Genomic DNA, 57671 nt, shown 5'->3' with positions numbered 1-57671 from the left:
GTCAGCAGCTTGGGACTGACGTCGCAGCAAAGCTTAATCTGCGGATCATCCAGGACAGAAAGATTTTTGACAGCGATCATATTGAAGCCATGCGGAGGGCCTTCAAGATAGACCCTGTCCGGAGGAATAATTTCCACCGGCTTGCCGGCCATATCTATATTGGTGTTGTAATCGCGCAAGGCATAGATATGGTAGCCGAAGGATTGCAGGTATTGGACGATGTCACTCTTATCCAGCCCATTGCTCCAGTCAACGTAATTGCGGTGAACCTCGAAGATAATATTGGGGGCATGGTTCGGAGGCAAATTCAATTGACTCTCAGCGCCCTGAAGGACGGTATGCTCCAGCCCTTCGATATCTAGAAGAATTAGATCCAGGCTCACAATGTCCTGCTCCTTCACGTACGTATCAATGGAAATGGTATGGAAAGCATCGGCATTCCCGCTGGCGTCCTGCCCCGTCACCAGCTCCGCATGGGCGAAGGAATCATCCCCGACCAGCTTCATTCTGGCCTGTTCGTCTTTCCATAAGCCAAGCTGCCACGCGCGTACATTATCCAGACCGTTCAGCTCCGCATTATGCTGCAGCATGTAGAACTGGTCCTTGTTGGGCTCAAAGCAATGCACGGTCCCGCCTTGCGGCAGCAGCTCCTTCGCGACAATCAGCGCCTGATCGCCAAAATAAGCTCCGCCAATCAGCACTTCCTTAGCCTGCCTGGAGAAAATCTTCAGCAGCTTGGTCGTCTGCGGCTCCCATACATGGTCGGGACAATCCGGTTCGGCCAGCAGAAAGTCGCGCGCGATTTTGGTCCGGTAGTAGAAATCGAAGGTTAACCCGCATGCGATTTTTTTCCTCAGAATGGTGTTTTCGTCAAAGACGGCATCCAATATGGGGGCCGTTATCTCTTCCCTTATATGGATACCTTCCCGGTGAAGGCTATTCTCCATCTGCTTGATTGCGGCTATTAGTTTCTGCTGGTCCATCCCTCTACACATCCTTCTCCACTTGTCTTGTTCATGGAAAAGAATATGTGGCTTCGGCCTCCTTTCATGCCGGAAATAAAAAAAGCATCCAAGCCCCGTAAACCGGGCCCGGATGCTTATACTTCTATTAGTTCTGCATGACAAAGTCTTTCGAAGCGTGCTCGTTGTCATCGTACATCTTAAGCGTGTTGTATTTCGTATCGCGTTGTGCCGGGATTTTGCCGGACTCGCGGATAAGCTGAAGAATAAGTTCAATGTTAACTTTATGCGTAGTGCCCGCAGCGGATACGACGTTTTCCTCGATCATCGTGCTGCCGAAGTCGTTACAGCCGTACGAGAGCGACTGCTTGCCGATTTCCGGCCCCATCGTCACCCAGGAAGACTGGAAGTTATCGATATTGTCGAGCATGATGCGGCTAACCGCAACCATCTTCAGATATTCCTCCGGCTTCGATTTCTCCACCTTCCTCATGTTGGTATTATCCGGCTGGAACGGCCAGCAGATAAACGCGAGGAAGCCTTTCGAATCGTAACCGTTAGCGATGCATTCATCCTGCGCGTCGCGAATGCGGAGCAGGTGGAGCGCACGCTCTTCCGCCGTCTCGCCAAAGCCGTATACCATCGTTGCCGTGGTGTTCATGCCATGACGGTGAGCGGATTTCATGACGTCCATCCAATCGGTCCAGGAGCCCTTCAAACGGCTGATTTTGCGGCGGGTGCGGTCATCGAGAATCTCGGCGCCGCCGCCAGGCAGCGAATCAAGCCCGGCTTCGTGAAGCTGGCGGATCACCTCGTCAAGCGACAGTCCTTCCGATACTTCCTTCATCTTCTGAATCTCGGCTGGCGAGAAGGAGTGCATCGTAATATCCGGAAAATGCCGCTTGATCTCGCGGAGCAGATCCGTGTAGTAGGAGAACGGCAGATTCGGGTTTGTACCGCCCTGCATCAGAATCTCCGTGCCGCCCACATCAATGGTTTCCTGAATTTTATTAAGTATCGTTTCGTTCGAGAGGACATAACCCTCGTTCGAACCCGGGGCGCGGTAGAATGCGCAGAACCGGCAATACACATCGCAAATATTTGTATAGTTGACGTTCCGGCCTACGACAAATGTCGTAATCGGTTCAGGATGGCGTCTCAGCATCAGCTGATTCGCAACCTCGCCCATTTTTTCGATTTCATCGGATTCAAGCAGCGTTACGCATTCGTCAAACGTAATCCGTTCGCCCTGCAGCGCTTTATCCAAAATCTGGTCCAACGTAGACATCGCAAGACCTCCTTATCTTTCCGTTCTTAATAGCTATCAACTAATCCTATCATATCTCGTTCTTGTCCGTCATCTTTCGTATGTTACGGAAAAACGAAAAAATACGGTCTGTCGCAAGCGACAGCCGCATTTTTCGCTTATTTTGAACAAAATTACCCGCGCAGGGCAGCGTCCAAATCCGCAATCAGATCCTCGATATCTTCGAGTCCTACCGAGTAACGAACGAGACCATCCGTAATTCCCCGCTCATAGCGGACTTCCCTAGGCATTGCCGCATGCGACATTTTGGCCGGGTAAGATAAAATACTTTCCACCGCGCCGAGGCTGACCGCAACCAGCGGCAGCTGAACGCGGCTCAGAAGCGAGGCAGCGCGTTCGCCGCTTCCTACATCGAAGGACACGACAGCTCCGTAGCCCTTAGACTGCTTCTCGTGAATCTCGCGGCCCGGATGATCCTCAAGGCCAGGATAGTACACTCTCGTAACTTCCGGATGCTCATTCAACCATTCGGCGAGTCTGCGGGCGCTGCGCTCGCTATGCTCCATGCGGGCCTGCAGCGTCTTCATGCCCCGCATCAGAAGCCAGCTCTCGTGAGCGCTCAGAACCGCGCCGAGACCGTTCTGAAGCTGATACAGCCGGCGTCCGAGCGCTTCGTCGTTCGTTACGGCCAGTCCAGCCAGCACGTCGCTGTGGCCGCTCAGGAACTTCGTAGCGCTATGAAGCACGATGTCTACGCCAAGCTCGAACGGACGCTGGTGGTAAGGAGTCATAAACGTATTGTCGAGCATCGTTAGAAGGCCGTTTTCTTTTGCCCAGCCCGTTACCCGCGCGATATCCGTAATCTTGAGCGTCGGGTTGGACGGCGTCTCCATAAACACGGCTTTCGTGTTTGGTTTAATCGCGTCTTTTACTTGCTCGAAATCCGTCATGTCCACAAACGAGGTCTCAATATTGAAACGGGTCAGCACAGCCGTAAGCAAACGGTATGTACCGCCGTACACGTCCTCCGTTACGATCACATGATCGCCTGCGGACAGCAGCATAAACGCCGTCGAGATCGCAGCCATGCCGGAAGCGAAAGCGAAACCGCGGGTGCCGCCTTCCAGCAAGGCGATATAGTTTTCGAGCGCCTCGCGCGTCGGGTTGCCCGAACGGCTGTAATCATGATGCGGCGGATTTTGAATATCCGCCTGATGGAAGGTTGACGCCTGGAAAATCGGTGCACTGGATGCGCCGGTTTGTTCATCGATTTCAGCGCCGAAATGAAGCAGCTTTGTCGCAAAGTGGCGTCCGGCGATTTTTTCGGGATTATGTCTGTCGCTCATGGCGCTTTAAGCCCCCTCAATTTCGCGTTTTGCCTCAGCCAGAGCCTGCTCCAGATCGGCAATCAAATCATCGGCATGCTCGATTCCTACCGAGAAGCGGAGGAGACGGTCGTCGACGCCGATCTTCTGGCGGATTTCAAGCGGAATATCCGCGTGAGTCTGAACGGCCGGGTAAGTCATAAGCGATTCCACGCCGCCAAGGCTTTCCGCAAAAGCGATCAGCTTGATATGACGAAGAATTGGCTCGACGTAACGGGCATCCTTCAGACGGAAGGAGAAAATGCCGGTGTTGCCCGAGGATTGCTTGCTCTGCACATCATGACCGGGATGATGAGGCAGCGCAGGATAATAGACATCTTCGATCGCCTCGTGCTCCAGCAAATAATTCGCAATAGCCGTTGCGTTAAGCTGATGGCGTTCCATGCGAAGCGCCAGCGTCTTCATGCCGCGCATCAGAAGCCAGGAGTCCTGCGGTCCGAGAACGGCGCCAAGCGAGTTATGCAGGAAAGCCATTTGCTCGGAGAGCTCCTTGCCTTTCGTTACGATCAGACCGGCAAGAACGTCATTGTGACCGCCCAAGTATTTGGTTGCGCTGTGGACAACGATGTCAGCGCCAAGCTCTATAGGACGCTGGAAGAACGGAGTAAGCAGCGTATTATCTACAATAGTAAGGAGACCTTTGGACTTCGCCCAAGCGGATACCCGCTCCAGATCCGTAATCATCATCAGCGGATTCGTTGGCGTCTCGATCAGAACCGCCTTCGTATTCGGCTGAAGCAGCTCGGACACGCCGTCAAGATCATTGGTATCTACGTACGAAGCCGTAACGCCGTACCTGGACATGATTTTCTCGAGCAAACGGTATGTGCCGCCGTACAAGTCAAGCGATACGATCAAATGGTCGCCTTGGCTGAATAAAGAGAAGATCGTTGTCAGAGCGGCCATACCGGAGCTACAGGCAAACCCTGCGTCGCCGGATTCGAGCTGAGCCGCCGCTTCTTCCAGAACGGTACGCGTCGGGCTTTTGGTGCGGGCGTAATCAAACCCCGTGCTTTGGCCAAGCTTAGGATGGCGGAACGCCGTTGCTTGATAAATCGGGAAGCTTACCGCACCCGTTACAGGCTCCTTCTCGGAACCGATATGCGCAAGATGACTTTCAATTTTCATAAAGTTCGTCCGTCTCCTTCGTCTTCGTCATGTCTAATTTATTATTTAGATACCCGCGCCCAAATCATAAGGCGTTTGTTGGTATACATAATAGTTCAACCAGTTCGAGAACAGCAAGTTCGCATGGGAGCGCCATGTCGAATAAGGAAGCTTTTCCGGATTATCTCCCGGGAAATAGTTCTTCGGAAGATCAATCTCCAGCCCTTTTGCTTTATCGCGGTCATATTCGTATTTCAGCGAAAGCGGATCGTATTCCGAGTGCCCGCTGACGAAAATTTGCCTGCCGTCCTTGGAAGCTACAATATATACGCCGGATTCTTCGGACTCGGACAAAATTTCCAGATCCCCGATATTCTCGATATCCTCGCGGCGAACTTCGGTATGCCGGGACTGCGGTACAAAGAACATTTCGTCAAAGCCGCGGAGCAGATTGACGTTCTGCTTCTCGGTTGTATGCGGGAACACGCCGAAAATCTTTTTGTCCAGCTCGTATTTCGGTACGCCGTAATGATGGTACAAGCCGGCCTGCGAGGCCCAACAGATATGGAAGGTCGAGGTCACCTGGCGTCTGCTCCAATCCATAATGTCCTTCAGCTCTTCCCAGTAATTCACGTCTTCGAAGTTCAAATGCTCGACCGGAGCGCCAGTGATAACAAGACCGTCATAATACTGGTCCTTAATGTCATCGAAGGTTTTGTAGAACGATTCCAGATGCTCGTGCGACGTGTTCTTGGACGTATGGGTCTTCGGATGCAGCAATACAATCTCCACCTGCAGCGGCGTATTGCCAATCAGGCGAAGAAGCTGCGTTTCCGTCGTTTCCTTGGTCGGCATCAAGTTTAATATGGCAATCCGTAACGGACGGATGTCTTGATGGAAAGCGGTGCTTTCATCCATAACGAAAATGTTCTCATTGTTCAAAATCTCTTTGGCTGGTAAAGAATCAGGTACTTTAATCGGCATTGCGATTCACTCCTTTGCTTCGATATCGGCCTTCTCAACGCAAAAAGACCCTTTCTGCCGTGAGAAAAGGTCGTGCGCTCATCAAAAAAAAGAGCTCTCGCCTCCCTCATCTCTCAGAAACTAATGTTTCCGCAAGAATTAGCACCGTGCTTACGCCGGTTGCCGGGCTTCATCGGGCTAGTCCCTCCGCCTGCTCTTGATAAGAAAGTGGTTCTATTCGTTTGTCGAAATCCAATTCTATTCTTAACTTTAATGGATTCTGCCATTCGCGTCAAGGACGTTATTGACATATGCTGTAGAAGGCTTTTTTTGAAGGCGGTCGGCCTATTTTTCCGCTTGAATGTAAAGTGTATGGGGGAGTATACTAGACAAGGATTAAAAGCCGATTTTTCATGAAGAATAAAGGGTAAAGGAGTGCAAACAGACATGGAAGGCGATCGACCTAAGCCTGACAACAACCGAATACGGCAGCTGCCGGATCTATCGTTGCTCAAGCGGGCGTTTGCGTTTTAAGTCCGTTCTTTTGCTCGTTCATCCGGCAGCTCGTCACAAGAGAGGAGAAGCTCGGATGAAAATTCGTCATGTAAACAACGGGTTATTTACCCTGATCGAAGACATTAATGAAACGCTGGTTCCGGCAGCGGAAGGCTTCTATTGGATTGACGCCGACGTGGAAGACCTCGCGATCCTGCAGCCGCTGTTCGGCATGCATGATCTGGCCGTCGAAGACTGCCTGAGCGAAGAAGAGCAGCGTCCGAAAATCGAAATTTATGAAAACCAATATTTTATCGTTATTAACAGTATCCGGTTCGATGACGAGGAAATTTTCCTCCGTGCGCTGAATATTTTTCTGGGCCGTCATTATATTATTACGATTACGAAGCAAAAGCTGAACGAGCTGCGCACGCTGAAACCCGTTCTGTGGGAGCAGGAAGTTAACCGGCCGGACTATTTCTTATACCATCTCGTCGACATCGTGGTCGACAATTACTTCCTCGTAGGCGACCGGATCGACAACCGGATCGAGATGCTGGAAGAAGATATATTAATGAATACGAAAAAAACGCATCTGAACGAAATCATCGGTCTTCGCGGCGAGATTTTGTGGCTGAAGAAAGTGCTTGGCCCGCAAAAGGATCTTATCGCCACGCTGAACAAGCGGGATTTGAAGCTGATCGACGACCAACTGCAAAAGTACTTCAGCGACATTTACGAGAATGCCGTAAAAATCGCCGAGTCCTTCGATACGTACCGAGAGCTCATGGGAAACTTACGAGAAGCTTATCAGTCGACCATCTCCGCCCGGGCGAACGAAATCATGCGCGTGTTTACCGCGATGACCACGATCTTCATGCCGCTGACCTTTATTACCGGGATTTACGGGATGAACTTCGATTTTATTCCGGGAATGCACGTGCGGGGCGGATCGATCATTCTGCTTGGCATCATGCTCGCGCTGGGTGTAGGAATGCTGGTTGTGTTTAGGAAGAAAAAATGGTTATGAGTGTGTGGCGCCGCCCTGGTGTTGGGGCGGCTTTTTGCTGCTGTCCGCTTTGCTGCGGGGGCGGTCGGGTCGGTCGGGTCGGTGTGCTCCGGGGACGGGGGAGATCTCCTTTCAGCCGCTGTTGTCTACCTTTGCCTGAATTAGTATTCCAAGGTTGCAAAGTGTAGACAAGGCGGACGCTACAAGCTTTCTGCAAGAAAGCTACTTCGGAAGCATAAGCTAGTGCTCTTCAATGGAGATCTCCCCCTTACCCCTGCGCCCCTCCCCGACCGCCCGCGCTCCCAGCACCGCCGCCCGCAATCCCCGGCGGCTTTTGGGGAGAGGGCCGAAAGGGGCTCAGGTGCTGCGCACGAGCCCGATTTCACAATACAATAAGCACGATAAGACCCTTGCAGGGTCTTATCACGACTACTTCAACCCCCTTACAACGCAATAAGACCCTCGTGGGGTCTTATCTCATCGCCAACTGACCGTTTCCGACAGTTTCACGCCGCTCGCGTAGACGATAAGACCCTGACAGGGTCTTATCACGGCCACTTAAACCCCCTTATAGCGCAATAAGACCCTCACAGGGTCTTATTTCATCGCCAACTGACCGTTTCCGACAGTTTCACCTTGCTCGCGTAGACGATAAGACCCTGACAGGGTCTTACCACGGCGACTTCAGCCCCCTTATAACACAATAAGACCCTCGCGGGGTCTTATTGTGCTATGCGAAGAGCTCGCGCTCCTCGCCCTATTAAGCTTCGTCGTACAAATTCGCTGACAGGTAACGTTCGCCCGTGTCGGGGAGCAAAACAACGATCGTTTTGCCCTTGTTCTCGGGGCGCTTCGCCAATTGCGAAGCCGCGAATGCCGCCGCGCCGGAAGAGATACCGACCAGCAAGCCTTCGCTGCGAGCCAGCATGCGGGAAGTGCGGTACGCGTCTTCGTTTTTGACCGTAATAATCTCGTCCACGACGGATGCGTTATAGTTGTCCGGCACAAAGCCGGCGCCAATTCCTTGGATCAAGTGAGGGCCTCTTTCGCCGCCCGATATCACCGCGGAGCTAAACGGCTCAACGGCAATAATCTTTACGCTTGGATTAAGCTCCTTCAAGCGTTCGCCTACGCCGGAGATTGTGCCGCCCGTACCTACGCCGGCCACAAAGATATCCACCTGGCCATCGGTATCGCGCCAGATTTCCTCGGCGGTTGTTGTCTTATGAATCTCGGGGTTCGCGGGATTGCTGAATTGCATCGGTATGTAGGAACCCGGGATTTGAGCGGCGAGCTCATCGGCTTTGCGAATTGCGCCCGACATGCCCTCGGATGCCGGCGTAAGCACAAGCTCCGCTCCAAGCGCTTCCAGCAGCTTGCGGCGTTCGATACTGAACGACTCCGGCAAAATAATGATTATCCGGTAGCCTAAAGCCGCCGCCGCAAAAGCAAGCGCAATTCCGGTATTGCCGCTTGTTGGTTCAATAATAACGGAGCCTGGCACAAGCTTGCCTTGTTGCTCCGCATCCTTAATCATCGCAAAGCCAATCCGGTCCTTCACGCTGCCGGCCGGATTGAAATACTCCAGCTTGGCGATAACTTTCGCAAGCGAATCCTGACTCTTATTGTAATGAGTAAGCTCGAGCAATGGTGTGTTGCCGATCAGCTCCGTCAAATTACTGTAAATGCGTGGCATTCATCATCGCACCTTTCTATATTGGATCACTATCCCATTATAGCATTAGCTGCGGAAGCCTGCTTATGCCATCTCTTCCTCTGCCGCTTCGCTTGCGCCTTTTTCCAAATTCACCTTCCACAATAAAACGATTCCGATGATGAAAAAAGCAATCAGAGACAAAATCGCGACCCGGCTCGAACCGGTAATGGTCCCTACCACGGAGAATACAAACGGACCCGCAAAGGAGGAAAACTTGCTCGACAGCGCCAAAAAACCAAAAAACTCGCCGGTCCGCGAAGGCGGCACCAGATTGGCATAGATGGAACGGGCCACCGCCTGGCTTCCGCCCTGAACAAGGCCAACCATGATGGCAAGCGCATAGAAATGGATGGCGCTGGTCATAAAGAACCCAAGGCAAACGATAAGGACATAGATCATCAAGGAATAATACAGCATGCGCTTCGAACCGAAACGTCCGGCCAGCCTGCCGAACAGGATCGTGCAAGGCCATCCGACAAACTGCGTAATCAGCAGCGCAATAATCAGATCGCTTGTCTCAATGCCGATACCCGCTCCGTAAATCGTTGCCATGACGATAACCGTATTGATGCCATCGTTGAAAAACCAGAAGGAAGCCATATATTTCAGCAGCTCGGGATATCGCTTAATAACCGAGAAGGTCTTTCCAATCCGGACAAAGCCCGCCCGAATGATATCACCTTTGCCAAGATGGTCAGTTGGCCTCCTGGTTTCCTTCACCCAACGAAGAATCGGAACGGAGAACAGCAGCCACCAAATCCCTACCGTAATAAAGACCATTTGGGTAGCAAACGTTTTGCTTGGGAAACCCAGCTTCTCCCAGCCTTCAATCATGATAACGTTAATAAGCAGCAGCAGGCCGCCTCCGGCATAACCGTAAGCATAGCCCTGCGAGCTGACGCGGTCCCTCGACTCCTGCGGCACTCCATCCGCCAGCATCGCGTCATAGAAAGTATTTCCTCCGGAGAAGCCTATGGAGCCCAGCACCATCAAGCTTGAGGCCAGCAGCCAGTCTCCCTCACCGGCAAACGCCATAAATACGCAGGACAAGACGCCAAGCAGCATAAATACGGACAGAAATCTCAGCTTGGAGCCCGTATAATCGGCAATGGCCCCAAGAATCGGCGACAACACGGCAACCAGCAGCATCGCAATGCTTTGGGTATAGCCCCAATAGGTCTCAGCCCGGTTGCCCGCCAGATGAACGCCTGCGACATCGGAATAATAAACCGGCAGCACCGCTGCCATCATCGTAGTGGCAAAGGCGGAGTTTGCCCAGTCGTACATTTTCCAGCCACGCAATGCTCTATGATCCAGAACAAACGCCCCCCGTTTTAGGTATTGGCCATACTTCAGCAATAGTTCGACGGTCCCCCATTTATTCCTTTTAAAAATGAATAGCCCTACAAAAAATTAACATTAACCGTTGGCGGCCATGATGCTTCGAAAACATCTTCTTAAGAATTTTTGAAGCTTGCTCGCTTTTTTGCTGTAATCATCCATTTGCTTTATAATATATAGTGATCATGTTCGAGGGGGAATTGAATTGAATATTAGCCAGCTTGAAACGCTCCTCACCATATCCAAGACGATGAGCTTCCGCAAAGCCGGCGAGCTGCTGAATTTGACACAGCCGGCCGTCTCTGCTCAAATCAAGACGCTGGAGGACGAGTTCAAGACAGTTCTCATCGATCGCAATCAGCCCGTTACCCTGACCGACCACGGAAAAGTTTTTCTGGAGCACGCGGAGAGAATACTTGCGGTTGTTGAAGAATTAAAGCAGAAGCTGTCCGATCTGAATGCGATACCTCAAGGCCATATTGTTCTTGGAACAACCTCATCCATGGCCATTCAAATATTGCCCCGGGTGTTATCTTACTTTCAGGACCAGTATCCGCTGATCAAAACGACGATTCACACGATGCCTTCCTCTCAAGTTCTAGCCAGCGTAGAGAACGGTTCCGTCGATATGGGCATTACTTACATCTCGGAAAAAAATCCGAACATGGACACATCCATTCTTTATTACGATTCCTTTGTCCTCGTTGCTTCTCCAGCTCATCCATTAAGCCAAGTAGTACATACTACGATAGATATGATCAAGGACTTCCCCTTTATCATGCTTGCGCCTGACACACTGGGCCGCCGCTTCCTGGATCAAATCTTCAAGAAGAACAATATCCAGCCGAATATTATTATGGAGCTGTCGAGCAGCGAAGAAGTAAAACGAATGGTTGAAATAAATCTTGGCATTGCCGTCGTTTCCAAACTGTCCATTGCCAATGAGTTGAAGCTTGGCTCACTGAAGATCATCAAAGTGGCAGAGCTTGAGCCGGAGCACCCGGTAGCTGTCGTCTATAAATCCGGCAGATATTTAAATACAGCCATGCAGCAGTTTTTAAGCGACTTAAAAGGCATGCCTGAGCAATCGTTTCTTGGCAGCGAGTAAACCAAACTTACGAATCAATTTCGTTTTCAGGAGGAACTCATCATGAAATTCGATTTGCACACTCATCACGAACGTTGCGGCCACGCCGACGGCATGATCGAAGATTACATCATTGCCGCGCTTGACGCTGGCCTTGAGGTCATTGGCATTTCCGACCATTCGCCGTATTTCGGAAGCGAGCAGGACCAGCCTTTTCCCGGCATCGCAATGGCCCGAAGCGATTTTCAGAGCTATGTAGACGAGGTGCTGCGCCTCAAGGAGAAATATAAAGACCGCATTGAAGTACTCCTTGGCATGGAGTCGGATTTCTTCCCGCAGCATGCCGATACTTACCGGGATGCCTACCGCAATATCCCGTTTGACTACCTGATTGGTTCGGTCCATCAGGTAAGCGGAGTGAGCATCTTTAACCGCAACCGTTGGAAAGGCTTGTCCGACGAGAAGAAGATTTCGGAAAAAACGGCGTACTACCAGCTGATCCAGCAATCCGCCCGCAGCGGCATGTTTGACATATTGGGTCATATCGATGCGATGAAGGGCTATTACCCTGCCTTCTCCGATATTCCGGCGAATGACGTTATCGATGATACGCTCCGTGTTATCGCCAATTGCGACGTTGCCATCGAAATCAACACGTCGGGCGGCACGAAGGATGTTGGCGGCTGGTACCCTTCCGATGCGATTCTCGAGAGAGCGCTTCATTTTGGCGTCAATGTTACGTTTGGCTCCGACGCTCACAAACCAAGCCGCATAGGCGAGGATTTCGAGCTGGTGCGCAAACGCCTGAAGGAAATCGGCTTCTCGCAGTGGGTCTTCTACCGCAAGCGCCAGCAAATCATCGTTCCTTTGTAAGAAATGAAAATTCCGGCTTTGCCTACCTGGCAGAGCCTTTTTTGTTTCGTGATTTTCCGTTTCCGGACAAAAAAAGTGGACCTGTGCGCTCACAGGTCCAAAATCGATATATTAAAAGGGGGTCTTGTTTATTATAATAGCCTAATAATATGTTTGTACCGTAACAGAACTATTTCAATTGTGTAACAAATTCAGGTAGGAGATGACAAACGGATGTGGCTGGCAATCGCAGTCGGCAGCGCCTTGCTGTTTGGACTGGCAGGCTGGTGGATGAAGGTAAGCCAAATGCGCCGGGGGAATGTCTCGGTCATGCTGTTTGGGCTGTACGCCTCGGGAACGTCGGGCTTTGGCATGCATGCAGCCGTAGAAGGAACGATCCATCAATTAAGCGATTACCGGATATGGCTGGCCGGAATCATTATCGGAGCAGGCTCTGCTCTTGGCAATGCTTTATTTATGAAGGCGCTGGACTATGGCCCCGCTGCCTTGACATCCCCGCTTACGAACATGAATATCGTGCTTGTTATTGCGCTTGGTACATTGTATTACGGCGAGAAGCTGCATTATGCGGAAGCAACGGGCATTGCATTGCTGCTTGCCGCCGTGGTTTTGATTTCGTATAAAAAACAATCCGCTCCCTCTTCCGTGCAATCGCGATGGTACCTGTACGTAACCGCTGCGATCTTGTTCTTTACCTTTCGCAATGCTGGATTAAAAGTAACCGAAGAGCTGGGTCTATCCAGCGCCCCCATTTTGTTTATCGGTTACGCCTTATCTCTAATCTGGTTTGCGATTCCTCTTCGCAAAGCTAGCAGCTCAGCAGCGTTCCGAACAGGCCTCAAGCTGGGACTTCTAGCCGGCGTATTCTCATACGGCGGGCTTCAGCTGTATGCCGTTGCATTAGCGACCGGCCCATCCAATCTGGCTGCGCCAATCTTCGCGACGAACAGCCTTGTTGTCGCAGCTGGCTCCATACTCGTCTACAAGGAAAAGCTGAACCGTGCCCAATGGGCCGCTTTTATTTTGACGATCGCAGGGCTTATTATTATCCGGATTTAACCGTTATCCCTTACAAAGCAAAAGCACCCCGGAGTCTGCCCGCGCAGAACCCCGAGGTGCTTTTTCTAATTTGCCTTATTTCAGCAATGCGTCAATCGAGAAATCTCCGGCGCCCGTGAAGGCTACGCCAAGAAGGACGGCAATCAGAACCAGGTTGTACTCGTAACCGTTTTGAGTAACCCAAAGGCCATTAGCGCCATGTACCTTCGCAATCGCAACAATCATGGTAAGGATCAGCAATGCCGCTCCCACTTCCACCCAAAGCCCCGCTCCGAACAGTACGCCGCCCAATACCTCGAACAAACCTGCACCGGCTGCCATCAATACGCCAGGCTTCATTCCGATCGATTCCAGCCATCCGCCAGTACCTTTCAAACCGTATCCGCCGAACCAGCCAAACAGCTTCTGCGCGCCGTGTCCGATCATCAATAAACCAATAATAACCCTTATAATCAATAATCCTGTATCCATCATAATAGTACCTCTCCCTTTATCTCTTCTCGTTTGTTGAGCGGCCGCTCTCTTTGATGCACTTATCATAATGTATGTTACTTACTTTAGTCAAGTATATAAATAAAAATTAGCAAATACCCAAATTTGGCTATGCTAACGAACTTACTTTTCCTTAGAACATATGCTACAATATAGGTAGAAAAAGGGGTGATCGCGTTGGATTATTCAACTATGTGCCCAAAGTATGAAGCTGCGGCCGACATTCTTGGTAAGAAATGGACAGGGCTTATCATCCGGGTTATGCTTGGCGGACCTAAACGGTTCAAGGAAATTAAAGAGCAGATCCCCGAGATGAGCGACAAAATGTTAACGGATCGGATGAAGGAACTAGAGAGTCAAAGCATCGTGAAACGAACTGTCTATCCTGAAATGCCTGTTCGAATCGAATATGAGTTAACGCCGAAGGGTCGCGAGCTCCAGCCCGTGATCGAATCGATTCAAAGCTGGGGCGAGCATTGGATGTAAGCTCTCAAACAAAAAAAGCAGTGCCGGACTAGGATAACAATATCCCGTCCGGCACTGCTTTTTGCTTGAGTTGACTTTCAACGCCAACTCCATTACTATTATTGATAATAGTTATCATTATCAAATAAGAGCAAGAAAAAGCCCCCCGCTTCTGCGGAGGGCGTCCTTCTTAGCCAAGCCATTTTTTGAACAATTGTTTCGTCGTATCGCGGTTGATCGCAGCGATCGAAGTCGTAAGCGGAATGCCTTTCGGGCACGAACGCACGCAGTTTTGCGAGTTGCCGCAGCCTTCGATACCGCCGTCTTCCATCAACGTCTCCAGACGTTCAGCCTTGTTCATTTCACCCGTAGGGTGAACGTTGAAGAGGCGGACCTGGGAGATCGCTTGCGGGCCGATAAAGCTGTTGCGATCGTTAACATTCGGGCAGGCTTCCATACAAACGCCGCAAGTCATGCACTTGGACAGCTCGTATGCCCATTGGCGCTTCTCTTCAGCCAGACGAGGGCCAGGGCCCAGATCATACGTACCGTCGATCGGAATCCATGCTTTAACCCGTTTCAGCGCGTTGAACATGCGCTCGCGGTTAATAACAAGGTCACGCACGACAGGGAATGTGCGCATCGGCTCAAGGCGAATCGGCTGCTCCAGCTTATCGATCAGCGCGCTGCAGGCCTGACGAGGCTTGCCGTTGATGACCATCGAGCAGGCACCGCACACTTCCTCAAGGCAGTTGGATTCCCAGCATACCGGAGCCGTGTTTGCACCATCCGATTTTTTCGGATTACGCTGAATTTCCATCAAGCCGCTGATGACGTTCATGTTGGCGCGGTAAGGAATCTCAAACTCTTCGGTATAAGGTGCGGAGTCCGGACCGTCTTGACGGGTAATAACGAATTTTACGGTTTTCGTTGCTGTCGTTTGAGCCATTGTTATTCTCCTTTCTTTTTGTTGGCTGTATAGTCGCGTTTACGCGGTTTGATGAGGGAAGTATCAACTTCCTCATACGAGATTTGCGGACCTTCAGGCGTCCAGGTTGCTTTTGTTGTTTTGAGGAAGTCCTCGTCATTACGGTCCGGGAAGTCCGGCTTGTAATGCGCGCCGCGGCTTTCGTTACGGAGCAAAGCACCCAGAGTCATCGCTTCGGACAGCTCAAGCATGTTCCACAGCTGACGCGTGAACGCTACGCTGGAGTTGTTCCATTTGAGCGAGTCGTTGATGTTGATGTTTTGGTAACGTTGCTTCAGCTCTTTGATCTTATCGATCGTTTGCTGCAGCTTGTCATTGAAGCGTACAACCGTCATGTTGTTGGTCATCCACTCGCCAAGCTCTTTGTGGATGACGTAAGCATTCTCGGTACCGTTCATGCCGAGGATCTTGTTGTACTTGTCTTCATGGCGTTTCTTCTCGTGGTCGAATACCGAAGAGGAAACGTCTTCGGACGATTTCTTAAGGCCTTTGATGTATTCAACGGCTTTAGGACCGGCAACCATGCCGCCAAAGATAGCGGACAGGAGCGAGTTTGCGCCGAGACGGTTCGCGCCGTGGAATTGGTATTCGCATTCGCCTGCCGCGAACAGACCAGGGATGTTCGTCATTTGGTTGTAGTCAACCCACATGCCGCCCATCGAATAGTGAACCGCAGGGAAGATTTTCATTGGGATTTTACGCGGGTCGTCGCCCATGAACTTCTCGTAAATCTCGATGATGCCGCCAAGCTTAACGTCAAGCTCCTTCGGATCTTTATGCGACAGGTCAAGGTAAACCATGTTCTCGCCGTTGATGCCAAGCTTCTCGTCAACGCAGACGCTGAAGATTTCGCGTGTTGCGATATCGCGCGGAACAAGGTTGCCGTACGCCGGATATTTCTCTTCAAGGAAGTACCAAGGCTTACCGTCTTTGTACGTCCAGATCCGGCCGCCTTCGCCGCGTGCCGATTCGGACATCAGGCGCAGCTTGTCGTCGCCGGGAATAGCCGTTGGATGGATTTGGATAAATTCGCCGTTTGCGTAATGTACGCCTTGCTGGTACACGGCAGAAGCCGCAGTACCCGTATTGATAACGGAGTTCGTTGTTTTGCCGAAGATAATACCAGGACCGCCGGATGCGAGAATAACGGCGTCGCCGACGAAAGTATGTACTTCCATCGTACGCAGGCTTTGTGCCGAAACACCGCGGCAGATGCCTTCGTCGTCCAGTACGGCGCCAAGGAATTCCCAATGCTCGTATTTCGTTACGAGACCGGCTGCTTCCCAGCGGCGAACTTGCTCATCCAATGCGTACAGCAGCTGTTGGCCGGTTGTAGCGCCAGCGAATGCCGTACGGTGATATTGCGTACCGCCGAAACGACGGAAGTCAAGCAGACCCTCTGGCGTACGGGAGAACATAACGCCCATGCGGTCCATCAAGTGGATAATGCCAGGTGCGGCTTCGCACATTGCTTTTACCGGAGGCTGATTCGCGAGGAAGTCGCCGCCATATACGGTATCGTCAAAATGCTCCCAAGGGGAGTCGCCTTCACCTTTTGTATTTACAGCGCCGTTAATGCCGCCTTGCGCGCAAACGGAATGGGAACGTTTCACCGGCACGAGGGAAAACAGATCCACATGCACGCCCGCTTCCGCCGCTTTAACGGTTGCCATAAGGCCCGCAAGACCGCCGCCAACGACGATAATTTTATTTTTAGCCATAACGTTTCGCTCCTTGTCTAAATACTACTAACCGATATTGGTCAGTGCCAATGCGGCACTTGCCGTTTCCTTGAACTCGTCGCCCATAAACGCTACGAGGGACAGGATGAACAGCGCAGCTACAAGCACAAAGATTACCATGCAGATATTCGCCGAAGCACGTTGAGCTTTCGGAGATACCGTAATCCCCCAGCTGATCAGGAACGCCCAGAGGCCGTTGCTGAAGTGGAATACCGCAGCGAGAATACCGATGAGGTACAGAATGAACAAAGCAGGGCTGGTTGCAATATTATGCATAGTCGAGCCAAGCTCTTCATGCGTTACATTGCCAAGCGCTACCTGCACGCGAGTCTCGAACACGTGCCAGATAATAAAGATAAACGTGATTACCCCTGTGATACGCTGCAACGTAAATGCCCAGTTACGCTCATATTTGAAACGTCCCGAGTTGAGGTTCGATTGATAAGCCATATACAAACCGTAAACACCGTGGAACAAAATCGGCAGATAGATACCGAAGATTTCGAGCAGCGTTACGATAGGCAGGCCGTTAATAAAATGAACCGCTCTGGTGAAGCCTTCCGGCCCACGCTCATACGCCTGAAAATTGGCCAGGGCATGCACGATGATAAATCCACCCAGCGGAATCACCCCAAGCAGAGAGTGCAGCTTGCGCCAGTAGTACGAATTTCCTTTCATTAATACTTCTCCTTTCCAGACTGTGGTCGCTCCATGACATTTTTTGCTGTTGACAAACCATTCTACATTGTACCCCCGGCTTTTAAGTCCGTCAACAAAAGTCGACACCATTTGCGAAAGTTTCATTTCTCGACTTTTATTGCAATGGGGTCCCCGCAAAGTACTTGGATTAAATTTCGAAGCTTACGCTTCACTTCGTGGGCGTTATTCAAATTGTGAACGTTCCGTGTATGCCACCCTTTTAATCCTACTCCTTTTGAGCTTATAATGGAATTGCATATTTATTATAATTTATTATAACCAATTCACATAAGCGATCGGGGAGACCAAAATGATCGAAGAATTTCATATGTTTGCTGCCATCGTGGAACATTCCAGCATGAATAAAGCGGCTACCCTGCTTAATTTGTCCCAGCCGGCCTTGTCCCGCAAAATAGCAAAGCTTGAAGAAGAAATAGGCGCCAAGCTGTTCGAACGCGTCGGCAAGCGGCTTGAGCTGACCCGCGTCGGTCAATTGACTTACGAGTATGCCGTGAACCTTCGCAAGCTGCACCGCCGTTACATGGATTCCGTTGCCGAGTACACCGCTGCGGGACGAACCTCCATCACGATCGGGGCAAGCTTAACGACGCTTCAAACCACATTACCCGACTTCATAAAGACGTTAAACGCCAGTCATCCGGAATTCGATATCAAGGCCGTAACCGGCAAAACCCACGAGATTGTCACGCTTGTCCGCGACAACAAGGCGGATATCGCCATCGTTGCTTCCATGATTGAAGATTCCCAGCTTCACTGCGTGCCGCTGTTTGACGATCATCTGCTGCTTGTTATCCCGACCAGCGTAACCGTAACGCATGAGGAGCCTCTTTCAATAGAAGATTTAAACGGGCTGCCCATGATTTTGTTCTCCAAAGGCACCTGGTACCGCAAGCTGACCGACGAAGTATTCGCCAAATACCATCTTCAGCCGGATGTCCGGATGGAGATCGACTCCTTCGAGGCTATCGTCCGTCTTCTTCATACGTGCCGAGCGGCAACCCTGCTCCCGCATTCCTATATGCGCAAGCAGTTACTCGCCGACAACGAGCTTGTCGTTGTCCCCATCCGCGAGCTGGAAGAGACCAAGCGAACGACTTGTCTCATCCACAATGACCCTTCCGATCTTCATCCGGCGGTCCGGCGTTGGATTTCGGAGTTGGGTCAGTAGGTTTCGCTCTTTTCTTTCGCTCTTGTGCTTTTCGCTCTTTTTCTTTTCGCTCTTTTCGCTCTTATGCTTTTCGCTCTTTTCGCTCTTCTCGCTCCCGCAAGGGAGCACAGTGGTAGCGCTTCACTGTCTTCTTCATTCCCTCGCAGGGGGAATGGATGGGTGCGGCGCGAGGCGGGAAAGGGGTATCTCTGGAGGAGCGCAGCGTTCGCCTTTGTCACTTCCTTTGCTACCCCTATGTAAACCTGTTCAGAGCAAAGGAATGACAACAGCGGCCGGAAGAGATACCCCGTCCCGCCGAGCCATCCCGCCCCATCCATTCCCCACCTCAACAGCGAGCCAACAAAAAGGACAATGAACGCTAACAGCGCCCACTGTCCTTATCATCACCTGATTATGGTTTCTTCAAACTGTTCAATCTGGTCGTTTGTTCCGATCACGACCATAACGTCCTTTTCCGTCACCACATCCGTCGCCGTAGGAGCAATTATAATACCGGAAGGCTTGTTAATGGCTACGATGCTGCATCCGAACCGGGCACGCAAATTCATATCTTGAAGCGACTTGCCATTCAGGCATTTCGGGACCGAAAGCTCGGCAATGGTATACTCCTTCGACAGCTCGATATAATCAAGCAGATTCGGGGAGACAAGCTGATGGGCAACCCGGATGCCCATATCCCGTTCCGGATAAATAACGCGGTCAACGCCAATTTTCTCCAGCACGCGTCCGTGCAGCTCGCTCATCGCTTTGGCTACTACCCTCTTCACGCCCAAATCCTTCAATAATATAGTCGTCAGTATGCTGGCCTGAATGTCATCGCCAATCGCCACGACTCCGCAGTCAAAATTACGAACGCCTAGTGATCGCAGCGTCTCTTCGTCCGTGCAATCCGCCGACACCGTATAAGTCAGCACATTGCTCATCTCCTGAACGGCTTCCTCATCCCGGTCGATCCCAAGCACCTCATAGCCCAGCTTGATAAGCTCTCTTCCAAGACTGGAGCCGAACCTCCCCAAGCCTACGATCACGAATTGATTGTTCTTCATTCTTGCTCTCTATTCCCCTATCCAATCGTAATTTTGCCTTCCGGATACCGGTACAGCTCTTTCTCTGTTTTTGGCCCTAGCGCGTAAGCAAGCGTCAGCGGACCAAGCCGTCCGGCGAACATCGTTACCGCAATGACTATTTTGCCGAAGAACGTCAGCTCGGGCGTAATGCCCGTCGTCAGGCCAACGGTGCCAAACGCCGACGTTGTTTCGAATAAAATTTTCAGGAACTGCTGGTCTTCCGTCGTGGATAGCAGCATCGTTACCAATAGGACCAGCGTGAGCGACAGCATCGTAATCGTCAGCGCCTTGAAGATCCGGTCCTTCCCAAGCCGGTAATGGAAAAGAACGATATCTTCCCGCCCGCGGATCATCGCGATAACCGCCCCGACCATCGTGGTAAAGGTTGTCGTCTTGATTCCCCCGCCCGTAGAGCCCGGCGAAGCGCCGATAAACATCAGAATAACGGTGAAAAAGACGGTCGCCTGCCGAAGCTGGGTATAATCCAGCGTGTTGGCCCCCGCCGTTCTAGGCGTAACGGACTGGAAGAAGGAAGCCAGAATCTTTTCGCCCCAATTGAGGGAACCAAGCGTATTGCTGTTCGAAAACTCGAAAACGAAAATAACAACAGCGCCAGCGGCAATCAGGATGCCGGTTGTCGAGAGAACAACCTTGCTGTGCAGCGACAGTCTTTTGTTTTTCCGGAACTCCAGCAAATCCGCCATTACCACAAAACCTAATCCGCCAAAAATAATGAGCAGCATCGACACGATATTAACGAGCGGGTCCCCTACGTACATCGTTAAGCTGCGGAAATGGCCGAAGATATCAAAGCCTGCGTTATTGAAGAAGGATATCGAATGAAAGAGCCCAAACCATACCGCTCTCCCAAACGGCATGTCAAAGGCGAATCGGACGGCAAACAGAACAGCGCCAACCAGCTCTATCGTTAAAGAGTAGAAGATCACTCGACGGATTAGTCTGACGATGCCCTCCATACTCGTCTGGTTCATCGCTTCCTGCAGAATGAGCCGTTCCTTAAGCGAAATCCTCTTGCGCAGCACCAGCGCAATCAGCGTGGCCATGGTCATAAAGCCTAATCCGCCAATTTGGATAAGAGAGAGGATGATGATTTTGCCAAAGGTAGAGAAGTATGTACCCGTATCGACGACAACAAGTCCGGTCACGCAGGTCGCCGAGGTTGCCGTGAACAACGCATCGATAAAGGGCAGGCGCGAGCCATCGCTTGAGGCGAAGGGCATCGACAGCAGCACGGCTCCAATCACGATAATCATGGCAAAACCAAAGACCAGAATCCTTGGCGGCGACCATTTCAGGATATTGAGATATTTGGCCATTCTTCTCTCCTTTTAATAGATCTTTCAACATTTGGGCATAAAAAAAAGCACGGGAACTCCCATGCAAATGAGTCCTGTTCCACGCAGCCTACGAGGTTAGCTGACGGATTCGGGCCTGGAAAGGCAGCCCTATTCAAGCGGATGCTCGAAATTCACCCCATGCTGGCGGATTGCTCCGGACAGCGGTTTGGTTCCCCCGTTTTCAAAAACGAAATTCGGCTGATACGATTCGATTAATATGACGTAACGATTATACGCCCAAACTGCGGAAACGATCAAAATGAGCCTAAGCGATAATTAAGCGGTATTCGTTCAAAAACGGGCAATCCTACAAAGCAAATGGCTGCTTTCTGGCTGCAAGTCCTTATTTCACCGCTTTCCGTTTGCATACTCCACTTTCGCCCGCATTGGATAAGTGAGGTTAATAATGGTATTGTTACTGTAGCGAAGCATCGTCTGAATTCGAAATGGAGGTTTTATATGATCCCTTCCATCGCTCCTCATGATTGGAAAAGATTCCTGTGGGCTGCTGTCGCAGGCGCAATTATTTTCATCTTTACCCAGTTCGGCCCTGCAGCCGGGGACCAGCTGTTCTCAAGCTCAACTCCTAAGGTTATTGCAAAAAGCGAAGCCGAGTCGACCGCGAAAAGGTTCGTCCGGGAACAGTTCGGCAAAGCAGCCGTAACCGCCCATACGATTTATCAGACCGACAGTCTGGCAAACGGTTATTTCTCCAAGGAAGAGCTGCTGGGCAAGTTCGAAGATAAATATGACGCCAAGTTCCCGACCGATACGTTCCAGGTCAATCTGGATCTGGAGGACGGCACAAAAGCTTATGTCTACGTCCATATGACTAACGGCAGTATTACAGGCTGGCATTGGCTTGGCGGTCAATCTGCCGGCAATACTCAATCGGTTCAAACGTCAGCGAAGGCTTTTGCCGAAACGAAAGGGTTCCGGCCGGAAGAATTGGACAGCCTGTACATCAATGACCAAGGAGACGCCGTGCTTCACCCCACCGGTTATACGCTTGGAGATGCTTCACTTGAGCTGATTATCGGAGTAGGCCTTGTTGATGATAAAGCGGTGATCACCAGGTACAAGCCAGCTTTCCAAGCACCGGCGGATTACGTCTCTTACGTGGAAGGCCAGAAGAAGACGGGCAGCGCGCTGTCTGTTGTCAGCCTGGCGTACATGTGCTTCATCTCCCTCGTTTTATCGCTTATTTACGCGATTCTTTACAGGGGACACACGACCTTTAAGCGCGGGATATTTATCAGCTTGGTGTTTATCGTATTCTACATCTATAACAATCTGAACGTTCTTGATGGCATCATGGCAACCTTTGGCGAGCAGAGCCGGTCGGATGCCGAGATGAAGGCTACCGTTTTGATTACGGTCGTGCTGCTCATTCCGGTTGGCCTCGCCGTTTACTTCGCCTTAGTCGCCGGTGACGGGATGTGGCGCTCACAAAAACGCCCCTTATGGCCGGGATTCCGCGAGCGAGGCTATGGCGAGCATGTATGGCGCAGCGTTGGCCTCTCCTATCTCTTTGCAGCGATTATCCTTGGCGCGCAAGCGATCATTATGGTCGCCATGAAGTTTCTTGCAGGCTCCTGGGCAACCAGCGATGCTACGCAGTCGCCTTACAATACGGATATGCTGTGGCTTATGCCGATGATGGCCTGGTGCGCTGCCATATCCGAAGAAGCGATATTCCGGTTGTTCGGCATTGCTTTATTCAAAAAATGGTTTAAAAATACGTTTATCGCTACGCTTATTCCCACGATCATGTGGGCGCTGGGACATGTCGGCTATCCGATCTTCCCGTTCTATACGCGTATCGTGGAGCTTGTTATTCTGGGAACGGTATTTTGTCTTATTTTCCTCCGCTATGGCTTTATTACGGCCGTGTTCACCCACGCAATCCTGGACAGCCTTATTATGAGCTTCGAGCTGGTCAGCGTTGGAGGAGGCGTTAATATTACCGCCGCGCTGATCTATGCGATTCTTCCTGTTATCGTTGCATGGGTTATCAAGTACTGGCATAAACGGCGCTTTATACAGGCCTGATCGGACTGTTCATAAAAAGGAAGGTATCCTCGCCGGGATACCTTCCTTTTTTCGTTTATACGGCATCTCAAACAGCCCATTTAATAGAAACGGCCATTTTGTCCAAGAGGAATCCTGTCCACATTAATATAATCTATTAAACCAACATATGGAGTGTGATTGGATTGATTGCAAGAATCAGCGGCTATGACCGCAAACAGAGCTCATGCAACAAAAGCTATGAGAAACAGTCGTCGGGCAAAAAGTCAAGCGGTCATCACAAATCTTCGGGCAAAAAGAACAAATCGGACGGCGGCAAGAAAAATTGCTGCTGCCAACACAAGTCTTCCAGCAAAAAATCGTACGGCTATTCACACAAATCAAATGGCTGCAAATGCGAACACAAATCAAATGGCCGCAAATACGAGCACAAATCTTCGGGCTATAGCGACAATTCGGTAATTCCGTACAACAAGGAAGAAAAATCAAGCGGAAAAAGCTATGCTGAATATGCTTATGGCATCCTTAGCAAGCTGTCGCTCGGACAAGTTATTCATCGCGTTACGCTGGATAACGGAAAGGATCTGGATAAAGCGAAATGGGCTGGCTTTAAGAATGGGCATGCTACTTTCTCTGCTTTCAACTACAAAACGACTTACCTCGTTTATGTCCCGCTGAACAAAATTACAAGCATCGCTTTGTAAAGGAAATTAAACAAGAAACTATTTCATTTGTTTATCCACTCCTGTACAAGAGCAACTCTAGCAACCTTCATATAATCTAGTATTACGTTCATGAGGAGTGATAGAATTGCCAAAAAACCATAGCTCGGGTGGCAACCAAAGTCCCGGCGGCAACCAAAGTCCTGGCGGCAACCAAAGTCCTGGCGGCAATCAAAGTCCCGGCGGCAATCAAAGTCCCGGCGGCAGAAGTGCGGGAGCTGACAAAGCTGGAGCTAATAAAAAATCAGGTGGCAGCAAAGGCAATAAAAGCAGCAAATCCGGTGGCAGCAAAGGCAATAAAAGCGGTAAATCCGGTGGCAGCAAAGGCAATAAAAGCGGCAAATCAGGCGGCAGCAAAGGCAATAAAAGCGGTAAATCCGGTGGCAGCAAAGGCAATAAAAGCGGTAAATCCGGTGGCAGCAAAGGCAATAAAAGCGGCAAATCAGGTGGCAGCAAAGGCAATAAAAGCGGTAAACCAGGCGGTCGCAAAGGCAAATAAAAAAGCAAAGGCAAGTAATATAAAAAGGAATGAGGTTGCCCTACATTCCTTTCGCTATGCATCTAGCTCAAGGAATGAGGTTGCCTCATTCCTTTTCCTTTTCTTCTTCATTTAAGGCAGCTAAAATTTGCGAAGCCAGCTTCTCGCCAATAGACAGAGGCTTGAAGTCTTCGATTGAAGCTTCCCTTATCTTCTTAATCGAGCCAAAATGCTTAAGCAGCAGCTTGCGGCGCTTCTCTCCGATTCCCGGAATCGCATCCAGCTGGGAGGCAATCATCGATTTGCCTCGTTGTTCGCGGTGGAAGGAAATCGCAAACCGGTGGACTTCATCCTGAATCCGCTGCAGCAGATAAAATTCCTGGCTGTCGCGGGGCAGCGGCACGACTTCCGGCGGATCACCGGTCATCAATTGGGCCGTCTTATGCTTTGCATCCTTCACAAGTCCGCATACCGGAATATAAAGCCCCAGCTCATTTTGCAAAATATCCAGTGCTGCGGAGATTTGTCCCTTGCCGCCGTCGACTACGATTAAATCCGGAGGAGTCTGCTGCTCCTTCAGCATTCTTTCGTAACGGCGCCGCACGACCTCGCGCATCGTTTCGTAATCATCCGCGCCAACAACGGTTTTCACCTTATACTTGCGGTACTCTTTCCTGTCCGGCTTGCCATCCGTAAAGACAACCATCGCCGAAACCGGATTTGTGCCTTGGATATTCGAGTTATCGAACGCCTCGATTCGCCGGACCTCCGGCAGTCCAAGCCATTCGGCCAGTCCCTCCGAAGCGCGGACGCTTCTCTCCTCATCTCGCTCGATCAGACGGAATTTATCGGCTAGCGCAATCTTGGCATTATCAATAGCCATGGATACGGCTTCGCTCTTCCGTCCGCGCTGCGGCATCAGCACCTTCACCTTCAGCCAGTTATGCAGCATTGTTGCAAATTCATCCGCGGCCGTGGACGATTCCGCCGTCCCTTCTTCCTCATCGGCCGGGAGCGGAAGCAAAATCTGCTTCGGCAATGCCGGGTTATCGCTGTAATATTGGGTAACGAAAGTCATAAAGTCATCGTATTCTTCCCCATAATAAGGGAATGTTGTGCCGCGCCGTTCAATCATTTTCCCCTGGCGCATGTACAGAATCTGCACGCACATCCAGCCCTTCTCTACCGCGTAGCCGAAGATGTCGCGGTCGAGGGCATCGTTCATCGTAATCTTCTGCTTCTCGATAACCGCATCGATGCTGATGATCTGATCGCGGTATTCCTTGGCACGCTCGAAATTAAGCTCTTCGGCGGCAGCCTCCATTTTACGCTGAATTTCCGCTTTTACGGCATCATGGCCGCCGTTAAGGAACTTGGTAATTTCCTGAATCATCGCATCGTACTGGCCCTGCTCCACATCGTATTCGCATGGGGCAATACATTGGCCGATATGATAGTACAAGCATACTTTATCAGGCAGCGTTCCGCATTTGCGCAGCGGATAAAGCCGGTCCAGCAGCTTCTTGGTTTGCTGAGCCGCGAAGGCATTCGGGTACGGTCCGAAATATTTGCCTTTATCCTTCACGACACGCCGCGTAACCTCAAGGCGCGGGTGTTTTTCGTTCGTAATCTTAATATACGGAAAAGTTTTGTCGTCCTTCAGAAGAACATTGTATCTTGGATGATATTGCTTGATCAGATTGCATTCGAGAATGAGTGCTTCCATATTGCTCGAGGTAATAATATAGTCAAAGTCGCGGATTTCCGATACGAGCCGCTGCGTTTTTCCGTTATGGCTGCCGTTGAAGTAGGAGCGGACGCGGTTTTTCAACACCTTCGCTTTGCCTACATATATAATGGTGCCTTCCCCGTTCTTCATTAAATAACAGCCGGGCTGGTCTGGAAGCAGTGCTAATTTGTTGCGGATTAGCTCTTCGGCTTCCGCCCTGCTGGCGGGTGTATTTTGTTGTTGCTGATCCATTTTGTCCCTCCTAAAAAGAATTACCATACTATTGGCCGAGAATCGGCAATTGTGGTAATTCTTACTTCGTAAGCATAAGCTTCGCGCTGTTTATCTATTCCTTTATATTAGCATATCGAACGCATGTTTCGCTTTATAATTGTCAATGAATTGCTTTACAATTATTCGTAAAGTTGGGTATACTATTATAAGCTTGAATGGTCTTCAAGGGAGGCGTAATCCACTAATGGAAAATGTACGTGATCCGCGCGAACATGTGAATGAAGAACCGCGCCACGACTTGATGGACGTTATGACAGGCTTTGGCGGAATGCTGGGCTTTATGACCGTCATTTTTGCTGCAGCCGTCATCATTAAATTCGTCATTTCGTAACCACAAACAAGAAAAGCTCCGTACCGGATATCCGGTACGGAGCTTTTTTCGCTTTATTATTATTGGGCAACGGCGCGAAGGTTATCGCCGTTAGCTGCCTTTTGCTCCGGCTGCGCCTGCTTATGGGAAGGTTGATCGTAACGTGTACGTTCGGTACGGTCGATTTGAACAATACGTCCATCATGTACGGTAATATTGACAGAACCATACTGTAGCCCATTAACTTGCTCAAGAATACGGTCCAACCACAATTGATCTACTTCCAACGGTTTTGCCATTATTAACCCCTCCATAATCAACCGATTTACTCGGTATTAGGTTTAAAAAAATTTTTACTCTACCTTTTCGCGCGATGCGTTTTGATTCGTTTTCCATTCGAACAAGGCTTTCACGAGCAGAGTCAAGACGGCCAGCATAACAAGCAGGGAAGCTACGGCAAAGGAAGCCGAGAACTGGTATTCGTTATACAGAATTTCAATATGGAGCGGCAGCGTATTTGTCTCCCCCCGAATATGGCCGGATACGACGGATACGGCGCCAAACTCCCCCATCGCCCGGGCGTTCGAGAGAATAATGCCGTACAGCAAGCCCCACTTGATATTCGGAAGCGTGATGCGCCAGAAGATCTGCCAGCCTTTTGCCCCAAGGCTTGCAGCCGCTTCCTCTTCCTGTACGCCTTGCGCCTGCATGAGCGGAATTAACTCGCGGGCTACGAACGGAACGGTAACGAAAATGGTAGCCAGTACAATGCCCGGAAGAGCAAAAACGATCTTAATATCATGCTCGTCGAGCCAAGGACCAAGAAAGCCCTGCGCACCAAACAGTAAAATATAAATCATTCCTGAAATGACAGGTGATACCGCAAACGGTAGATCGATTAACGTAATAAGCAGGTTCTTACCTTTGAAGCGGAACTTGCTGATCGCCCATGCAGCCGCTATCCCAAACACAGCGTTTAGCGGTACGGCAATTAGAGCAACCAATAAAGTTAATCGCAATGCGGATAAAGCATCCGGGTCGGTGATTGCAGCTTTGTACACATCAAAGCCCTTTTTGAAGGCTTCGACAAACACCGAGATAAGAGGCATCGCTACGGCCAGCCCTAGAAATAACATGGCGATACTGATTAAAGTCCATTTTACGCCAGCCGATTCGGTAATATGCTTCGGTCTTTTGGACGCTTCTTGAGACAAATGCGCGGTAACTGCTCCAGCCATTATTATTCCTCCCCTTAGTCCGCTATCGTACGGCGGTTAATCCGCCATTGCATAAAGTTGATAAGCAGCAGAAGCAGGAAGGAGACAATAAGCATAACCAGGGCAATCGCCGTTGCGCCTTTGTAATCGAATTGTTCCAGCTTCGACATAATGAGGAGAGGAGCGATTTCCGTTCTCATCGGCATATTGCCCGAGATAAACACGACGGAGCCATATTCCCCGATTCCCCGAGCGAAGGCCAGCGCGAACCCGGTTAATAGCGCCGGCATCAGCTCCGGCAGGATAACCTTCCAGAACGTGCGCAGCCGGTATGCGCCAAGCATAACCGCCGCTTCTTCGGTTTCTTTTTCGAAGTCCTGCAAGACAGGCTGCACGGTACGGACCACAAAAGGAATTCCGATAAAAATGAGTGCAATCGTAATGCCAAGCTGCGTGTAAGCAACCTTTAGCCCCAGCGGCGCGAGAATCGAGCCTACCCAGCCATTTGGGGCATAAATCGCGGTCAACGCAATGCCTGCTACCGCCGTCGGAAGAGCGAACGGCAAATCGACGAGGCTGTCGATAATCTTTTTACCCGGGAACCGGTATCGGACAAGCACCCAGGCTACTAGGAGCCCGAATACAAGATTGGTCAGCGCGGCGAAAAACGATGTCGTAAAGCTGATGCGATAAGAAGCGATTACCCTTGGATTCGTAATAATCGCCCAGAATTCGTTCCAGCTCAGGCCGGTTGTTTTCACAAACACACCGGCGAGAGGGATAAGAACGATCAAGCTGAGGTAAGCGATCGTGAAGCCCATCGACAAGCCAAAGCCCGGCAATACGTTTTTGGACTTCCTTTTGGAACCTTTCATGTGAAGTCAGCTCCGTTCATCTGTGGTCACCATCATTATTTCGAGCCTGGCGTGTAAATCTTGTCGAAGATGCCGCCATCGTTAAAGTGTTTCTCTTGAGCCGTCTTCCAGCCGCCGAAGTCATCGATGGTAATCAGTTCAAGATCTTTGAATTGGTCTTTGTATTTCGCTGCAACCGTTTCGTTGATTGGACGGTAGTAGTTTTGCGCCGCAATTTCTTGGCCTTCGTCGGAGTACAGGTATTGCAGGTAAGCCGTAGCTACGTCACGCGTGCCGCGTTTGTCTACCACTTTGTCAACGACGGCAACGGGAGGCTCCGCTTTAATGCTGAGCGAAGGATATACGATATCGAATTTATCCGGACCAAGCTCTTTCACGGACAGGTAAGCTTCATTCTCCCAGGCAAGCAATACGTCGCCGATGCCTTTTTCTACGAACGTTGTGGTAGCGCCGCGTGCGCCGGAATCAAGTACAGGAACATGTTTATACAATTGTTGTACGAATTCTTGCGCTTTCGCTTCATCGTTATTGTTTTGTTTGAGCGCGTAACCCCAAGCCGCGAGATAGTTCCAGCGCGCACCGCCGGATGTCTTCGGATTTGGAGTAATAACTTCAACGCCATCCTTGATCAGATCGCCCCAATCGTTAATGCCTTTTGGGTTACCCTTGCGCACAAGGAAGACGATGGTGGATGTATATGGCGCGCTGTTATGTTCGAATTTGGTTTGCCAGTCTTGATTGATAAGACCAGGCCCAACAAGAGCATCGATATCGTAACCAAGCGCCAACGTTACGACATCGGCATCCAGACCGTCGATAACCGCGCGCGCTTGAGCGCCGGAGCCGCCGTGGGATTGCTTAACGGTAACTTTTTGGCCTGTTTTGTCCAGCCAATATTTCGAGAATGCTTCGTTATATTTAACGTACAGCTCACGGGTTGGATCGTAAGATACGTTCAGGAGTTCAACATCTTTAGGTTTTTCGGTTGGAGCTTCGGATGCAGTGCCCGCATTGGATGCTGCAGGAGTTTCTTTATTTCCACTGCTCGAGGAATTCGAATTGGAGTTGGAGTTATTGCCGCATGCTGCGAGGGCCAGCGTAAAAGTAAGAATAAGTACGAACGAGCGGATAATAGCTAATCTCTTCATTGTCAACACACCCCTATTTTTATTGACAGACGAATAATGATTAGCATCCGGTGGTCCGGGTAGATAATATTATTCCTACCTGTTTAGTTGGTTATGGATGAATATTACCAGTCCGCCCAATCATCTGTCAATAGAAAATTGGAAATTATTTATTGACTATATAAGGCAAACTTATAAACAGACGCAATAAAAGCCGGGCAGCAGCCCGGCTTTAGTTGCGTTATTGAGCTAAACCTTCATCCAGCGGGAAATGGCAGGCGATTTGCCTTCCATCCTCGCGCTCCTTCAGAAGCGGTTCTTCCACGCTGCATTTGGCTTTCGCCGCCGGGCAGCGCGGGTGGAAACGGCAGCCGGACGGCGGGTTAGCCGGCGACGGCACATCGCCCTGCAGCACGATTCTCTCCCGTTTCCGCGTCGGGTCCGGCCTTGGAATGGCCGATAAGAGAGCTGCCGTATACGGATGGAGCGGTTTCGCGAACAGTTCCTCCGTTGGCGCGATCTCGACGATTTTCCCCAGATACATAACGCCTACCCGGTCGGAGATATGCCGCACCACGTTAAGACCATGGGCAATAAAAAGAAAGGTTAACCCAAGCTCGCGCTGAAGCTTCATCAGCAGGTTAATAACCTGCGATTGCACCGATACGTCAAGGGCGGATACCGCTTCGTCCGCGACAATAAACTCGGGATTTAAAGCGATTGCCCTTGCGATACCGATCCGCTGCCGCTGACCGCCGGAGAACTCGTTCGGATACCGGTTGCGGCGAGTAGCGTCGAGGCCAACAAGCTCCATCAGCTCAACGACACGCTTGTCGATCTCGCGCTCCGTCATCCTCTCGTGCAGCCGCAGCGGCTCCCCGATAATATCCTTTACCAGAAAACGCGGGTTCAGCGATCCGAATGGATCCTGGAAAATAATCTGCATCTGCTTCCGCAGCCGGCGCAGCTCCGATCCTGCTAACTTCTGGACATCCGTCCCGTTAAAGTTAACCTCGCCTTCCGTCGCCTTATGAAGATTAAGCACAACCCGGCCAAGCGTTGATTTGCCGCAGCCCGACTCGCCAACAAGCCCAAACGTCTCTCCCTTGCGGATGGAGAGCGTCACGTCGTCCACCGCTTTGACCTGGCCAACTACCCGGTTCAGGAGACCCGACCGGATCGGGAAATATTTTTTCACTCCGCGCAGCTCCAATACGTATTCCGCGTTCATCGGCTCACCTCAGGCTTCGATTCATTTTTCCATGCTGCGGCTCCGCCTTCCTCCGAATACATCCAGCAGGAAGCGTAATGATCCTCGGTTACGGCCATAGCCGGTGGTGCCTTCTCCCGGCAAATATCCTTCGCATACGGGCAGCGGGGATGGAAGCGGCAGCCCTCAGGGAGCTGGCTTAAACCGGGGATATTGCCCCGTATCGTATACAACTCTTCGCCGCGAGCGCCTTCCAAGCCCGGCACCGATTTCAGGAGGCCTTCCGTATAAGGATGGCTAGGGCGTGCGAATATTTCGTTTGCGCTGCCCTCCTCCACGATGATGCCGGCGTACATAACCGCTATGCGGTCTGCCATCTCGGCGGCCACGCCCATGTCATGCGTAATGAGCAGAATGGACATGCCAAGCTCCTTCTGCAGGCTGCGGAGCAGGTCGAGAATTTGCGCCTGTACCGTAACGTCCAGTGCCGTGGTTGGCTCGTCTGCGATAAGCAGGCTGGGATCGCACGCTAGGGCTATCGCGATAACAACCCGCTGGCACATCCCGCCGGACAGCTCATGCGGATATTGCTTGACCCGGATTTCCGGAGCCGGAATGCCCACCAGTCGCAGCATGTCAACCGCCATTTTACGGGCTTCCTTCTTTCCTTTTTTCCGGTGAAGCATAATGCTCTCGGCGATCTGATCCCCTATGGTATAGACAGGATTGAGAGAGGACATCGGATCCTGGAAAATCATCGCGATTTTGTTGCCGCGAATCCGGATCATTTCATCCTGGCTCTTTTTCGCCAGATCCTCGCCTTGGAATTTGATGCTCCCTTCCAGAATCGCGCCGCCGTTATAATCAATCAGCCGCATGACGGCCAATGAAGTGACGCTTTTGCCGCTGCCCGATTCTCCAACCAGACAGACGGTTTTCCCTTTTTCAATGGAGATGGACAGATGCTCGGTTGCTTTAACCGTACCGCCCACCGTCAGAAATCCAGCCGTTAAATTTTCGATTTCAAGAAGCTTTTCCGCCATCTGTCAATCCTCCTCTCGGACATTTTCTGCCGCGGGTTCAGGGAGTCTTGAATGCCGTCACCTATAAAATTCACGGCTAGCACAACCAGAAGAATGCAAACGCCGGGGTAGACGGCCTGCAGCGGATCAACAAGCATAAACTCCTGCGCGTTGCTCAGCATTAGCCCCCAGCTTGTTTTCGGCGCTTGAATGCCTAAGCCGAGATAGGATAATGCCGATTCGCTCAAAATCGCTGACCCCACCATTAAAGTTGCGTTTACGATAATCGGAAAGCTTGCGTTGCGAAGCAAATGTTTGAAAATAATGCCGAGATTCGATACTCCGATGGCCCTTGCCGCTTCTACGTACTGCATCTCCCGAAGCTGCAGGAACATTCCCCGCACAAGCCGCGCCACGCTCATCCAACTCGTTAGGATCAGTACGATAATCATGTAACGGAATTCGGTGCCGAAGATCGCGAGCACCAGAATATTAAGGAACAATAACGGAATCGAATTCATCACGTCTACAAGCCGCATAAAGCAGGTATCGATAAATCCGCCGAAAAAACCGGATATGGATCCGATAATGGCCCCGATAATGACAGATCCGGCAGCTACCGAAAATCCAACCGTCAAAGAAATCCGAGCGCTATAGAGCAATCTCGCGAAGATGTCCCGGCCTAACTCGTCCGTGCCCAGCAAATGCCCGTCCGTACCCGCTTTTGCATTTACAAACATCATATCGATTTTTGCCGGATCGTATTTCGTAAGCCAAGGCGCTGCCGCCCCGCCGATTATAAAAATCAGAAGGACAACAAGACCGGTGACCGCATAAGGATTGCGCCTGAATTTGGACCAAGCCGTACGCCAAGGGCCTGGGGGGCGCTTAAGCGGCTTACTCGTCTGTACTTCAACTTGCGGGATAACCGTTGAGGTTTGCAAATTGGCTTCGCTCATGCCGACCTTCCCCCTCTCTTGCCAAGCTGCACCCGCGGATCAACGACGGCATACAACAAGTCAGCGAGCAGATTACCGAAAATGACAATAACAGCCGTCAATAGAGTAATAGCCATAAGAACGGAGTACTCTCGCGCAACCGCCATCTGTACGAATAAACGGCCCATTCCCGGCCAATTGAAGACACTTTCGGTTATGGCCGCGCCGGCAACGAGCAGCGGCAGGTCAAGCGCAATAATCGTAATAATCGGAATAAGCGCATTGCGGAGAGCATGTTTGTAGATGACTTTCCCTTCCTGTACCCCTTTTGCCCGTGCCGTACGGATATAATCCTGATTGAGCACTTCCATCATGCTGGAACGCGAATATTTCACGTAAGCAGCCAGAAAACCGAGAGTAAGAACGGTCACCGGCAAAACAAGATGCAGCATCAAGTCGCCGAATTGACCTTCTTTATCCATGGAATACATATCGGCCAGCGGCAGAAGATCCAGCTTTATCGAGAAGATCTGCTGAAGAATGATCCCGAACCAGAAGGTCGGCATCGCAAATCCAATATACGAAATAAAGGAGGCCGTTTGATCGGAGAGGCTGTATTCCTTCGTGCTGTTGTAGATGCCCCATGGAATAGCGATGATCAGTGTCAGAAGCCAAGCGACACTCATCAGAATAAACGTGTTTTTAACGGTTGGCCAAATAATCTCGCCAATCGGCACATGATTCTTGAACGTATAACCCAGGTCGCCCTGCAGCAAATTGCCTAACCAACTTAAATATTGCATGGGAAGTGGTTTATCAAGACCCATGTTATGGGCCTGTATTTCCATGGCTTCCGGCGATAAGCCGGGCGCCAGCATGATTTGAAACGGTCCTCCCGGAGCGGCATGGATAAGCCCGAATGTCACGAGCGTAATCAGGAATAGCACCAAGACGGACTGAAGTGTTCGGCGAATAATAAACTCGGTCATTTGCCCATCCTCCTAAAAGAATTGCCACTGCTCTTGTGACAATTCTGCTTCGTAAGCGTAAACCTAAGAATTGCCGCGGATTGGTTTACAAGGAAGAAGAGGGCCACGCCCTCTTCTTCTGCAAACGATTGATTACGCCGCTTATTCGGCCAGCCACCATTTGATCATATGATAGAAATATCCGGTTTGCTGCGTTGGTACAGGCGCATCCTCTTCCGCAAATTTCACTTTAGGTCCGATACCTTGAGGGTTGCCGTATTGGTACAGGAATACGTAAGGCAAGTCAGTCGAAATTTCGGTTGCGATTTGGTTGTAAATTTCTTTACGGGCTGCTTGATCCACCACGGAGTAACCGTCCACCCACAGCTTGTCGAGCTTCTCGTTCTTATACCAACCGCTGTTTTGACCTGCCGGCGGGAAGTATTTCGACGAGAAGATGCTTTCGCCATCCGGATCCGGATTGCTAAGCGACCAGCCAAGCAGAATGGCAGGGTATTTACCAGGCGTAATGTTCTGATCGATCCATGTTGCGAAATCGATCGCCGTCGGCTTCACTTCGATGCCTACGTCCTTCAGGTTCTGCTGAATGATTTGCGCTACCGCTTCACGGCGGCTGTTGCCGGCGTTGTATTGCAGTTCGAAGGAGAAGCGGTGGCCGTCTTTCGCGAGAATGCCGTCTTTGCCGGCAACCCAGCCGTCTTCGGCCAGCAGCGCTTTTGCTTTCTCGGCGTCGTAATTGTAATTAACCGCTTTGTCGCCCGGATCCGACCAGGAGCCAGGAAGGAACGGTGCATTCATCAGAGCGCCTGTACCTTTCAGCACGTTATCGACCATGCCTTGGCGGTTCAAAGCGTAAGCAATGGCTTGACGACTCTTCTGCGAAGAGAACGGAATGAACTTATCCGGGAAGTTGTTGGCGTCAAAGTTAAAGCTGATATACTCGTAGGTCGAGGTTGATCCTTTAATGACATTGATTTTGTCGTTTTTCTCAACCGCTTCAAGCTGCGTGATCGGAATCGCCAGCGTCGTGTCCACATCGCCTTTGATCAGCGCTTGAACTTCCGTATTTTGATCGGCGTAAATTTTGTAAACGACTTTTTGAATATTAGGCTTTACTTCGCCCCAATAATTCGGATCGGCTTCCAGGCTTACGTATTGGCCGGCTTTCCACTCCGACCATTTCCAAGGACCGCTTGTCACCGTCTTGGCAGGGTCTTTACCGAATGCATTCGCCTGCAGATCTTCAGGCTTCACGTCCTTGAGGATATGGCTTGGCACCGGATTAAGCATTAGGGAATATTGGAATGGCGCGTATACTTGCTTCAGCGTAATTTTGACGGTGTAGTCGTCGACTTTCTCGACGCTGCCAACTTTGTCAAACGTGCTGATGCCTGGCGCACCCGCTTTTGGATTGATGATCGTATTAATAGTAAAGACCAAATCATCCGCGGTAATTGGTTGACCGTCACTCCATTTGGCCGTATTTTTCATTTTTACGGTATAGGTTTTGCTGTCTTCCGAAATTTGCGGAAGTTCAGCAGCGATAGACCATGGCTGTACAACCAGGTTGCCGTCACGGTCAAGATCGTACAATTGGGCGAATAACAAATATTGCATATCTCCGGAAGCCGTATCATTCACAAAAATCGGATTGACCGAGACAATATCGGAGAATGTGCTTACCGTTAGCGTTCCGCCTACTTTAGGCGCATTGGGATCCTCTGAAGGTTCCGCGGAAGGAGAAGCCGATTCGTCGGCAGTTGTTGCCGAAGGCGAAGGGGAATTCGAGCTGTTATTAGTATTCTTATTGGAACAGCCTGCGATTAGGATAACCAGAATACTTAATAGGAACAAAAACTTCATAGATTTCTTTCGGGTAATCATCCTATCTCCTCCTTTAAATTGAACGTGATATCGTCCATATGCTCTGTTTAAACATCGCTGCCTTTTCATTTGTTCAAATCTTTTAATTTTTCTGATTATTTTAAACATAAGTATTGCATTCTGTTTACATCGCCTACATAATTTACTAGTAAGGCATTAATAGCAAACTCATTCTAAACTTCTGCTCACCGATTTCGTCTTCCATAGATGTACATCTTGAACTTTATTTTTCCAAGTATGTAACATTCTCTCACCTCCCCATGAAGAGAGTATACTATAAGTTATTAACGCGGTAAATAGTTAAAGTATGTTCAAAAAAAGAGGCTGCACATTTGAACAAATGTGCAGCCTCTTTTTTTATTTGCGTCCCCGCTTATTCTCTCCCGTGACCATAACAACTTCAACATAAGGCCTGATCCGGTTCATCAGGCGTTCTCCTTTATGCTGCTCATCGCCGTCTTTGCTTGTAAAGCTGAAGTGTCTCTCCAGAGCATCCAGCTCATAGTTGGAAGTATATAAGGTAGGCTTCCGGTTCATCCGGTAATTGAGAATCGATCCAAGGACATGGTCCCGAACCCATGGATTCAGGTTCTCGGCTCCGATATCGTCAAAGATGAGAAGATCGGTCTCCTTCATCATCTCTACCGTCTCGCGAAGCTTAGTCTGGTCATGCATCATCGATTTCAAATCTTCCACGAATTCCGGCATGTAAACGATAGCTCCCGAGTATCCCGCCTTCGCAAGCTCGTGAAGCAGATAACACATAAGAAACGTCTTGCCCGTGCCGAACTTGCCAGCCAGGTACAAGCCTTCCTTTTGCAGCCCTTCTTCCTTCGTCTTATCGATATAAGCGAGAATCTGATAGGCTGCCTCGGTCCGCTTCGGATCGTTGAACAATATTTCATCGGCCGAATAACCGTTATTCAGCGCAGTCTCGTCCACATAGAAGCTGCGAATCCGGTTCTTGATCTGCTCTTCGCTGCGCCGCGCGAGGAACTTTTTGCAGGATACCTTCCGGTCAATCAATTGAACCTGATCATTAACCGTTTCGCAAGAAAGCAATGTATAATGGCCTTCGAAATCATTCGGACAATTGTTTAATCCCGGGCAGTTCGAACAATTCCGGTATTCATTCACATATTGATAAACCCGGTTCATATTCATCCGTACCGCACGTTCATCCAGCTCAGGGTGCTTGACGAACAGACGCTCAACAAGAGGGTCCGCCATTAGCTCTCTAAGCTTTTGTTCCGCTTGATCGTTCATTGACTTACCGCCAGGCCATGCTTTTAACATTTCACCAAGCGATTCCATTCGTATTCACCCCGCTTTATGGTTTAACCTTTGCCGTCCAGCTTTCTGGCCAGCTGTCGCATTTGTTCCAGCTTCTCCGGCGAGATTGCCGTATCTCCCGCTCCTTCATCCTGTACAATCGGAATTGAAGGCTTACGCGAAATACCTCCGCGCGAGCTGTTGCGCGACGTTCCTCTCGTGCCCGGAAGACCTGCTGCCGCTCTGGCATTCCGGCGTTCCTTGTCGGCCTCTACCTCGGCTTGTTCTCTGACGTAAAGAACGGCCTTCTCGAAGGTATCCACCTGCTTTACCAGCATGTTGGACACAACGGCCTCCACGAATGTTTTCGTTACGCGCTGCGCATCGTTCATGCCTATCACGTAATGAATAAGTACGTTGATTACCGGTTCGGGGAGTTTGTAATTCAGATCAATCCGCTCAAAGGATCTTTCGATCCAATCCGGTACGGCCCCAGGGAAAAACCGCTGCAAAAAACGGGTATGCGGTTCGTTCCGCATGAGCATATTATATTGCTGCACGTCGCATCTGCCCGCCAATTGACTTGGCACAAGCATGTAATACTCTTCCTGAACGCCAAACTCGACAAGCTCTTCCTCCGTCTCGTTTGGTTGAACGGCTGCTGCCTGTACGCGGGCAAGCGTTCTTTGCCGTTCTCCTTCGCGCTTCTTATCCTGGCGGTACAGTTGATTCGCGCGCAGTTGAATTTCGTCTACGATCAGATCGCCATTCGAAGCGAAAATGCCGTCTTCATCCAATAAGCGGCAAATGTCCGCAACGGATAGATTGTATTTGTAAGCAACATAATTGACTTGCGCGAGCTGCTCGGAATTGCCGCGCATTCGCTCCACATAACTTCGGTTTGCCGAATTTCGCGGAAAACGAAGGATAATTTCCCCGTAAGGAATACCTGCCGTCTCAAGCTGTGCCCGAGGCGCAGCCTGGCGGGTTGGCGCTACTTCCGTTAAAGCTTGTTCGAGCTCCTGATCCACCGAATGCGTGTTCAGTTGGAAGAGCTCATAGAAAGGCACCGATATGTTTTCTTTGGTCAACTGCTTCTGCGCCAGCTCGTCCGGCTCTTGCGCCCCAAACGATTCGCGAAGCGAAATAACCGCGTACTTGCCGATCTTGTCCCTAAGAAGCAGGGTCAAATGCTGATTGCGGAAAAATTCCCCCGGCGTTAGCGGCTGCGACAGTTCGTATTCGTACATGACATCCGCCTGATCCGGCACTCCTACCCTCGACGTCTGCAGAAGCCCAACCGCTTCGAGGCGCGATGCCTGATCGATCAAATATTTTCTGCCGCGTTCGTTCATGTCCAGTCCAAGTCCCAGGAACAGCTTGCGCTGCGTTTCAATGGCGGAATAACCGGACGTTCCTTCGGCGATGCCATGATAAAGCTGCTGATATAAAGCAATAGCAAATGCGCCTATCATCGGCTGATAGATAAGCGACAACATTTTATAGTCCAGGCTGCTTAGCGAAAAATCTCGAAAAATGTAATAACGGTGATGTTCTGTATATTGCAGTAGATTACCGATGCGCAATTGCATCTCTCCATCTCATTCGTACTTTCTATTATTCTAACATAAAAAGAAGGGCCGGGGACGAATACAAAACTAGAAATATGAGGTGACGCGGCAAGCGGCCGTCGCTATCCCTGGCAGAACGCGGTATACGAGGAAACTAATAATTTTCTTAGAAACGGAAAACGGCTCCGTGATTCCCTTCGGAATAACGGAAGCCGTTGAATAATTTAGAACATTTTATAGCCGCCGCGGCGCAGCGCGCGAATGGCCCATCCGCTGATATAAGCACCCGCCAAAGCGCCGATAACCGGGATAACATCTACATATGTAAACTCTGTGAAATTGTCGACAAACGAAACGGAATGATCCCATGTCGACCATATGCCGATAGGCAGCAGTACGATTATAAAGACATAAATAGGAAACCACGTTGTTTTGAGAAGCATGTTGAGAATAAAGCCGATGCCGAACATCATGACCAGGAACAGCACGGTGGCTACAAATAATTGAAGCATGTCCTCTTCTCCTTATGGAAAGTCTCGCTTTTCAGTTTAAATAATGGAAATAAGGAAGTCAATCGGAGCTGTCCATTTGTCACAAGTCCGCCATTTGCTCTAGCTGATTTATTTACGATACAATATTAAAAGCAATGTGACGAGAGGAGAATTTACCCATGAGTGAAGTAGCCATTACATTAGAAGGCTGGTACGCGCTGCATGATTTCCGTTCGATGGATTGGGCGGCATGGCGGCTTGCAAGCGATAGAGAACGGAGCCAGGCTTTGGACGAGCTTCAATCCTTCTTGAAGGAATGGAGCAGCGTTGACGAGAACAAGCAAGGCAGCACGGCTGTTTATTCCATCGTTGGCCAAAAAGCCGATTTCGTGTTTATGCACCTGCGCGAAACGCTGGAAGAGCTGAACGAGATCGAAACCGCGTTTAACAAAACGCTGTTCGCCGAGTTCACGCAGCCGGCTCACTCGTATGTGAGCGTTGTTGAGCTTAGCAACTACGTCAATTCCCCGGGCAGCGACCCGATGCAAAATCCGGAGGTTGTGGCGCGTCTGAAGCCATCCCTTCCAAAAGCAAGACATATTTGCTTCTACCCGATGAACAAACGCCGTTCCGGCAACGATAACTGGTACATGCTGAGCATGGAAGACCGCCGCAACATGATGCGCAGCCACGGCATGATCGGCCGCAAATATGCCGGCAAGGTGAAACAGATCATCACCGGCTCCGTTGGTTTCGATGATTGGGAATGGGGCGTTACGCTGTTTGCCGACGATGCCCTTCAGTTCAAAAAGCTCGTATACGAAATGCGCTTTGACGAAGTCAGCGCGCGTTACGGCGACTTTGGCGAATTCTTTGTAGGGAATCTGCTGACGGACGAGAAGTTTAAGGCGATGCTCTCGCTGTAGGCATTGTAGGTTAGTGGCAGGACTGCGCATTTGAATGTTCTTCCGATCGCTGTTGTTCACGGATTCCTTGATTATTGGTTAATAGGTTGGAATCCGTGAACAAAGGCGAACTCTCCGTTTCTCCAGAATCATTTGAGCTGCTACGGCATCGTCAACCTATTTTTTTTGACCGATAACGCCACCGGGTGATTCCGGTGGCGTTATTTTTTAGGGCAGATAGACGTCGTAGGACTGGTATTTCGTCTTGGTGGTTATTGGGCTGGATGATTTGAGCAGGCCTTGGTTAGAACCGTCGGCTGATTGGATGAATTGTTTCGCGAGATCAATGACCTGCGGGTCATTTAAAGCCTGAGACGGAATTTGGAATCGCAGATCGGAGATCTCGTTCTGATCCAATGCCATTAGTTCGCCGGATACATACTCCATTTCGAAAACAATATAAATCCCCGTTTCCCTAACATCCCCCACTTGCCTCACTCCGCTTCGGATGCCGACAATTCTTGTTGGGACAGCGGACAGCCCCGTCTCCTCCTGAACTTCCCGAGTCAAAGCTTCCTCCAAGGATTCCCCCGCTTCAACAAATCCTCCCGGCAGCAGCCATAATCCTTTATTAGCTCCATAATTTTGTTGAACCAGTAAAACCTCATCCGCTTTGCGCACGATTCCCCAAACCGAAATCGAAAATGGATTTGTCAGTTTTATCCGCCTCCCAACATCCCTGCTTTGGTTACAGCATAATACCAACCTTGTTCATAACTGAAATATATAGACTCGATAGAGCTTATAGTTAATAACAATAATACTCCTGCAACTCTGTGTATCGAACACAGTCCGGAACCTCCACAAAAAAAAAAGCCTCAGCTAACGAAACTACGTATCGCTATTCGCTCGAATTTAGCGGTTTGGGAATTCCAACGAAACCTGGTATCGCTATTTACCGCTTATAAGCATCATGATGCCCGAAAAAGGGCAAATAGCGATATGACGTTTCGTCAGATCGCGAAGCGCGGAGCGGACAAACGTCCGGTCAAAATAAAAAAGCTCTCGCCTAAGCGCAATGTCATTAAGTTTGCTTAACTCAATGACATTGTCGCCGGAGCGAAAGCTTTTTATTAATCTTCGTCGTCCTCGTCCAGGAGGCCGAGGCGTTTTTGTTCGAGATAGAGCTCAGTCGCACGGTCGCGCTCGCGGCCTTTCTCCTTCAGCCGCTCGATGGCGGGCAGGATGAGAATATCCACTTCTTTTTGCACCGTATACGACAGATCATAACGCTGCTGGGACTCGAGGAACGAGCCGACTTCCATCAACGCATTGTAGCGGTCGAGCTCATCCCGAGTCAACAATCCGCGGACTTGAACGCTGCAGTGGCGCATTACAGGAACTTCCCTTTGCGAAGCACAAGCGGAATACCGCCGATAATAAACAGGTAACGCAGGTCGATCATCTTTTTCAGCCAAGCAGCCGTGCGGCCTTTGTATTTCTTGCCGAAGGCGATGCCAATCGCTTCGCCTTTGCCAAGCGACGCCACTGTGCCTTTGTTGCTGAAGACAAAAGCCTTCAAAGGCTGGTTGCGGATCGAAGCAATCAGGTTATGAGCGCATACAACGCCTTGCTGCATGGCGATTTGAGCGGTTGGAGGGTAAGGACGGCCCTCAGGATTAAACATCAGGGAGTTGTCGCCCACGATGTAAATATTCTCATGGCCTGGCGCGCGCAGGTTATCGTCCACTTTTACGCGTCCGCGCATCGTTTCAAAGCCTGCATCCTCAATCAGACGATTGCCGCGGATACCCCCGGTCCAGATGACCGTCTGCGATTTGATTTCTTCGCCTTCGCCAACGACGACGCCGTCCGGCGTGCACTCTTTGATCGCCGTTCCGATGCGGAACGTTACGCCTTTTTTAGTTAATACGTCCATCGCGTATTCCACGAGTTCAGGATCGAAGCCCGGAAGCGCGGTTGGCGCAGCTTCAATATTATAAATTTTCACGAGTGCGGGATCGACGTCGAACTGCTTGCACAGCTCAGGGATACGGTCGGACAGCTCGCCAATGAATTCGATGCCGGTAAAGCCCGCTCCGCCTACGATAAAGGTCAGGTAGTCGGTACGATGCGGTTCGCGCTTGAAGCGCGCGAATTGATATTCGATATGCTCACGGATGAGGCGGACGGAGTTGATGCTTCTAATATTCATTGCATATTCGCCAAGCCCAGGAATGCCGAAGGTTTCGGGCTCGCCGCCAAGACCGATGACCAGATAATCATACGAAAGAGTTCCATCTTCGAGAATAACCTTTTTGTCCTGCGGACGAATCTGAACGACCGTCGATTTCACGAAGTCGATCTTGAATTCGTCAATCAGCTTGGAAATGCTGACGCGCGCATTCTCCGGGTTATCCGTTCCCGCAGCAGGCATATGCAAATGCGTTGTAATATAATGATAGTCGTGCTTATTCACCAAAGTGACGTCGGCCTCGTTATAATTAAGTTCTTTTTGCAACCGCAGCGCAGTAAGCACACCGCCGTAGCCAGCTCCTAAGATGACAATTTTGGGTATGTTGCTCATCGTATGATCCCATCCATTCCTTAGCTTGTTTATGTGTCTTTTTGTTTGTGAAAAATTACACAATCCGTGCTGGATCTATATTTCTACCCCAGCGAATTGTGTCATTTTTTGGTCCGATTTATCGCTCCGATTGTACGCTATAAATACCCGCGTTGCAGTCCTATTTATCTACTGTTGACTGTCCAAATTCGGCGCCATACATACAATACATCAGAAATATTACATAGTTTTCACTTAAACTTCAAGAGCAAAATATACGAAAAACTTTAGAGCAGCATACAAATTAATATTTCCTTCTTGGAAACGGCAGGCATATAATAGAAAGCAGATCATCAATATATTGGAGGTGCTTTCCATGTCATCCGTAGAGCAGCCGAATAACCTTGCAGATATTATCATTATTGGCGGCGGGCCTGCCGGCCTGTTTGCAGCCTTTTATGGCGGAATGCGCCAGGCATCCGTTAAAATTATCGAGAGCATGCCTCAGCTAGGCGGTCAGCTAGCAGCCCTTTATCCGGAGAAGTACATATATGACGTGGCCGGGTTTCCGAAAGTTACAGCCCAAGAGCTTGTTGATCGGTTAATTGAGCAAATCAGTCTTTTTCAGCAGGAAATATTATTAGAAGAAAAAGTCGTTGAAGTGAACAAACAGAGCGAACGTTTATTTGAAGTCATTACCAATAAAGCCGTACATTATGCAAAAGCCGTTATTATTACGGCGGGCGTTGGCGCTTTCGAGCCGCGCAAGCTGGAGCTGCCCGAAGCCATGCAATACGAGAAGAGCAATCTTCATTATTTCGTCGGGGATCTGAACCGGTTCAAGGGGCAAAAGGTACTGCTCACGGGCGGCGGCGATTCGGCCGTTGACTGGGCGCTGATGCTTGAGCCCATCGCGGAGTCGGTTACGCTGGTACACCGCCGCGACAAGTTCCGCGCGCATGAACATAGCGTAGAGAATCTGATGAACTCGAAGGTTAACGTCCAGACGCCTAAAGAGGTTACCTCCCTCCACGGGGACGGCCGGATCAGCCGCGTAACGTTGACGGATGTCAAAACCAAGGAGCAAGCCGAGATCGAAGTAGATGCGGTAATCGTCAATTACGGCTTTGTTTCCTCTCTCGGCCCGATTGCCGAATGGGGCATTGAGATTCAAGGCGGCTCCATTGTCGTGGATACAAGAATGGAGACCAGCGTCAGCGGCATTTTTGCCGCGGGAGACATTACGACCTACCCGGGTAAGCTGAAGCTGATTGCCGTTGGCTTCGGGGAAGCCCCTACCGCCATTAATAACGCGAAGGTCTATATTGATCCGGACGCTAAGCTCTCACCGGGGCATAGCAGCAACATGAAGCTGTAGCGAATGTTAAAACGGAAATAAGAAGGGTATCCTAACGTTGGCGTTTCATTCAAGTGCAGGCAATCTGCACGAGCCAAGGAGGATACCCTTATGTTTTGTCCTGTATGCAATGGCATGCAGCCGCTGGATGCAGCTTGCTCCAATTGTGGCCAAGCGATGGAAGATTGGGGCCGAATGACGGACTGGATTGGTCCTTATGCACCTTATGTGCCACTTGAGACGGAAATGACTTTATGGAATCAATCGGCCGATAATAGAAACTGCTTGCATATTGTATACTGCTCGTCCTGCGAACGGACGGTTGAGGCTGCCGTTACGGAAATAGGGAGTACACCTTTAAATAGCGTTTGAGGCGGCAGCCTTGTTGAGTTGTCTTCGCTTCATCTCGAGCAGAAGCATTCGGATGAAGTCGTCTTCCAGCTTGTACTGAATAGCGGCAAGGTAGGTGTCTTCCAGCAGCTCGTCTGACAGCAGATCCATACCTGGACACTTCCTTTCTTCCTAAAGTTTCCTGAGCTGTCCCCATCGTAACATGCCATTTTCCCTACAACAATGGCCCCCATTATACACATATCCTTGTGGACAGGCTGTGTATGAGATGTGAATACAAGTCGAAAAATGAGGATTTAACGCAGTGGATGATGTGGATACTTTTATACACAGCCTTTTTTTACCAAGTCGCGATAAAAAACTTTAATCGAAATTCCTTGCCCCATTAATGGAATATATTGAAATTACGTGCATAAGCTTGTAGTTTTCCCGTGAAAAAAAACAAACCCGAAAGGGTTTATGATCGGCCTTTTCCTTCTTATTGCGGCCTCGTATTCACTTCGAAGATCCATATCTTGCCGTTAACGTCGATGCCGTAATCAAACCCTAACTGCCCAACGCCAGGGAACCTTTCCTCCAGTATTCGCGTTGATGCAACGGTCAGATCGCGCATTTTTTGCTTTTTCGCCCCCACCAGAGACGGAGATAAGGATCTGCGGATTCCCTCTGCCGCCGTAACCATCGTGCCGCCTTGGCACAGGTTCGTGACAAACAGACCCGGCTTTGCAATTCTCCCCACCATGGAGCGATATTCCCAGCCTGTTTCCGTCTTTACATATTTTACCCGGTAATCAATCGGACGAGCGCCAACCTTGGCAAGACGGATGCCCTTTTGAATCAGATAAGGACGATTTTTGCGTTTCTTGTCGAGTGCGGATTTGAGAGCTTCAAAGCTGGCATAAGAATGCGTTGTCGAATGAGAGGTAAAGCTGTAGCCCGAGCTTGTCTTCGATACCTTAATAACGCCGTGTCCTCCCGTGCCGATAACCGGCTTAATGACAACCATTTGATGCTTGCCGAGCATGCTTCTTAAGTTGCCGGCATTGTATAGCTTTGTTGGCGGAATATGCGGGGCAATAAACGGATCGGCGAGCAGCGCCGCCTGCTTAGCCCATTTATCGGGGACTGGCCGGCCAAGTTGTTCTTCCATGCTATCAATCTCCTTTCCTATTAATAGCATATGAAGGACGAACGGTTGTCTCTTGGATGATTGTCCGAGCAAAAAAGAGGGAGTACCGTTCTTCACGGCACTCCCTCTTCCGGTTATTCCTTATCTTGTTTGTTCATCGCGGCTTTCAGCGCATCGGCGAGACTATTGGACAGCGATACATTATCGCTGTACTGCTCGATCATCTTCTTCTGCTGATGCTTATTGATCCTTCCGCCCTGCTTGTCGCCCAGCATCTCGATCACGTTGCATGGTCTGCACTGCGCGTACTTGCCTGCCTTGCCGCTATGAATTTCCATCTTCTTATGGCATTGCGGGCAGCGCTTATTGGACAACGCAGGCTCTGCCTGGCGGCGGTAGCTGCACTCCCGGTCGGAGCAGACCAGCGACTTGCCGCGCTTGCCCTTCACTTCCATCAGCAGCTTGCCGCATTCCGGGCAGCGCGAATGGGTCAAGTTATGCGGCTTGTATTCCTTCGTCTCATTCTTAACCGCCGTAACCCATTTGTCCGCCTGCTCCCGGATTCCGGCCATGAACCGCTTCGCGTCACCCTGGCCATGCGCGATAAGCTCAAGCTCCCGCTCCCACTTGGCCGTCAGCTCCGGGCTGCGCAGCTCGTCAACAACCAGCTCGATCAGCTGCTTGCCTTTGCTCGTCGGAACCAGGCGGTTCTGGGTACGCTCAATGGTATCGGTCGAAAGAAGCTTCTCGATAATATCCGCGCGGGTAGCCGGCGTGCCAAGTCCATGCTTCTCCATTTTCGAGAGCAACGAGGCCTCCGTATAACGCGCCGGAGGAAGCGTGCGCAGCTCCTTCAAGCGGCTCTGCTTCACCGGAACAGCTTGTCCTTGGACAAGCTCCGGCAGCAGCTGCTCCGGCGTGCTCTTGTCCTCGCCGCGCCCGCTCTCCTCCTCGTCGTCCTCGTCTGCGGCAAGTCTCGCGTCACTGCCGCCGTACAGCTCTTTCCAGCCGATATCCTTCTGGACTTTGCCTTTCGCGTACAGCTTGTCTTGGCCAACCGTCAGCACGACGCTTGTCTCGTCGTACGTATACGGCGGGTAAAACAACGCGATAAAACGGCGCACGATCAGATCGTACAGCTTGCGTTCATCGTTGCTGAGAGCCGATAAATTCACGTATTCGTCGGTCGGAATAATCGCATGGTGATCGCTCACTTTGCTGTCGTCCACGAACCGTTTCGTGACGGTCAGCTGACCCCGGAGCAGCTTGCGGGCAAGCGGCGCATACGGCCCTACCGCAACGCTCTCCAGGCGTCCTTTAAGCGTTGGCACGATATCGCTCGACAAATAACGAGAGTCCGTACGCGGGTAAGTAACGAGCTTATGCTGCTCGTACAGCTTCTGCAGGACGTTCGACGTCATTTTCGCCGAAAAACCAAGCCGTTTGTTCGCTTCCCGCTGCAGCTCCGTCAAATCGAAAGCTTGCGGATGAGGCTCGGACTTCTGGGTTGTGCGAAGCTTGTCAACCTTGGCATTTTTTCCTTGCAGGCGTGAAGCCACTGCTTCAGCTTCGCTTCTGTCCCACACTCTGCCGTCATGATTGTCATTCTGGCGCCACATCGCCTGGAAAGCGCCCAGATCCGCCGATACCGTCCAATAAGGCTGCGATTGAAATTGGTTAATCTCTTTCTCCCGGTCGATCAGCGCGCCAAGCGTTGGCGTCTGCACGCGGCCGGCAGCAAGCTGGGCATTGTATTTCACCGTAAGCGCGCGAGTGACATTAAGTCCGATCAGCCAGTCCGCCTCCGCCCGGCAGACGGCCGATGCGTACAAGTTATCGTATTGCCGGCCCGGCTTAAGCGCCTTAAAGCCATCCTTGATCGCTTTGTCCGTCTGGGACGAAATCCACAGCCGCTTGAACGGCTTGCGCCAGTGAACAAGCTCCATAATCCATCTGGCTACAAGCTCGCCTTCCCGCCCGGCATCGGTTGCGATAATAAGCTCGCCGATATCCGGTCGTTTGCACAGCTGCGCTACCGCCTTATATTGATGCGACGTCTCGCGCATGACCTTCAGGTTCATTTTACCCGGAAGCAGAGGAAGATCCTCCAGATTCCATGTCTTGTATTTCGGATCGTAATCCTCCGGCTCCGCAAGCGTCACCAGATGGCCAAGCGCCCAAGTGACTACGTACTCGGGGCCTTCCATATAGCTTTTATTTTTGCTGCCGCAGCCGAGAACGCGCGCAATTTCTTTTGCGACGCTTGGCTTTTCCGCAAGCACTAACGATTTCATTATTGAATCCCTCTCCCTGCCGTAAAATCATTGTACAAGTATACTAGAAAAAAGGCGGCGAGACCAATGCCAAGCGCTAAATCCGCCTTATTTTACCCGGCAATTCCTGGTGTGATATAGTAGGTTCACAAGTTTAACGAAACCTATATGCGCCAAGTAAGGAGATGTCCAAGTGAAAGCTAGATTTATTCCCGTTATTACCGTCTTCCTCCTTGTATTTGCCTTGTTGAACTGGTACATCGGCTGGAATGGCTGGGTGTACCTGTCCACGCTGTTTAACCTGGAGCAAGCCTGGCCGTATGGCATTATCGTTGGCATCCTCTCCTTCGCCTGGCTTGCCGGACGGTTTGGACAGCATTCGGCGTCGCCGGTGCGCCAAGTTGCTTATTTCCTGAAATACGTTGGCTCCTACTGGTTTGCCGTCATGGAGTACGGTCTACTCATCCTGCCTCTGGCGGATCTGGCCATTTGGCTGCTGACGCTTGCTTCCGTCCCCTACAAAACAGCCGTTGCTTCCGTAGGCACAATTGCCTTCGTTCTCTTGGCCTCGATCCTTATTCGGGGAGCTTGGAACGCCTGGACTCCGATTGTCCGCAATTATGACCTGACCATTCCGAAGCAGGCCGGCGATATCCGGAAGCTCCGGATCGGGGTTGCCTCCGATATCCATCTGGGCACGGTTGTCGGCAACAAGCATCTTGGCCGCCTCGTCAGCCACATGGAGCAAATGAAGCCGGATTTGATTCTGCTTCCCGGCGACGTTATTGACGACAGCATTGATCCTTTTATCAAGCGCAATATGGCCGCTACCATGAGCAAGCTGAAGGCGCCGCTTGGCGTCTATGCCGTGCTGGGCAACCACGAATATATCGGCGGACACATTCAGGAATACATCGCCCAGATGAAGGCGATTGGCATTCGCGTATTGCTAGACGAAAACATCCTGGTCCAGGACAGCTTCTATATCGTGGGACGCAAAGACCTGGCGGCGCGGCATAGCGATCCGGAAGGCCGTCTGCCGATCAGCGAGCTGATTGCCGATCTGGATAAGGCCCGCCCGCTCATTATGATGGATCACCAGCCTTCCGATCTGGAGCAAGCGGCCGTAAACGGCATCGACCTCTCCTTATCCGGCCATACCCATCGCGGGCAAATGGCGCCTAACCATCTCATCACCCGCCGTATCTTCGAGCTGGATTGGGGCTATAAGCTGAAGGGCAGTCTGCACGCCATTGTCTCCTCGGGCTTTGGCTCCTGGGGACCGCCAATCCGTCTTGGCAGCCGTTCCGAGATTATTCAGATTGATCTAACGTTCCAGCCGTAACCATATATCCGTCGCCAAGGAATGAAACTTAATGGTCCCCGCCCTCGTATAGAGTTTCAATTATCACCCTATTCCAGGAGGGAATTCCTGCTTATGACAAATTCTTTGTTTGATCGTTTGACGGAAGCAAAGGAACGCAAATACGAGCTTGATAGAGCCATTCGAAGACAGAGTCAATTCCGCTCCCGATTAAACGAATTGGAACGGCAAATTATCCGTCTGGAGCTTGATTTGGAATTCGAACAGGCGGATGTCGATAAGCTTACTCGAATGACTCTGACGAATCTGTTTCATACGCTGCTGCGCAGCAAGGACGAACAGCTGGAGATGGAGCGTCAGCAGGCGGTCGCCGCAGCTCTCAAGCTATCGGAAGCCAAGCAGGAACGTGACAAGCTGAAGGAAGAAATTATGCAGACCGGAACGGTCATTAGCGCGAATCTCGGCGCCGAACAGGATTATTACGAGCTGCTAAAGGAGCAGGAACATTTCCTGAGAAGCACGCCGGACAAAGCCTCGGAGCTGCTAACCATGGAAAGCGAGATTGCGGCTCAGCAGGTTACCGTACGCGAGCTGAACGAAGCTTTTACCGCGGGCAGACGGGTGCTTGCCTCGCTTGAGCCGGCTATCGAAAGTCTCGACAAAGCGATTAATTGGGGCAATTGGGATACCTGGGGCAACGGAGGGCTGATTTCCACCCATATTAAACACGAGCATATCGATGATGCCAAGGCCTCCATCGCAGCGGCTAATCATGAGCTGAAGAGCTTCCGGGATGAGCTGGCGGATCTGCAGCACAGCCTGAATATCCATGTCGATATCAGCGGCCTGCTGAAGTTCGGGGACTATTGGTTCGACGGCCTGATTACGGACTGGATCGTTCAGAAACGGATCAAAGAGACTCAGGACCGCACCTGCGAAGCCGCGCATGAAGTCAGAACGGTCTTAAAAAAACTGCAGGCGGAGTATACATCCGCGGAAGCAGCGCTCAGCGGATTAAAAACAAAACGTATCTCGTGGCTGGAGCAGCAGCAATCTTAATTGAAGAATAAAAAAAACGGCCGGCGCCTAAGCGCTGGCCGTTCCTCTATTCAATCCTTTGGAGTAACTCATGCTCGCGAGCAGGAAGTAGATCGTCTGCATGACGACAAAGATGCCGATAATCACAAACGAATACAGCCACACGCTGGATTCCATCAATCCGTCCAGCGCCTTCATCGCAAACAGCGCATGAATGGTGCCAACGAGGCAGGGCAGATAAAAAATGATGGCGATCTGAGTCACCGTTATTTTTCTAATCTCCTGCCTTGTCATGCCAATCCGTTTCAACGCGTTGAACTGCGCCTGATCCTCCTGCAGCTCCGTGAACATCTTAAAGTAAATCAAGCTGCCCGATGCGATAAAGAACAACAGACTGATAAACAACCCGATAAACAGGGTAAGTGAGCTTGTTTCCTTCATGTTGGCAAAGTTATCTGCGCGATTGCGGCTGACCTGCCCTTCGAGATCTTCCTTCACTTGCAGCTTCTTAATGGCTGGACCCGCGCTTTCCCAGTCCTTCACTTCGTAGCCGTACCAGACAAGCTGATCGCTCTCCGGCACACCTGCGAGAAGCTGCTTATAGTCGCTGTCTGCCACAATAATGGTCATCCAGTTGAAATCCGTCTGGTTCATTACGCTATCCGAGTGATCCGCCGATACGGGGAAATCAATCGTCGTGTCCTTTACCTTCCCCTGAATCCTTTCAATCGGAGGGCTGAAGGATCCGGGCATAGCTACCATCCCCGGCTTCAAATGAAGCTTCTTCTTCCCTTGCGCTTCCGCCAGGCGGTTATAATCCGACTCCGAGATCATCATGGTATCCGGATTATAATCGATATTGTTCCCGTTGCTCCGTGTTAGCTTAATATCGGTTACGCTTGCTCCGGCGACAATTTTCTCATCCGTAACCGGGTGCCCCGCTTCGCGAAGATGGGTCTTCAGCTCTTCCGGATCAATCACCTTGTGACTTTGAAGCCCTTTCTCCATTACGGCCATAGCATAAGGATAGAACTGGAAAATCTGTTGTTTGGCGCTGATCTGCATCAAATAAAACGTACCGGATGCGGTCAGAATAACCGCGCTCATAATTGAGACCATAAACAGAATACGAGCGTTATCCTTCAGCTTGTAGCCAAGCTGCGACAGAACTACCATATTCGTACGGTTATAGAAGAACGTATGGCGCCTCTGCAGGAAACGAATAAGCAGCACGCTGAACTGCGTAAACAGAAAATAAGTTCCGACCGTCACCGTCACCAGGATAAGAAGCGACAAATATAAGAAGTTAAACGAATCTAACATAACCGCCATCGTGTATCCTGCGCCAAGGGATACAAGCGCCAGCGCAACAAGCCAAGGCGAGTACAGCAGCGTCCCTTTTGGCTTGCGGCCGGCCTTAAAGAGCTCGATCAGCTCGGCTTTGCCGATCCGAAGCGAGGTAAGGACCGCGATCGCGACAAACAGAACAAAAAATCCAAGCCCCGTCATTCCGACCGCCTTCAGGGGCGCGGCAAACGGGATCGGGTCCGTGACCTTCAAGAACACCGATAAAGCCATAAAGAACAGCTTACTGAACAGCATGCCTAGTCCGATTCCGACGCCAATGGACAAAATGGCCAAGGCAATGCTTTCATAAATAACGAGCTTTCTCAGTTGCGCTTTGGTCATCCCGAATAAGGACAATAATCCAAATTCCTGCTTCCTTGTTTTAAGAAAAGCCGAGTTGGAGTACAGGACAAACAGGAAGGAGAAGATCCCGATAATGTACAGGCAGAACAACATCCCTCTTCTTACCTTCGCCGCCTGCTCAATATGCCCGTTTACTACGTCCGGATGAAAAATAAACGACGAATACATATAGAAGATCAGTACGGAAAATACGCAGCTTAGGAAAAAGGCGCTGTAGGAACGCCAATTTCCTTTCATATTGCTAAGCGCGAGCGAACGGAACGTCATCGAAATTACCTCCCAGTACACTCAAAGAATCCAGAATCTGCTGGAAGAACGCCTGACGGTTCGTTCCTCTCCGGATCTCGCTGAACAGCTTGCCGTCCTTGATAAAGACAATGCGTTTGCAATAGCTTGCCGAGAACGGATCATGCGTTACCATCAGAACCGTCGCGCCAAGGCGCTCGTTCATATCCTTCAGCGCGTCCATTACATCCTTCGCCGCTTTGGAATCGAGATTGCCGGTGAGCTCGTCGGCAAGCACCAGCGCGGGCTGATGAATGATTGCCCGGGCAATAGCGGCACGCTGCTTCTGTCCGCCGGACACCTCATAGGTCCGCTTGTCCAGAATTTGATGGATATTCAGCATAATCGCAAGCGGCTTCAGCTTCTCTTCAATAACACGCGGCGCTACGCCTTCCAGCACCAGCGGCAAAATAATGTTTTCCTTAATCGTCATCGTGTCCAGAAGGTTAAAGTCCTGAAACACAAACCCCAGCTCCCTACGGCGGAACAACGCCAGCTTCTTGTCGCTCAGCTTGCCGGGCTGTATGCCGTTAATCTCCAGCTCGCCGGATGTAGGACGGTCAATCGTGGCCAGGAGGTTGAGAAGCGTTGTTTTCCCGCTGCCGGAAGGCCCCATGACGCCAACAAACTCTCCCGCTTCAATATTGAGATCGATATCCTCAAGTGCCCGATAGGACATATTCCCTTTTGAGTGATAAATCTTTCCAATTCCTTTCGTACGCAATACACTCATCGTAACTGCCTCCCCAAGACTTTCTCATTTGTTTTGATTATGGACTCAGTATAGCTCCATCAGCCCTTATCAACCCATCGATTTACCTTTCAATTGGAGGCTATGAACCTTACGATTTTGTCATGTTTCGATCGCATTTGCGTATTTAACGCAACAAATGGATCCCTTCAGGGCGAAACGCAACCGTAACCTTCGTACCGGAACCAACCTCTGATTCGGCATGCAGCTCAAGACCGAGATTGCCGCATACCTTCTTCGCCAAGTAAAGCCCCATCCCCGTTGACTCCTCAACCGCACGTCCATTCTCTCCGGTGAAAAACGGATCGAAAATCCTTGGCAGGTCATGCGCCTCAATTCCGATTCCTTCATCTATAACAGACAGCCTGACGGCACTTGAATCGGGCTCCTTCTCAATGCTGACAATCAGCTTCTTCGAGCCCGGCTTGCGCTTTGAATATTTAATTGCATTGCCGATCAGCTGGTTCAAAATAAACGTCAGCCATTTCTCGTCGGTCTCCACCACCGCTTCCCCGTCAATTCTCGGGAATATAGCATGCCGGATGCACAGCTGCTTATGCGCGTTTATTACGCTGCGGGCCGCTTCATGCAGGGGAACCGAACGGGGATGCAGATCAAATTCGATCTTGTCGAGCCTCGCCGTATGCAGCATCATATCGAGTCCCCTTGTCATTCTGCCGGTCTCCTCGCGGATGCTTTGCAGTCTTTCCGTATGGGCAGGCGGAGCATCCCGTTCCTGCAGCGCCTCCTGGACAAGCAGATCGATAACCGACACCGGAGTCTTCATATGATGCACCCATTGCAGGACGAAATGATTATGCTGCTCCTGCTGCCGGCGGTATTGGCTAAGCTCGGTCAAGTATGCGCCGTATTGCGCGGCCAATAGCTTTTGCACGGCAATCTGTTCATTGGTGATCCCGGAAGTAATCACCATCGAAGCCTTGAGCTCCGTTCCGTGTTCAATCGCATCCCGAAGCTGCTTATAGTAGCTGCGCTGACGAAGGAAGTCAACGGCTAGTCCAATAACCAGCAGGAAGCCCGCAAGCTCGGCGTAATAATAGACAAGGCCCGCGTCCGCTCTCTCATAACGAAGCTTATCGAGAGAAAACATCGCGCAAGCCAGAATGGAGCCTAACAGATAGGTTGCGATTAGAACTTTACGGTCCCAGAGATAAGCACGAATCATGCTTGAGCCTCCCGCAAGGCGTCGGCGCTCAGCCGGTAACCTTGTCCGCGTACCGTCTCAATCGCTTTTATAATGCCGATTTCTTCGAGCTTCTTGCGCAGCCGGGTTACATTAACGGTCAGCGTATTATCATCCACAAACTGAACATCATCCCATAACGCCTCGAGCAGCTGCTCTCTTGCCACGATTTCATCCGGTTTCTTCATAAAAGCTTCGGCCAGCAGCCGTTCGTTCTTCGTCAGCTCGGTCCGCTCTCCCTGCCATTCCAGCTCGTTGCGGCTAAGATTAAGGCGCAGCCCGTACAATTCGAGCTCCGAGGATGCCGCTGCCGAAGCGGCGGAAGCCGCGGCATATTCCCCGTAAGCCCGGCGCAGAGCTCCCTTTACCTTCGCGAGCAGCAGATCAAGATGGATAGGCTTGGAAAGATAGTCGTCCCCGCCGTTTTCGATAGCCATCACCTGATCCATCTCCCCTTCGCGGGCTGATATAAACAGAATCGGGACGTTAGACCTTGTCCGAATCTGTCTGCACCAATAAAAGCCGTCGAAATAAGGCAGATTGATGTCCAGCAGCACAAGATGCGGATCATAGGACGCAAACTCCCCCAGCAAATCCTTGAACTGAGCAGCCCTTTCCGCTTCGAACCCGTATTTCTCCATCGTTGATTTCAGTATAGCTCCTATTTTGTCATCGTCCTCGATGATAAATATCCGATACATTCCGACATTCCTCCTCTTGTCATTTTTAGGATAGCAATTTCGACATTCCCTATCAACTTAGGTCTTTCTTCACAAAATCATTACAATTTCTAAATAATGGGATAATAATCCGCTGTTAGACTAGCTTTGAAATCGAAATAGTTCCGACGCGGCTTGACGGGGGGAGAAATCAAGGCCATTCATACATACCGGCGTAGTGCCGTCGGACCTAGCAACTATTCGAAAATAAGAAAGGTGACGAACTACAAATGAAAAAAGCAGTAGTCATTTCCGTGCTCGCAACAGCAATTGGAGCAGCAGCCGTTACACCAGTAATGGCGCAATCGGCCGTACAAACGGCACAAGCGGTTCAAGTCGGTTCCATTACCGTCTCCATCAACGGCAATTCCGTCGCAATCCGCACGATTGACGCGCAAGGCGTAACGCTCGCTTCCGTTCGCGACCTGGCGAAAGCTCTTGAAGCTTCCCTGAACGTTACAGGCAGCACCATTACCGTTCAATTGAACCACAATGTTGTTAAGCTGAGCGATGCCGTGACTGTAAACGGTACAGCATTCGTTGAACCGGTAAGCTTCCTTGGCAAACTGGGCGTAGGCTACTCCAACGGCAACATCACTTCGGTCAAATTCCTCGAGAATGTCGATCAAGTGACATGGGTAAACGCTTCGAAGCTGATCGCATCGATTTCTGGCGAGAACGGCCGCGAAGATTACCTGGTTGACGCTGCGACAGGAAAAAATGAACTGCTGCTTACTTCGTCGGATACATCCGAGCTGATCGTATCCCCGGACGGTTCGAAAGCCGCTTATTCCGAAGAAGACGGCACGGTTAACGTTATCGATCTAAGCACGAAACAATCGACAAAAGTAAGCACGGATACTTCGATTAAAAACGAAATGGTATTCTCGGCTGACGGAAGCTCGATCTTCTTCTTCCAAGGCGACAAAAACTCCGTTATCTGCAAGCTCAGCCTGGCTGACGGCAGCGTAACGAAAGTTCTGGAAGATAAAGTCGACTACAAAGCTAACCTTACGGTATCCGCTGACGGCACTAAAGTGGCTTACTTCCAAATCAAACAGCCTGTTGTTAAAAATGACGCTACGGATGTAAGCAAGGACGATGTTACGATTGACCCAACAGGTACGGAAACGCAAGCTTTCTTCTACGACTCGGCTAAAGGCGACAACAAACCGGTGCAACTGACGAAAGACGCAAGCGACAAAGCGTTCCTGGAACTGTCCGCCGACGGTTCGAAAGCTTACTACGTAAGCATCAATGACGATAACACGGGCAGCGTTGCTTCTGTAAACACGGCTTCTCTTGAAGCGGCATCCGTCTACAGCGCTGAAGACGTGTTCCAAATGAACCAAGCTGACGGAAAATTGATCGTCTTGACCGCAAAAGGCGATGCAAACAGCATCAGCGCCATCGATCCTGCAACAGGTACGGCAAGCAAGCTGTACAGCGTATCGGATGCGGTATCCGAGCTGATCGTATCCGGCAAAGGCGATATCGCCGCAATCAGCAACGACCAGCTGGCTGTTCCGGTTAACGGCAAATTCACAACGATTACTCGCTAATCGGCAAAAACTTAACATCTTTTTAGGAGGATAAATGAAATGAAATTGAAATGGCTTAAAGTGGCTACGGTAGCCGCTCTTATCGCAACCATCGGCTTTGGCTCCGTTCAAGCCCCTACTAAGACAGAAGCAGCCAGCAAGCTGTCCGGCAAAATCGTAATCAACGGCTCGTCCGCCCTTCTTCCGCTTACTCTTCAAGCGGCTAACGAATTCAAAAAGCTGAATCCTAAAGTTAAAATCTCCGCTTCGGCCGCCGGTTCCATCACGGGTCCTCAATCCGTGCGCAAAGGTATCGCCGATATCGGTGCGGTTGACTGGGACGCTACGAAAGCCGTTCCAGGCTTCGAAGCCTTCACTGGCCAAGTCGCTAACAAAGTAGCGGTTACTCCGTTCGCTGCGGTAGTTAACAAAAGCGTTACGGCAACAAACCTGACCACGAAACAGCTGCAAGACATTTTCTCCGGCAAAGTAACGAACTGGAAAGAAGTTGGCGGCAAAGATGCCGATATCATCGTCGTTAACCGCGCGTTTGGTTCCGGTACCCGCGTTAACTTCCAACAAAAAGCGCTGAACGGTACGGACTTCATGACAAAAGGCTCCAACTACAAAGAAGTTAAAACAAGCGGCGACATGAAAACAGCCGTAGAGTCGACTCCGGGCGCTATCGGCTACCTCGACTTCGCTTACATCACGACAAAAATGACCGGCGTCAGCATCAATGGCGTTGCTCCAACCGTAGACAACGTAATCAACGGTAAATACAAAGTCTGGGGCTACGGCTACTACATGACGAAAGGCCAACCTACAGGCGTTGTTAAAGAATTCATCAAATATGTGCAAAGCGCGAAGTTCCAAAACGGTTCGCTGAAAAAGCTGAAGTTCATCCCGCTTTCCGCAATGAAATAATCCAAGTTAATCGAATATAGGTAACGGCGGCCGTCTTTCGCGAAGCGACAGGCGGCTGCTTGCTACCGAAGGAGCCGATCAATCCATATGTTAGATACCTCATCCACTGCGGGCCAGATCGATCTGGGCGGCAGTCTTTTGACGGGAAGCGGAAAGCCGTTTGACC

Annotated in this window: 54 protein-coding genes and 2 riboswitches (2 of these 56 cut by a window edge); of the genes, 18 read left to right on the top strand and 36 right to left on the bottom strand. The window is 50.6% G+C overall.

All coding sequences use genetic code 11. The features are described 5' to 3' along the window. The 5 genes from CFI03_RS27865 to metA all read right to left on the bottom strand — a co-directional run. On the bottom strand, window positions 1-983 hold the 5' portion of the coding sequence (locus CFI03_RS27865) for an FkbM family methyltransferase (RefSeq protein ID WP_248762395.1). Its footprint begins 37 nt before the window's first position; the window shows 983 of its 1020 coding nt (coding positions 1-983); the start codon lies at window positions 981-983; its stop codon lies beyond the left edge, outside the window. A gap of 127 nt (window positions 984-1110) precedes the next feature. Further along, window positions 1111-2250 (bottom strand): cyclic dehypoxanthinyl futalosine synthase, encoded by a 1140-nt coding sequence (mqnC, locus tag CFI03_RS27860; protein WP_248762390.1) that lies wholly within the window; start codon window positions 2248-2250, stop codon window positions 1111-1113. A gap of 152 nt (window positions 2251-2402) precedes the next feature. Next, complete coding sequence (locus tag CFI03_RS27855) at window positions 2403-3575, bottom strand: trans-sulfuration enzyme family protein (protein ID WP_248762374.1); 1173 nt, start codon at window positions 3573-3575, stop codon at window positions 2403-2405. Window positions 3576-3581: 6 nt separating this feature from the next. Then, window positions 3582-4742 carry an aminotransferase class I/II-fold pyridoxal phosphate-dependent enzyme gene (locus CFI03_RS27850; RefSeq protein ID WP_248762364.1) on the bottom strand — a complete coding sequence of 387 codons (1161 nt, stop codon included), beginning with the start codon at window positions 4740-4742 and terminating at the stop codon, window positions 3582-3584. 45 nt (window positions 4743-4787) lie between these two features. Further along, window positions 4788-5705, bottom strand: coding sequence for a homoserine O-acetyltransferase MetA (gene metA, locus CFI03_RS27845; protein WP_127493097.1), 918 nt, complete (start codon window positions 5703-5705; stop codon window positions 4788-4790). A 103-nt stretch (window positions 5706-5808) separates the two neighbouring features. After that, window positions 5809-5911: riboswitch (SAM riboswitch) on the bottom strand. Between the two features lie 362 nt (window positions 5912-6273). Between metA and corA the strand changes: the two genes are divergently transcribed. Then, the gene (corA, locus tag CFI03_RS27840) at window positions 6274-7209 is read left to right on the top strand and encodes a magnesium/cobalt transporter CorA (RefSeq protein ID WP_127493099.1); all 936 of its coding nucleotides are present in this window, start codon (window positions 6274-6276) and stop codon (window positions 7207-7209) included. A gap of 739 nt (window positions 7210-7948) precedes the next feature. Here the strand turns inward: corA and cysK are convergent. Both cysK and CFI03_RS27830 read right to left on the bottom strand, forming a co-directional pair. Then, the gene (cysK, locus tag CFI03_RS27835; protein WP_248762349.1) at window positions 7949-8884 is read right to left on the bottom strand and encodes a cysteine synthase A; all 936 of its coding nucleotides are present in this window, start codon (window positions 8882-8884) and stop codon (window positions 7949-7951) included. A 63-nt stretch (window positions 8885-8947) separates the two neighbouring features. Continuing rightward, a complete protein-coding gene (locus CFI03_RS27830; protein WP_349292500.1) occupies window positions 8948-10264 on the bottom strand; it encodes an MFS transporter in 1317 nt (438 codons plus the stop codon). A gap of 187 nt (window positions 10265-10451) precedes the next feature. Between CFI03_RS27830 and CFI03_RS27825 the strand changes: the two genes are divergently transcribed. The 3 genes from CFI03_RS27825 to CFI03_RS27815 all read left to right on the top strand — a co-directional run bounded on the left by CFI03_RS27825 (window position 10452) and on the right by CFI03_RS27815 (window position 13265). Beyond that, a complete protein-coding gene (locus CFI03_RS27825) occupies window positions 10452-11354 on the top strand; it encodes a LysR family transcriptional regulator (RefSeq protein WP_127493105.1) in 903 nt (300 codons plus the stop codon). Between the two features lie 42 nt (window positions 11355-11396). After that, the gene (locus CFI03_RS27820; protein ID WP_248762342.1) at window positions 11397-12206 is read left to right on the top strand and encodes a histidinol-phosphatase; all 810 of its coding nucleotides are present in this window, start codon (window positions 11397-11399) and stop codon (window positions 12204-12206) included. A gap of 213 nt (window positions 12207-12419) precedes the next feature. Continuing rightward, window positions 12420-13265: a DMT family transporter gene (locus CFI03_RS27815; protein ID WP_248762333.1), complete on the top strand. Its 846-nt coding sequence runs from the start codon at window positions 12420-12422 to the stop codon at window positions 13263-13265. 75 nt (window positions 13266-13340) lie between these two features. Here CFI03_RS27815 and CFI03_RS27810 read toward each other — a convergent pair whose 3' ends face one another. Further along, window positions 13341-13739 carry a DoxX family protein gene (locus CFI03_RS27810; RefSeq protein ID WP_127493112.1) on the bottom strand — a complete coding sequence of 133 codons (399 nt, stop codon included), beginning with the start codon at window positions 13737-13739 and terminating at the stop codon, window positions 13341-13343. Window positions 13740-13934: 195 nt separating this feature from the next. On the opposite strand from CFI03_RS27810, the gene CFI03_RS27805 reads away from it, so the two are divergent. Continuing rightward, window positions 13935-14243 (top strand): winged helix-turn-helix transcriptional regulator, encoded by a 309-nt coding sequence (locus tag CFI03_RS27805; protein ID WP_236013489.1) that lies wholly within the window; start codon window positions 13935-13937, stop codon window positions 14241-14243. Window positions 14244-14412: 169 nt separating this feature from the next. Here CFI03_RS27805 and sdhB read toward each other — a convergent pair whose 3' ends face one another. Genes sdhB through CFI03_RS27790 form a run of 3 tightly spaced genes read right to left on the bottom strand, consistent with a single transcriptional unit; the run spans window position 14413 to window position 17630 of the window. Beyond that, complete coding sequence (sdhB, locus tag CFI03_RS27800; protein WP_201008007.1) at window positions 14413-15171, bottom strand: succinate dehydrogenase iron-sulfur subunit; 759 nt, start codon at window positions 15169-15171, stop codon at window positions 14413-14415. Between the two features lie 2 nt (window positions 15172-15173). Continuing rightward, a complete protein-coding gene (gene sdhA, locus CFI03_RS27795; protein ID WP_248762324.1) occupies window positions 15174-16931 on the bottom strand; it encodes a succinate dehydrogenase flavoprotein subunit in 1758 nt (585 codons plus the stop codon). A 27-nt stretch (window positions 16932-16958) separates the two neighbouring features. Continuing rightward, entirely contained in the window at window positions 16959-17630 is a 672-nt protein-coding gene (locus CFI03_RS27790; RefSeq protein WP_248762322.1) for a succinate dehydrogenase cytochrome b558 subunit, read from the bottom strand. Between the two features lie 331 nt (window positions 17631-17961). Between CFI03_RS27790 and CFI03_RS27785 the strand changes: the two genes are divergently transcribed. Then, on the top strand, window positions 17962-18840 hold the full coding sequence (locus tag CFI03_RS27785; protein WP_248762307.1) for a LysR family transcriptional regulator: 879 nt from the start codon (window positions 17962-17964) through the stop codon (window positions 18838-18840). A gap of 383 nt (window positions 18841-19223) precedes the next feature. On the opposite strand, the gene CFI03_RS27780 is transcribed toward CFI03_RS27785, so the two are convergent. After that, window positions 19224-19886 (bottom strand): potassium channel family protein, encoded by a 663-nt coding sequence (locus tag CFI03_RS27780; RefSeq protein ID WP_015846363.1) that lies wholly within the window; start codon window positions 19884-19886, stop codon window positions 19224-19226. Between the two features lie 17 nt (window positions 19887-19903). Next, window positions 19904-21244, bottom strand: coding sequence for a TrkH family potassium uptake protein (locus CFI03_RS27775; RefSeq protein ID WP_201008005.1), 1341 nt, complete (start codon window positions 21242-21244; stop codon window positions 19904-19906). Between the two features lie 70 nt (window positions 21245-21314). Continuing rightward, window positions 21315-21475: riboswitch (cyclic di-AMP (ydaO/yuaA leader) on the bottom strand. A gap of 249 nt (window positions 21476-21724) precedes the next feature. Here CFI03_RS27775 and CFI03_RS27770 point away from each other — a divergent pair. The 3 genes from CFI03_RS27770 (at window position 21725) to CFI03_RS27760 (ending at window position 24632) form a co-directional block, all read left to right on the top strand. After that, on the top strand, window positions 21725-23317 hold the full coding sequence (locus CFI03_RS27770; protein ID WP_248762305.1) for a CPBP family intramembrane glutamic endopeptidase: 1593 nt from the start codon (window positions 21725-21727) through the stop codon (window positions 23315-23317). Between the two features lie 164 nt (window positions 23318-23481). Beyond that, complete coding sequence (locus CFI03_RS27765; protein ID WP_248762290.1) at window positions 23482-24000, top strand: hypothetical protein; 519 nt, start codon at window positions 23482-23484, stop codon at window positions 23998-24000. Between the two features lie 128 nt (window positions 24001-24128). Next, on the top strand, window positions 24129-24632 hold the full coding sequence (locus CFI03_RS27760; protein ID WP_248762288.1) for a hypothetical protein: 504 nt from the start codon (window positions 24129-24131) through the stop codon (window positions 24630-24632). Here CFI03_RS27760 and uvrC read toward each other — a convergent pair. After that, window positions 24603-26477, bottom strand: coding sequence for an excinuclease ABC subunit UvrC (gene uvrC / locus CFI03_RS27755; RefSeq protein WP_248762266.1), 1875 nt, complete (start codon window positions 26475-26477; stop codon window positions 24603-24605). The two genes, CFI03_RS27760 and uvrC, sit on opposite strands and share 30 nt — an antisense overlap. A 226-nt stretch (window positions 26478-26703) precedes the next feature. Between uvrC and CFI03_RS27750 the strand changes: the two genes are divergently transcribed. After that, window positions 26704-26850 (top strand): hypothetical protein, encoded by a 147-nt coding sequence (locus CFI03_RS27750; protein WP_015846369.1) that lies wholly within the window; start codon window positions 26704-26706, stop codon window positions 26848-26850. Between the two features lie 59 nt (window positions 26851-26909). Here the strand turns inward: CFI03_RS27750 and CFI03_RS27745 are convergent, their stop codons facing one another. From CFI03_RS27745 to CFI03_RS27690, 12 genes are all read right to left on the bottom strand, one after another. After that, the gene (locus tag CFI03_RS27745) at window positions 26910-27128 is read right to left on the bottom strand and encodes a YezD family protein (protein WP_127493128.1); all 219 of its coding nucleotides are present in this window, start codon (window positions 27126-27128) and stop codon (window positions 26910-26912) included. Between the two features lie 54 nt (window positions 27129-27182). Further along, window positions 27183-28067 (bottom strand): sulfate ABC transporter permease subunit CysW, encoded by an 885-nt coding sequence (gene cysW / locus CFI03_RS27740; RefSeq protein ID WP_127493130.1) that lies wholly within the window; start codon window positions 28065-28067, stop codon window positions 27183-27185. 14 nt (window positions 28068-28081) lie between these two features. After that, window positions 28082-28921 (bottom strand): sulfate ABC transporter permease subunit CysT, encoded by an 840-nt coding sequence (gene cysT, locus CFI03_RS27735; protein ID WP_248762263.1) that lies wholly within the window; start codon window positions 28919-28921, stop codon window positions 28082-28084. A gap of 35 nt (window positions 28922-28956) precedes the next feature. Next, entirely contained in the window at window positions 28957-30069 is a 1113-nt protein-coding gene (locus CFI03_RS27730; RefSeq protein WP_248762255.1) for a sulfate ABC transporter substrate-binding protein, read from the bottom strand. A gap of 220 nt (window positions 30070-30289) precedes the next feature. Then, window positions 30290-31279 carry an ABC transporter ATP-binding protein gene (locus CFI03_RS27725; protein WP_248762221.1) on the bottom strand — a complete coding sequence of 330 codons (990 nt, stop codon included), beginning with the start codon at window positions 31277-31279 and terminating at the stop codon, window positions 30290-30292. Continuing rightward, window positions 31276-32301: an ABC transporter ATP-binding protein gene (locus CFI03_RS27720; protein ID WP_248762219.1), complete on the bottom strand. Its 1026-nt coding sequence runs from the start codon at window positions 32299-32301 to the stop codon at window positions 31276-31278. Before CFI03_RS27720 ends, CFI03_RS27725 begins: the two co-directional genes overlap by 4 nt. Further along, entirely contained in the window at window positions 32268-33239 is a 972-nt protein-coding gene (locus tag CFI03_RS27715) for an ABC transporter permease (protein WP_248762211.1), read from the bottom strand. The genes CFI03_RS27720 and CFI03_RS27715 overlap by 34 nt, the downstream gene beginning before the upstream one ends. After that, complete coding sequence (locus tag CFI03_RS27710) at window positions 33236-34207, bottom strand: ABC transporter permease (protein WP_132307856.1); 972 nt, start codon at window positions 34205-34207, stop codon at window positions 33236-33238. The genes CFI03_RS27715 and CFI03_RS27710 overlap by 4 nt, the downstream gene beginning before the upstream one ends. 141 nt (window positions 34208-34348) lie before the next feature. Next, window positions 34349-36091: an ABC transporter substrate-binding protein gene (locus tag CFI03_RS27705; RefSeq protein WP_248762203.1), complete on the bottom strand. Its 1743-nt coding sequence runs from the start codon at window positions 36089-36091 to the stop codon at window positions 34349-34351. 357 nt (window positions 36092-36448) lie between these two features. Continuing rightward, window positions 36449-37405 carry a primosomal protein DnaI gene (dnaI, locus tag CFI03_RS27700; protein WP_201007996.1) on the bottom strand — a complete coding sequence of 319 codons (957 nt, stop codon included), beginning with the start codon at window positions 37403-37405 and terminating at the stop codon, window positions 36449-36451. Window positions 37406-37428: 23 nt separating this feature from the next. Further along, window positions 37429-38949, bottom strand: a complete 1521-nt coding sequence (locus tag CFI03_RS27695; RefSeq protein ID WP_248762189.1) for a replication initiation and membrane attachment family protein — start codon at window positions 38947-38949, stop codon at window positions 37429-37431. Between the two features lie 209 nt (window positions 38950-39158). After that, complete coding sequence (locus tag CFI03_RS27690; RefSeq protein ID WP_127493152.1) at window positions 39159-39446, bottom strand: YuiB family protein; 288 nt, start codon at window positions 39444-39446, stop codon at window positions 39159-39161. Window positions 39447-39604: 158 nt separating this feature from the next. Here CFI03_RS27690 and hemQ point away from each other — a divergent pair, with 158 nt between their 5' ends. Then, window positions 39605-40351 (top strand): hydrogen peroxide-dependent heme synthase, encoded by a 747-nt coding sequence (gene hemQ, locus CFI03_RS27685; RefSeq protein WP_127493155.1) that lies wholly within the window; start codon window positions 39605-39607, stop codon window positions 40349-40351. Between the two features lie 207 nt (window positions 40352-40558). Here the strand turns inward: hemQ and CFI03_RS27680 are convergent, their stop codons facing one another. The 3 genes from CFI03_RS27680 to CFI03_RS27670 form a co-directional block, all read right to left on the bottom strand. Continuing rightward, complete coding sequence (locus CFI03_RS27680) at window positions 40559-41095, bottom strand: NUDIX domain-containing protein (protein WP_283094709.1); 537 nt, start codon at window positions 41093-41095, stop codon at window positions 40559-40561. A gap of 368 nt (window positions 41096-41463) precedes the next feature. Beyond that, the gene (locus CFI03_RS27675; protein ID WP_127493161.1) at window positions 41464-41724 is read right to left on the bottom strand and encodes a hypothetical protein; all 261 of its coding nucleotides are present in this window, start codon (window positions 41722-41724) and stop codon (window positions 41464-41466) included. Beyond that, window positions 41724-42917 (bottom strand): NAD(P)/FAD-dependent oxidoreductase, encoded by a 1194-nt coding sequence (locus tag CFI03_RS27670; RefSeq protein WP_015846384.1) that lies wholly within the window; start codon window positions 42915-42917, stop codon window positions 41724-41726. The genes CFI03_RS27675 and CFI03_RS27670 overlap by 1 nt, the downstream gene beginning before the upstream one ends. A gap of 355 nt (window positions 42918-43272) precedes the next feature. Here CFI03_RS27670 and CFI03_RS27665 point away from each other — a divergent pair, with 355 nt between their 5' ends. Then, window positions 43273-44274, top strand: coding sequence for an NAD(P)/FAD-dependent oxidoreductase (locus CFI03_RS27665; protein ID WP_248762171.1), 1002 nt, complete (start codon window positions 43273-43275; stop codon window positions 44272-44274). 90 nt (window positions 44275-44364) lie between these two features. After that, the gene (locus tag CFI03_RS27660; protein ID WP_248762169.1) at window positions 44365-44625 is read left to right on the top strand and encodes a hypothetical protein; all 261 of its coding nucleotides are present in this window, start codon (window positions 44365-44367) and stop codon (window positions 44623-44625) included. Here the strand turns inward: CFI03_RS27660 and sda are convergent. The 3 genes from sda to CFI03_RS27645 form a co-directional block, all read right to left on the bottom strand. Next, window positions 44611-44754: a sporulation histidine kinase inhibitor Sda gene (gene sda, locus CFI03_RS27655; protein ID WP_127493166.1), complete on the bottom strand. Its 144-nt coding sequence runs from the start codon at window positions 44752-44754 to the stop codon at window positions 44611-44613. The two genes, CFI03_RS27660 and sda, sit on opposite strands and share 15 nt — an antisense overlap. Window positions 44755-45082: 328 nt before the next feature. After that, on the bottom strand, window positions 45083-45754 hold the full coding sequence (locus tag CFI03_RS27650) for a YheC/YheD family protein (RefSeq protein WP_127493168.1): 672 nt from the start codon (window positions 45752-45754) through the stop codon (window positions 45083-45085). A 113-nt stretch (window positions 45755-45867) separates the two neighbouring features. Next, the gene (locus CFI03_RS27645) at window positions 45868-48027 is read right to left on the bottom strand and encodes a DNA topoisomerase III (protein WP_248762160.1); all 2160 of its coding nucleotides are present in this window, start codon (window positions 48025-48027) and stop codon (window positions 45868-45870) included. A 172-nt stretch (window positions 48028-48199) separates the two neighbouring features. Here CFI03_RS27645 and CFI03_RS27640 point away from each other — a divergent pair, with 172 nt between their 5' ends. Next, window positions 48200-49351 carry a metallophosphoesterase gene (locus tag CFI03_RS27640; RefSeq protein ID WP_248762153.1) on the top strand — a complete coding sequence of 384 codons (1152 nt, stop codon included), beginning with the start codon at window positions 48200-48202 and terminating at the stop codon, window positions 49349-49351. 93 nt (window positions 49352-49444) lie between these two features. After that, complete coding sequence (locus CFI03_RS27635) at window positions 49445-50389, top strand: coiled-coil domain-containing protein (protein ID WP_248762138.1); 945 nt, start codon at window positions 49445-49447, stop codon at window positions 50387-50389. A 27-nt stretch (window positions 50390-50416) separates the two neighbouring features. On the opposite strand, the gene CFI03_RS27630 is transcribed toward CFI03_RS27635, so the two are convergent. The 4 genes from CFI03_RS27630 to CFI03_RS27615 all read right to left on the bottom strand — a co-directional run bounded on the left by CFI03_RS27630 (window position 50417) and on the right by CFI03_RS27615 (window position 55019). Beyond that, a complete protein-coding gene (locus CFI03_RS27630) occupies window positions 50417-52345 on the bottom strand; it encodes an ABC transporter permease (RefSeq protein WP_248762136.1) in 1929 nt (642 codons plus the stop codon). Continuing rightward, window positions 52320-53096: an ABC transporter ATP-binding protein gene (locus tag CFI03_RS27625; protein ID WP_201007987.1), complete on the bottom strand. Its 777-nt coding sequence runs from the start codon at window positions 53094-53096 to the stop codon at window positions 52320-52322. Before CFI03_RS27625 ends, CFI03_RS27630 begins: the two co-directional genes overlap by 26 nt. 145 nt (window positions 53097-53241) lie before the next feature. Next, window positions 53242-54300 (bottom strand): sensor histidine kinase, encoded by a 1059-nt coding sequence (locus tag CFI03_RS27620; protein ID WP_248762128.1) that lies wholly within the window; start codon window positions 54298-54300, stop codon window positions 53242-53244. After that, a complete protein-coding gene (locus CFI03_RS27615) occupies window positions 54297-55019 on the bottom strand; it encodes a response regulator transcription factor (RefSeq protein ID WP_127495560.1) in 723 nt (240 codons plus the stop codon). The genes CFI03_RS27620 and CFI03_RS27615 overlap by 4 nt, the downstream gene beginning before the upstream one ends. A gap of 248 nt (window positions 55020-55267) precedes the next feature. On the opposite strand from CFI03_RS27615, the gene CFI03_RS27610 reads away from it, so the two are divergent. The 3 genes from CFI03_RS27610 to pstC all read left to right on the top strand — a co-directional run. Beyond that, the gene (locus CFI03_RS27610) at window positions 55268-56599 is read left to right on the top strand and encodes a TolB family protein (RefSeq protein WP_248762112.1); all 1332 of its coding nucleotides are present in this window, start codon (window positions 55268-55270) and stop codon (window positions 56597-56599) included. 39 nt (window positions 56600-56638) lie between these two features. Next, the gene (locus CFI03_RS27605) at window positions 56639-57505 is read left to right on the top strand and encodes a phosphate ABC transporter substrate-binding protein (RefSeq protein WP_127495562.1); all 867 of its coding nucleotides are present in this window, start codon (window positions 56639-56641) and stop codon (window positions 57503-57505) included. Between the two features lie 87 nt (window positions 57506-57592). Beyond that, on the top strand, window positions 57593-57671 hold the 5' end (the start) of the coding sequence (pstC, locus tag CFI03_RS27600) for a phosphate ABC transporter permease subunit PstC (RefSeq protein WP_201007983.1). Its footprint extends 872 nt past the window's final position; only the first 79 of its 951 coding nucleotides appear in the window; the start codon lies at window positions 57593-57595; its stop codon lies off the right edge, out of view.

It is taken from the genome of Paenibacillus sp. ATY16 (genome assembly GCF_003399985.2).
GTDB lineage: Bacteria > Bacillota > Bacilli > Paenibacillales > Paenibacillaceae > Pristimantibacillus > Pristimantibacillus glycanilyticus.
The sequence above is the reverse complement of the archived record's forward strand: the minus strand, read 5'-3'. Positions and strand labels throughout refer to the sequence as shown.

Bases quoted from the DNA above. Each gene is read 5' to 3' on its own strand.
- mqnC (WP_248762390.1), bottom strand. From the start codon at position 2,250: ATGTCTACGTTGGACCAGATTTTGGATAAAGCGCTGCAGGGCGAACGG.
- CFI03_RS27855 (WP_248762374.1), bottom strand. From the start codon at position 3,575: ATGAGCGACAGACATAATCCCGAAAAAATCGCCGGACGCCACTTTGCG.
- CFI03_RS27850 (WP_248762364.1), bottom strand. From the start codon at position 4,742: ATGAAAATTGAAAGTCATCTTGCGCATATCGGTTCCGAGAAGGAGCCT.
- metA (WP_127493097.1), bottom strand. From the start codon at position 5,705: ATGCCGATTAAAGTACCTGATTCTTTACCAGCCAAAGAGATTTTGAAC.
- corA (WP_127493099.1), top strand. From the start codon at position 6,274: ATGAAAATTCGTCATGTAAACAACGGGTTATTTACCCTGATCGAAGAC.
- cysK (WP_248762349.1), bottom strand. From the start codon at position 8,884: ATGCCACGCATTTACAGTAATTTGACGGAGCTGATCGGCAACACACCA.
- CFI03_RS27820 (WP_248762342.1), top strand. From the start codon at position 11,397: ATGAAATTCGATTTGCACACTCATCACGAACGTTGCGGCCACGCCGAC.
- CFI03_RS27815 (WP_248762333.1), top strand. From the start codon at position 12,420: ATGTGGCTGGCAATCGCAGTCGGCAGCGCCTTGCTGTTTGGACTGGCA.
- CFI03_RS27810 (WP_127493112.1), bottom strand. From the start codon at position 13,739: ATGATGGATACAGGATTATTGATTATAAGGGTTATTATTGGTTTATTG.
- sdhB (WP_201008007.1), bottom strand. From the start codon at position 15,171: ATGGCTCAAACGACAGCAACGAAAACCGTAAAATTCGTTATTACCCGT.
- sdhA (WP_248762324.1), bottom strand. From the start codon at position 16,931: ATGGCTAAAAATAAAATTATCGTCGTTGGCGGCGGTCTTGCGGGCCTT.
- CFI03_RS27790 (WP_248762322.1), bottom strand. From the start codon at position 17,630: ATGAAAGGAAATTCGTACTACTGGCGCAAGCTGCACTCTCTGCTTGGG.
- CFI03_RS27785 (WP_248762307.1), top strand. From the start codon at position 17,962: ATGATCGAAGAATTTCATATGTTTGCTGCCATCGTGGAACATTCCAGC.
- CFI03_RS27780 (WP_015846363.1), bottom strand. From the start codon at position 19,886: ATGAAGAACAATCAATTCGTGATCGTAGGCTTGGGGAGGTTCGGCTCC.
- CFI03_RS27775 (WP_201008005.1), bottom strand. From the start codon at position 21,244: ATGGCCAAATATCTCAATATCCTGAAATGGTCGCCGCCAAGGATTCTG.
- CFI03_RS27770 (WP_248762305.1), top strand. From the start codon at position 21,725: ATGATCCCTTCCATCGCTCCTCATGATTGGAAAAGATTCCTGTGGGCT.
- uvrC (WP_248762266.1), bottom strand. From the start codon at position 26,477: ATGGATCAGCAACAACAAAATACACCCGCCAGCAGGGCGGAAGCCGAA.
- CFI03_RS27750 (WP_015846369.1), top strand. From the start codon at position 26,704: ATGGAAAATGTACGTGATCCGCGCGAACATGTGAATGAAGAACCGCGC.
- CFI03_RS27745 (WP_127493128.1), bottom strand. From the start codon at position 27,128: ATGGCAAAACCGTTGGAAGTAGATCAATTGTGGTTGGACCGTATTCTT.
- cysW (WP_127493130.1), bottom strand. From the start codon at position 28,067: ATGGCTGGAGCAGTTACCGCGCATTTGTCTCAAGAAGCGTCCAAAAGA.
- cysT (WP_248762263.1), bottom strand. From the start codon at position 28,921: ATGAAAGGTTCCAAAAGGAAGTCCAAAAACGTATTGCCGGGCTTTGGC.
- CFI03_RS27730 (WP_248762255.1), bottom strand. From the start codon at position 30,069: ATGAAGAGATTAGCTATTATCCGCTCGTTCGTACTTATTCTTACTTTT.
- CFI03_RS27725 (WP_248762221.1), bottom strand. From the start codon at position 31,279: ATGAACGCGGAATACGTATTGGAGCTGCGCGGAGTGAAAAAATATTTC.
- CFI03_RS27720 (WP_248762219.1), bottom strand. From the start codon at position 32,301: ATGGCGGAAAAGCTTCTTGAAATCGAAAATTTAACGGCTGGATTTCTG.
- CFI03_RS27715 (WP_248762211.1), bottom strand. From the start codon at position 33,239: ATGAGCGAAGCCAATTTGCAAACCTCAACGGTTATCCCGCAAGTTGAA.
- CFI03_RS27710 (WP_132307856.1), bottom strand. From the start codon at position 34,207: ATGACCGAGTTTATTATTCGCCGAACACTTCAGTCCGTCTTGGTGCTA.
- CFI03_RS27705 (WP_248762203.1), bottom strand. From the start codon at position 36,091: ATGATTACCCGAAAGAAATCTATGAAGTTTTTGTTCCTATTAAGTATT.
- dnaI (WP_201007996.1), bottom strand. From the start codon at position 37,405: ATGGAATCGCTTGGTGAAATGTTAAAAGCATGGCCTGGCGGTAAGTCA.
- CFI03_RS27690 (WP_127493152.1), bottom strand. From the start codon at position 39,446: ATGCTTCAATTATTTGTAGCCACCGTGCTGTTCCTGGTCATGATGTTC.
- hemQ (WP_127493155.1), top strand. From the start codon at position 39,605: ATGAGTGAAGTAGCCATTACATTAGAAGGCTGGTACGCGCTGCATGAT.
- CFI03_RS27675 (WP_127493161.1), bottom strand. From the start codon at position 41,724: ATGCGCCACTGCAGCGTTCAAGTCCGCGGATTGTTGACTCGGGATGAG.
- CFI03_RS27670 (WP_015846384.1), bottom strand. From the start codon at position 42,917: ATGAGCAACATACCCAAAATTGTCATCTTAGGAGCTGGCTACGGCGGT.
- CFI03_RS27665 (WP_248762171.1), top strand. From the start codon at position 43,273: ATGTCATCCGTAGAGCAGCCGAATAACCTTGCAGATATTATCATTATT.
- CFI03_RS27660 (WP_248762169.1), top strand. From the start codon at position 44,365: ATGTTTTGTCCTGTATGCAATGGCATGCAGCCGCTGGATGCAGCTTGC.
- sda (WP_127493166.1), bottom strand. From the start codon at position 44,754: ATGGATCTGCTGTCAGACGAGCTGCTGGAAGACACCTACCTTGCCGCT.
- CFI03_RS27650 (WP_127493168.1), bottom strand. From the start codon at position 45,754: ATGGAAGAACAACTTGGCCGGCCAGTCCCCGATAAATGGGCTAAGCAG.
- CFI03_RS27645 (WP_248762160.1), bottom strand. From the start codon at position 48,027: ATGAAATCGTTAGTGCTTGCGGAAAAGCCAAGCGTCGCAAAAGAAATT.
- CFI03_RS27635 (WP_248762138.1), top strand. From the start codon at position 49,445: ATGACAAATTCTTTGTTTGATCGTTTGACGGAAGCAAAGGAACGCAAA.
- CFI03_RS27630 (WP_248762136.1), bottom strand. From the start codon at position 52,345: ATGACGTTCCGTTCGCTCGCGCTTAGCAATATGAAAGGAAATTGGCGT.
- CFI03_RS27625 (WP_201007987.1), bottom strand. From the start codon at position 53,096: ATGAGTGTATTGCGTACGAAAGGAATTGGAAAGATTTATCACTCAAAA.
- CFI03_RS27620 (WP_248762128.1), bottom strand. From the start codon at position 54,300: ATGATTCGTGCTTATCTCTGGGACCGTAAAGTTCTAATCGCAACCTAT.
- CFI03_RS27615 (WP_127495560.1), bottom strand. From the start codon at position 55,019: ATGTATCGGATATTTATCATCGAGGACGATGACAAAATAGGAGCTATA.
- CFI03_RS27610 (WP_248762112.1), top strand. From the start codon at position 55,268: ATGAAAAAAGCAGTAGTCATTTCCGTGCTCGCAACAGCAATTGGAGCA.
- CFI03_RS27605 (WP_127495562.1), top strand. From the start codon at position 56,639: ATGAAATTGAAATGGCTTAAAGTGGCTACGGTAGCCGCTCTTATCGCA.